16 protein-coding genes and 3 pseudogenes are annotated in these 54278 nt (G+C 63.9%); 10 read left to right on the forward strand and 9 right to left on the reverse strand.

The genetic code is table 11. The features are described 5' to 3' along the window. Positions 1-243, reverse strand: a 243-nt coding sequence (locus E4Q23_RS11905; RefSeq protein ID WP_169066842.1) for a transposase, incomplete at its 3' end; no start/stop codon positions are given. Positions 244-365: 122 nt separating this feature from the next. Between E4Q23_RS11905 and E4Q23_RS11910 the strand changes: the two are divergent. From E4Q23_RS11910 to E4Q23_RS11940, 7 genes and pseudogenes are all read left to right on the forward strand, one after another. Then, a pseudogene (locus E4Q23_RS11910) lies at positions 366-2307 on the forward strand (XrtA/PEP-CTERM system amidotransferase). 16 nt (positions 2308-2323) lie between these two features. After that, a complete protein-coding gene (locus E4Q23_RS11915; RefSeq protein ID WP_169066843.1) occupies positions 2324-3514 on the forward strand; it encodes a TIGR03087 family PEP-CTERM/XrtA system glycosyltransferase in 1191 nt (396 codons plus the stop codon). Between the two features lie 166 nt (positions 3515-3680). After that, positions 3681-4892: a TIGR04063 family PEP-CTERM/XrtA system glycosyltransferase gene (locus tag E4Q23_RS11920; protein ID WP_169066856.1), complete on the forward strand. Its 1212-nt coding sequence runs from the start codon at positions 3681-3683 to the stop codon at positions 4890-4892. Between the two features lie 259 nt (positions 4893-5151). After that, positions 5152-6537: a phenylacetate--CoA ligase family protein gene (locus E4Q23_RS11925; protein WP_169066844.1), complete on the forward strand. Its 1386-nt coding sequence runs from the start codon at positions 5152-5154 to the stop codon at positions 6535-6537. Between the two features lie 736 nt (positions 6538-7273). Next, positions 7274-7981 (forward strand): glycosyltransferase family 4 protein, encoded by a 708-nt coding sequence (locus E4Q23_RS24845; RefSeq protein WP_336511676.1) that lies wholly within the window; start codon positions 7274-7276, stop codon positions 7979-7981. 204 nt (positions 7982-8185) lie between these two features. Continuing rightward, positions 8186-9505 (forward strand): putative O-glycosylation ligase, exosortase A system-associated, encoded by a 1320-nt coding sequence (locus E4Q23_RS11935; protein ID WP_169066845.1) that lies wholly within the window; start codon positions 8186-8188, stop codon positions 9503-9505. Further along, positions 9502-10480: pseudogene (locus E4Q23_RS11940) on the forward strand (polysaccharide deacetylase family protein). The gene E4Q23_RS11935 and the pseudogene E4Q23_RS11940 overlap by 4 nt, the downstream one beginning before the upstream one ends. A 187-nt stretch (positions 10481-10667) precedes the next feature. On the opposite strand, the gene E4Q23_RS23275 reads toward E4Q23_RS11940, so the two are convergent. The 6 genes from E4Q23_RS23275 to E4Q23_RS23850 form a co-directional block, all read right to left on the reverse strand. Further along, a complete protein-coding gene (locus tag E4Q23_RS23275; RefSeq protein WP_211203737.1) occupies positions 10668-11126 on the reverse strand; it encodes a hypothetical protein in 459 nt (152 codons plus the stop codon). A 103-nt stretch (positions 11127-11229) separates the two neighbouring features. Beyond that, a complete protein-coding gene (locus E4Q23_RS11950; protein ID WP_336511677.1) occupies positions 11230-14358 on the reverse strand; it encodes an Ig-like domain-containing protein in 3129 nt (1042 codons plus the stop codon). Positions 14359-14435: 77 nt separating this feature from the next. After that, positions 14436-14915, reverse strand: coding sequence for a hypothetical protein (locus E4Q23_RS11955; RefSeq protein ID WP_169066848.1), 480 nt, complete (start codon positions 14913-14915; stop codon positions 14436-14438). Then, the gene (locus tag E4Q23_RS11960) at positions 14893-15120 is read right to left on the reverse strand and encodes a hypothetical protein (protein ID WP_169066849.1); all 228 of its coding nucleotides are present in this window, start codon (positions 15118-15120) and stop codon (positions 14893-14895) included. The genes E4Q23_RS11955 and E4Q23_RS11960 overlap by 23 nt, the downstream gene beginning before the upstream one ends. A gap of 44 nt (positions 15121-15164) precedes the next feature. Continuing rightward, positions 15165-25868: a putative Ig domain-containing protein gene (locus tag E4Q23_RS11965; protein WP_336511678.1), complete on the reverse strand. Its 10704-nt coding sequence runs from the start codon at positions 25866-25868 to the stop codon at positions 15165-15167. Between the two features lie 173 nt (positions 25869-26041). Further along, positions 26042-50464, reverse strand: a complete 24423-nt coding sequence (locus tag E4Q23_RS23850; protein ID WP_248595404.1) for a CARDB domain-containing protein — start codon at positions 50462-50464, stop codon at positions 26042-26044. A 255-nt stretch (positions 50465-50719) separates the two neighbouring features. On the opposite strand from E4Q23_RS23850, the gene E4Q23_RS12010 reads away from it, so the two are divergent. The 3 genes from E4Q23_RS12010 to E4Q23_RS12020 all read left to right on the forward strand — a co-directional run bounded on the left by E4Q23_RS12010 (position 50720) and on the right by E4Q23_RS12020 (position 52953). Further along, complete coding sequence (locus tag E4Q23_RS12010; RefSeq protein WP_169066852.1) at positions 50720-51211, forward strand: helix-turn-helix domain-containing protein; 492 nt, start codon at positions 50720-50722, stop codon at positions 51209-51211. A gap of 436 nt (positions 51212-51647) precedes the next feature. Next, a complete protein-coding gene (locus E4Q23_RS12015; protein ID WP_169066853.1) occupies positions 51648-52181 on the forward strand; it encodes a bacteriohemerythrin in 534 nt (177 codons plus the stop codon). 166 nt (positions 52182-52347) lie between these two features. Beyond that, on the forward strand, positions 52348-52953 hold the full coding sequence (locus E4Q23_RS12020) for a MarC family protein (protein WP_169066854.1): 606 nt from the start codon (positions 52348-52350) through the stop codon (positions 52951-52953). Positions 52954-53356: 403 nt separating this feature from the next. Here the strand turns inward: E4Q23_RS12020 and E4Q23_RS12025 are convergent, their stop codons facing one another. Next, positions 53357-53677: a hypothetical protein gene (locus E4Q23_RS12025; protein ID WP_169066855.1), complete on the reverse strand. Its 321-nt coding sequence runs from the start codon at positions 53675-53677 to the stop codon at positions 53357-53359. A gap of 116 nt (positions 53678-53793) precedes the next feature. After that, positions 53794-54278: pseudogene (locus E4Q23_RS12030) on the reverse strand (transposase); the annotation flags it as partial.

A 54278-nucleotide genomic window follows, 5' to 3' on the forward strand; every position in this document is an offset into this window, starting at 1 on the left:
CTGTTCCAGCCGGCGGCTGGAGAAAATACCCGTCGCGTAGCCATAGACCAGAATCGCCAGCAGCGTCGCCGGATGATAGGCTTTCGATCCGCGCCCAGCGTACTGTTGAATGAGTTTGGAAAGATCAAGCTGGTCGATCACGTCAACAATGAACCGGGCCAGATGATCCTGGTTCAGCCAATCGTCCAGTGACGGCGGGAGTAGATAGTCGGTCTTGCGGTCAGCGACAATGAAGTGGGCCATGTGACGACTCGGTAGCTCGAACAAAGTATGATTTTATCATGTGCGGTTCACGGCGCTGGGAAAGTCCGACAGGCTGCTAGGCGACGGCCGAGAAAAAGCGACAAGGAAACTGAAACAAACCTATGTGCGGAATAACTGGAATTTTCGATACCCGTGGCCGGCGTGACATTGATCGTCGCGTCCTCTCGAGGATGAACGAGTCGCAGCACCATCGCGGCCCCGACGAAGGGGGCTTGCACCTCGAACCGGGTGTCGGCCTGGGCCATCGCCGGCTCTCGATCATCGACCTTTCCACCGGCCAGCAGCCGCTCTACAACGAGGATCAGAGCGTTTGCGTGGTGTTCAACGGTGAAATCTACAACTACCAGGAGCTGATCCCGGAATTGCAGGCGCTGGGCCACGTTTTCCATACGCGTAGCGATACCGAGGTCATCGTTCACGCCTGGGAGGCCTGGGGAGAGGACTGCGTGCAACGTTTTCGCGGCATGTTCGCCTTTGCCCTCTGGGATCGTAATCGCGAGACGCTCTTCCTGGCGCGCGACCGCTTGGCCGTCAAGCCGCTGTACTACGCGATGTTGCCCGATGGCATCTTTCTCTTCGGCTCCGAGCTCAAGTCGCTGCTGGCACACGGCGGCCTGGCGCGCGATATTGATCCCCTGGCGGTCGAGGAATACTTCGCCCTTGGCTACGTCGCCGAACCGCGGACGATCTTTCACCAGGCCCGGAAGCTGCCGCCGGCGCACCTGTTGAGCGTTCGTCGCGGGCAAGCGCTGGCCGCGCCGAAGGCTTACTGGGACGTGCGTTTCAGCCTTGACCAGCAGCTACCGGTAGACGAGGCATGTGAGAAACTCAACGAAATCCTGCGCGAGTCGATTCGGCTGCGCATGATCTCGGAAGTGCCGCTAGGCGCCTTTCTGTCCGGTGGTGTCGATTCGAGTGCAGTTGTGGCGCTGATGGCCGGCTTGTCCAACGAGCCGGTCAATACCTGCTCGATGGCTTTTGAGGATCCAGCCTACAATGAAGCCGCCTTCGCGCAGGAGGTCGCGGCTCGCTATCGAACCAATCATCATTGCGAACTGGTTGCCAGCGACGACTTCGATCTGATCGACACCCTGGCCCGCTTGTACGACGAGCCCTATGCCGACAGTTCAGCGATCCCAACCTATCGGGTGTGCCAGCTGGCGCGCAAGCATGTGACGGTGGCTCTTTCCGGTGACGGTGGCGACGAGACTTTCGGCGGTTATCGTCGCTACCGCATGCACTTGATGGAAGAGCGTTTGCGTTCGGCGTTGCCGTATGGTGTGCGGCGGCCCCTGTTTGGTGTGCTCGGGCGGATATATCCGAAAGCGGACTGGGCGCCGCGCATTTTTCGCGCCAAGACCACTTTCGAAGGCATGGCCAGAACGGCGGTCGAGGCCTATTTCCATTCCGTGTCGATCATGCGCGGGCCAATGCGAACGAAGCTGTTCAGTGGCCGCTTCCGGCGCGAAATCGATGGCTACAGCGCGCAGGACGTTTTTTCGTTACCACGCCGGCAAGGCTGGCACTGACGACCCTCTGGCGCTGATCCAGTACCTCGATCTCAAGACCTACCTGGTCGGTGACATCAATACCAAGGTTGATCGTGCCAGCATGGCGCATTCGCTCGAAGTCCGCGAACCGCTGATGGATCACCGGCTGGTGGAATGGATGGCGACGCAACCGTCGTCGCTCAAAGTGTGTGGACAGGAAGGCAAGTTCTTGCTGAAGAAGGCGATGGAGGCCAGTCTGCCGCACGACATCCTTTATCGTCGGAAAATGGGCTTCGCCGTGCCGCTCGCGCGCTGGTTTCGTGGCCCCTTGCGGGAACGAGTCCGCCAAGCGGTGCTCGGTTCCCGTCTGGCAGAGACGGGCTGGTTCAATCAGGATTATCTCCGTCATCTCGTTGATGCCCATCAGTCGGGAGCACGCGACTACAGCGCGCCGCTGTGGACGGTGCTGATGTTCGAGGCTTTCCTGCGCAATGTGCTGGATGCTCCGGCCGAACTGGTCGCCGTGGCAACGGAAGGTCAGGGACCGAGATGAACCTGCGACGCGTCACATGAGCAATGTTCTCTACCTGGTCCACCGCTTACCCTATCCACCAAACAAGGGCGACAAGGTACGCTCGTTTCACCTGCTCAAGCACCTGGCTGCACGGCACCGGGTGTTCCTGGGCACTTTTATCGACGACCCGCAGGACGAGGCTTATGTCGAGGTTGTTGCCAGCTATTGTGCGCAGATGCATATTGCCCGGCTCTCTCCGAGGATTGCCAAGCTGCGTAGCCTGAGGGGCTTGCTTAACGGTCAAGCGCTGACACTTGCCTATTACCGCAATACTGCCTTGCAGGCATGGGTTGACCGCATGCTGCGAGACGAAGGAATCGATGCCGTGGTCGTCTTTTCTTCGGTCATGGCGATGTTTGTTGAGGGGGGGTCACGGCGCAAACTGGTCGATTTCGTCGATGTTGACTCGCTGAAATGGGTGCAGTATGCGCCGCAACACCCTTGGCCAATGTCCTGGCTCTACCGGCGGGAGGGTTCGAGATTACTGGCTTTTGAGCGCTCGGTGGCCGTTCAGTCCGGGCGATCGTTCTTTGTCACCCAGGCCGAGGCGGACCTGTTTTGCGGCCTTGCACCAGAGTGCGCCGGCAACGTTGAAGCGATGTGTAACGGTGTCGATGCCGATTACTTTTCACCGCAGCATGACTTGCCCGTGCCCTTCGACTCGCAGGAAATAGCCCTCGTGTTCACCGGCGCAATGGACTACTGGCCAAACATCGATGCCGTGAGCTGGTTCGCCACGGAGATTCTGCCTTCCTTGTTGCAGAGTTGGCCCAACATCCGTTTTTACATTGTCGGACGCAGCCCAACCGCCGCGGTCCTGGCCCTGGCCGGAAAGCAAATCGTCGTCACCGGCACGGTGCCCGACGTGCGCCCGTATTTGCGCCATGCGGCGGTCGTCGTTGCCCCCCTGCGCCTGGCGCGCGGCGTGCAGAACAAAGTCCTGGAAGCGATGGCCATGGGCTTGCCGGTCGTTGCTTCGCAGGAATGCTCGACCGCCATCGATGCCATTCCGGAGCGGGATTTCCTGACAGCAGGGACTGTTTCACAGTTTGTTTCTCAGGTTGAAGCGATACTTGGCGAGCCAGACCGGGCTCGATTGATCGGAACGGCTGCACGTGAGCGCGTATTGGCACGCTACAGTTGGGACGCGCACCTCTCCATCATTGACCGCTATCTTGAGCCGTGAAATCCTTCTCCTTACTCCGCACGCCGCGTCGTTCGCCCGATTCCTCCGTACTTCCTGACAGGATCGCGGCAATTTTTCGGAGTGACTCCGTTTTCGGCAAGGCAACCGGCTTCGTCAGTGACGCCGATGGCAGGCTGGATCGCCGTGGCCGGATGGGGCGATGAACATGCGCATTCTGCACATCCTGGATCATTCCATCCCTCTGCACAGCGGCTACACTTTCCGTACGCTTTCGATCCTTCGCGAGCAGCGCAAGCTCGGCTGGCAAACCTTTCATCTCACCACACCGAAGCAGCTTAACTGCCAGGCAGCCGAGGAAAACGTGGACGGCTGGCACTTTTACCGCACAGCCGCCCCAACGCTTGCCGGTTTGCGGCTGCCCGGCATCAATGAACTGGGTGTGATGCGCCAGGTGGAAAAGCGCCTGATGGAGGTGGTCGAAATCGTCAAGCCCGATATTCTGCACGCCCACTCACCGGTACTTAACGCCATTCCGGCCTTGCGCGTTGGCAAGCGCCTGGGTTTGCCGGTGGTGTATGAGGTGCGGGCGTTCTGGGAAGATGCGGCGGTCGATCATGGAACCACCACCGAGGGCAGTCTTCGCTACCGCCTTACACGGCGCCTGGAAACCCATGCCCTGCAGCGCGCCGACCACGTTTTTACGATCTGCAACGGCTTGCGCAACGATATCGTCGCGCGTGGCGTTCCGGCCGAAAAAGTGACGGTGATCGCCAATGGCGTCGATATCGAATCCTTCGCTGTCGGCGGCGAGCCCAACCTCGCGCTCAAGGAGCGCCTGGGCCTGCAAGGCGCGACCGTGATTGGCTTCATCGGTTCTTTTTACGCGTATGAAGGGCTCGATCTCCTTCTTGATGCGCTGCCGCAGATTCTCAGGGGGCGCCCCGAGGTGCGCGTGCTGCTCGTCGGTGGCGGCCCGCAGGATCAGGCGCTCAGGCAACAGCTTGACCGCCTCGGATTGGCCGACAAAGTGGTGTTCACCGGTCGCGTCCCGCACGCTGAAGTCCAGCGCTATTACGATCTTGTAGACGTCCTGGCCTATCCGCGCCATTCAATGCGCCTCACCGAGTTGGTTACACCGCTCAAGCCGCTTGAGGCCATGGCCCAGGGACGCCTGTTTGTGGCTTCCGATGTCGGCGGCCACAAGGAGTTGATCCGCCATGGCGAAACCGGCATTCTTTTCAAGGTCGGCGATGCTTCTGCGCTGGCTGAGGCGGTCTTGCAACTGCTCGCCGATGGTAGCCGCTGGGCGGATTATCGTGCGGCCGGTCGTCATTTCGTCGAACAGGAACGCAACTGGCAGCGTAGCGTCGCCAACTATCAGCGACCCTTTGCGCGTCTGTTCGAGTCAAGGCGCTAGGATGATCAGCCGCGCTCGCCAGCCCGATACTGCGCCGCTGTCGCGGCTTGCGCCAGCCGGCACAGAGCTGGCGGGCGGCCTGAGGACAGTTGCTCTGCGGCAGCGGTCTTCGTCAAAATAAGCAGCAGAAACTCGTTCTCCAGGCCAAGCCGTTGCTGCTCGTCGCTACACGGTAGTCCGCGCTTGCTCGACGCGCGAGTGAGTTCCAGGAGGGCGGCGCTGATCCCGCCGTGGTGTTGACGGCCAGAGATGGAGGGGCATGGATATTTACACATCGTTTGCAGCGAACCTGCTGTTCCCGCTGCACGAAAAACTCAAGAAGCACTCCACGACGGCAGTCAAACTTGAGCTGGAGCGCAGCCAGTGGCTGCCAGCGGAGCAACTACGCGCCCTGCAACTGGCCAGGTTACGCGAGTTCCTTAGCGACTGCGCTGCGCACGTGCCCTACTATCGCGATCTGTTTCGCGCGCTGGATTTTGTTCCCGCCGAGATCACCGCCATTAGCGATCTGGCCCGTTTGCCCGTGCTGACGAAGGATGTCATCCGCCGCGACTTCGACCGCTTGCGTTCCAGTGCGCCAGAGGCAGTGCGGCTATTTTCCACGACCGGCTCGACCGGGGATCCCCTGCGCTTCAACATCAGCAAGACCCGCATCAGCCGCGACGTGGCGGCCAAATGGCGTGCCACGCGTTGGTGGGACGTTGATATCGGTGACCGCGAAATGGTGATCTGGTCGAGTCCGATTGAATTGACCCGGCAAGATCGCGTCAAGCAGGTCCGCGATTGGCTATTGCGTACCAGGCTGCTGCCGTCGGCGACGATGTCGCCAACAGATATGGATCGCTTCATTGCGGAAATCTGCCGCTTCCGACCGAAAATGTTGTTCGGTTACCCCTCATCAATGACGCTGATCGCACAACGGGCCGAGCAACAAGGAGTCCCTCTCAACCAGCTCGGCATCAAGGTGGCCTTTTGCACGGCGGAGCGCCTGTATCCACATCAGGCCGATGTGCTGCAACGAGTATTCGGTTGTCCGGTTGCGAATGGCTATGGTGGTCGTGATTCAGGTTTCATCGCCCACGCTTGCCCGCAGGGCGGAATGCACATTACCGCCGAGGATATCGTTGTCGAAATTGTCGACCAACAGGGCAGGCCAGTGCCTGCGGGCGTGCCGGGCGATGTGGTGGTGACCCACCTGTACAGCAGTTGCTTTCCGTTCGTTCGCTACCGCAACGGCGATGTGGCCGTGCTCGACGATGGTCAATGCGCCTGCGGTCGTGGTCTGCCATTGCTGAAAGAGATACACGGCCGTAGCAATGACGTGCTCCTGGCTGAAGACGGTTCGGTAGTGCTCGCCATTGCATTTGCCATAGTGCTGCGGGACATGCCCGGGGTTAATGGCTTCAAGCTGATCCAGGAAACCCTGTCATTTTGCCGTCTGCAACTGGTGACTGATGCTAGCTTTCGGCCATCAGCAAGCGAGCAGGAGCTGCGCAGCACTTTCCGTACAAGGCTTGGTGCGGGTGTTCGGCTGGACATCGAATATGTCGAAACGATCGAGGCAGAGGCCAGCGGCAAGTATCGCTATGTGGAGAGCAAAGTAAGTCAGCAGCAGGTCGCGCAGGCCGGCGGCTGTACTTCTTGAGCAGCAGGCAGCCGCAGCTGAATGTAAACGCGGCGTGACGGATTTCCTCGTCGTCGCTACTGGACCGGGATACTCTAGGACCCGTTCTGGTGCCGCCATGCAATTTTCGAAAGCACCGTAGCGAAGGGCGCGTGTGGGGCGAAGGAGCGTGCTCCTGCGGCGCGCGTGTTTGTACTCGGTCGTGCGTTTCGATCGAACGGTTCGCGGTGTATGAAACCTGCTTGAAAAATAATGAAAGGCACCCATGGGAGTTCACTCTTTCGGTTTGAGCTGCATCAGCGTAGCGCTCGTGCAACGTTCAGTTTGCGCGAACTGGCAATGACTGGCGATGCAACGCAAATTGCCGATAGCGGCTCGCTGAGGCCGGCGGTCTGCGTGGTGGGCCCCCTGCCACCACCCTCCGGTGGAATGGCCAATCAGTGTGAGCAACTCGTCCGTCTATTTGGCGAAGAAGGGAGCCGCGTCGAGCTGGTACGTACCAATGCGCCCTACTGGCCAGCCTGGGTGGGGAGGCTGCCGGTACTGCGCGCCGCCGTTCGCCTTTTGCCGTACCTACTGCAACTTTGGCGGGGCGCGGGGCGGGCGCAGGTGATTCATGTCTTCGCTAATTCCGGGTGGTCCTGGCATCTGTTAACGGTGCCGGCGATCTTGATCGCACGCTTGCGGAGCATTCCCGTGATCATCAATTATCGGGGCGGGAATGCGGATTCCTTTTTTTTCACGAGCCCCATGGCACGTGCGCTACCTGCTTTCTCGGGTGGCTCTTCGGGTCACTCCGTCAGGATTTCTTCAGGGGGTCTTTTCAAGTTACGGTTTAACAGCCGAGGTCATACCGAACATTATCGATCTCTCACGTTTTTCGCCAGGCCCGCCACGCGCGTTCGCTTACTCGCCGCATGTGGTGGTGACCCGAAATCTGGAGCCGATCTACGGCATTCCAACCGCGATTCGTGCTTTCGCGCAGATCGTTCCGTCATACCCGCAGGCGCGCCTGACCGTCGCCGGAAGCGGCCCTGAACTCTCCCGTTTGCAGGCGCTGGTCGCCGAGCTAGGCTTGCAGAGCAGCGTTTGCTTCTCGGGTCGCATCGAAAACTCTGAGATCCCGGCGCTCTACGCATCGGCTGATTGCTTGCTGAACCCAAGTACGGTTGATAACATGCCGATCTCCATTCTTGAGGCCTTCGCGAGCGGTGTGCCGGTGGTCAGTACCAGTGCCGGTGGGATTCCCGACATGGTTGAGCAGGGCGTGTCCGGCTTGCTGGTGCCGATAGGCGACCATGATGCCATGGCCCGGGAACTGCTCCGTGTTTTGCAGGACGTCTCGCTGGCTGCAGATTTGCGGCAGGCCGGTCTGCTGCAGGCAGAGAGGTACGCCTGGCCCCGGGTGCGAACGCAGTGGCTGGACGCCTATCGGCGCGTGGCTGGCGCAAGGAGAACATCTTGATTCCGCGTCGGGAAGCTGTTCGTGCTCCCGGTTCCTGCCGTATTGGCACCTTGACCGTCTTTGTACAAGCAGCCGGTTCAGCTTGGCCAGAGGTCTGCGCTAGAGGCATCTGGTTGCCGCTCGCTGCAATCCTCTGCGCTGTGGCTGCCGGTGCGCACTGCCTGGCGGGAGCACCCACCCTGAACAGGGTTCAGGGAGAACGCAATGCGTGATTTGTTGATAGTCGGCATCGTCCTTGCGGCTCTGCCGTTTGCGCTCCGTCATACGTGGATGGCGGTGATGTTGTGGACCTGGATCAGCGTCATGAACCCCCACAGGCTGGCCTACGGCTTTGCGGCCACTGCTCCGATTGCGGCTGTCGCGGCGGGTGCGGCCTTACTTTCGTTGGTCATTACGCGCGACAAATTGCGCATGGCCTGGTCACCGCCCGTGGTTGCGCTGCTTCTCTTCATGCTTTGGGTGTGTCTGACGACCCTCTTTGCCGTGAATTTGGATGGGTCCTCGAGTCGGCTGAATGACGTCCTGAAGATTCAGCTAATGACGTTCGTGGCCTTGATGGCCTTGCACGAACGGAAACACATCGAGGTGTTTGTGTGGGTCATCATGCTCTCGGTTGGTTACTACGCCTTCAAGGGTGGGTTCTTTACGATCATGACCGGTGGCGCACATCGGGTCTGGGGTCCTCCCGGCGGTTTCTTTGAGGACAACAACGCATTCGCGGTTGCCGTGATCATGGTCATACCGCTGATGAACTACCTGCGCCTGGTCGCTTCGAGTCAGTGGTTGCGTCGTGGTCTGGTGGTACTGATGTTGTTGGCAGCGGCAGCAGCGCTGGGCACACAGTCACGCGGAGGTCTGGTGGCAATATCTGCCATGGCCATGGTGTTCTGGTATCGCTCCGATCGGAAGTTTGCAGCTGCCGTGGTAATCATGATTGTCGCCGTTGCCTTGATTTCCTTCATGCCAGGGTCGTGGGAAGCGCGAATGTCGACGATGCAGAACTACGAGCAGGACGCGTCTGCCTCGCAGCGACTTGAGGCTTGGCGGACAGCCATCAACATCGCCAATAGCCGAGTCACGGGCTTGGGTTTCTCGATGTATGACTGGGCTACGGCTGCGATATATGCCCCGCCGGAGGTCTCCAAAATACGGGCAGCACACAGCATCTTCTTCGCCGTGCTGGGCGAGCATGGTTATATCGGCCTGTTCTTGTTTGTGCTTATCTGGTGGCTGACCTTCCGCGTGGCGGCGCAAACGCGCAAGCAAGCCGCTAACCGACCAGAGGCGGCGTGGGTTCATACCCTGGCCGGGATGTGCCAAGTCTCGCTGGTAGGTTATCTGGTCGGCGGGGCATTCCTGAGTCTTTCCTATTTCGACGTGCCCTACAACATCATGGTCATTCTGGTGGTCAGTCAACGGTGGTTGAACGAGCACCCGGCGCAAGAAACACCTGCCGGCTTCTCGTCTGTACAGCCTTCTCAAGCAACGCTTCCAGCGAACACCACGCAGCAGGTGCTGACATGATTGTGAAAACTCTTGCTCGAGTTCTGGCGCCCGGAGGGCCCCGAGGACGCCTGTCGATCCTGATCTTTCATCGTGTCCTCGCACATCCGGATTCGGTTATGAGGTGTGATCCGGACGCCGCCCAGTTCGAACTGATCATTGGCTGGTTGAAGCAGTGGTTTAACGTTCTACCGCTGGACGAGGCGGTCGCGCGGCTGAACGCGCATTCGCTGCCGCCGCGGGCTGCGGCAATTACTTTTGACGATGGCTACGCCGACAATTACGCTGTCGCCATGCCGATACTTCAGCGGCATGGTTTGAGCGCAACTTTTTTTTGTCGCAACCGGCTATCTCGATGGCGGACGAATGTGGAACGACACGCTTGTCGAGGCGGTTCGCCAGTGTGGCAATAGAAGGCTTGATCTTTCGGATGAAGGGCTCGGGACGCATGACTTGAACTCGGACGAAGCGGTTCGCCAAGCGATCGACGCCGTTCTTAAGCTTGTTAAATACCGAGACCCTGAGGAACGTATCAAAGCGGCCACTTACGTTGCCAAGGTCTCAGGCGCCAGATTGCCGACCGATCTGATGATGACCTCGGAGCAGGTGAAGAAGATGCGTCGTGCCGGTATGACGATAGGTGCGCACACCGTCACGCACCCGATTCTCGCCCGCTTGTCGCCCGATGACGCAAGGGCGGAGGTTGCCGAGAGCAAGCAATTCCTGGAGTCCCTGCTGCAGGAGCGGGTAGGCTTGTTTGCCTATCCCAATGGGAAACCGGATGTCGACTATCGGGCGGTGGACGCCGACATGATTCGCGGCCTGGGTTTTGATGCGGCGGTGACCACAGCGTGGGGAGTGGCCGATGCGCGGAGTGACTTGACGCAACTGCCTCGTTTCACGCCGTGGGATCGAACCCGATTTCGTTTCGGCACAAGGCTCGCCAGGAACTTGTTGCAGAACAGATGGTTGCGATCAGGGCAACTGGCCTCGTGATGCCAGGCGGTGTCTTCCCGCCGGCAATGGGGCAGTGCGCGTAGCGCCGTGCACCCGCTCTCCCGCGCCGCGGCAGGAAGCTCGACATGGGCCCAATCTTCCCGCAATGAAGTGCGGGCTGGTGTAGTGCCGCACTGCGCACTCGGCACTGCGCTCTTCGCACGCCAAGCTCCGCATTCCGCACTCCTCATTCCGCATTCCCGACAAGTCTTTCAGCAAACCAACAGCTGCGCGAAAGCCATGCGGTAGCCGGAATTGATAGCGTCCATATTGCGTGCAACACACACGAAAAGGCCAAGACCGCCCTGGCCGCGCTGAGCGAGGCCCTTTCTTTTCTGATCGACCTTGGCTCCGGAGAGCGGACCTCGATGCCGAAGTTCGGTGAAGCCATGCGCTCCTTCGTCGTCAAGGCCCTGGCCATCGCCGAAGTGCATCCGGAAATTCTCCCCGGCAGCCTGAGCTTGAAGAATATCGCGTCGACGTCCACCTCATCGAAGCGCTCTACCCCATTCGCTAGGCCATCGAAACCCTCGTCCGTCGGATCGAAGACAGCTATTTCGCCGCTGGCGGCGAAGCCTACGGCAGCGCCTTGCTGGTGTACCAGTACGCCAAAGTCCACCACATCCACACCGGCGCACTCGAACAAACCCTCGACGGTTCATGACTTTCATGATCGGGGTAGGGGTGGTCTGCGCGTGTCATGACCGTTTGTCGGCAGCACGCCCGCGAGACTGCGCTCGAAGCTGTGTTCATGCCGACGGCGTTACTGGCGGAGCGGCCTCCAGCGTCACCTGTAAGCGGCTGTTTGGACTGATGGTCCTACTCGCGAGTTGGGTGACGAAGGATGTCTTCCAGTTGTCGCGCCGGTTGCGTGGGTCGTCGCTGCCGATCGCGAAGCCGGCGAAGTTTGCGCCGAAGTCGATTTGCGGTGGGCTTTGCCCCGGCGCCGGCTGCTCCGGCCACGCCTGCGGCGCCGCAAAGGTCAAGGGCAGGCGGGTCGGCAGCCTTGGAACCTCTGGCCATGGGAGGCCATTCATCCTTTGGCCGATCTTCGATGCATCCCAAAAAGTGATTCGTTTGTCGGCATCGATGTCGGCAAGCAGGAGTGGATCGATCCGGGACCAGGCGGCAAATCCATCGTCTGTCCCAGTCGCAGTGCGCTGAATTAGCGTCACATCAGCCCATTCCCAGGTACCGTTGCCGTTGCTGTCACCGACGTAGCCGACCACGTGCTGGCCGTCGCGGTCGACGCCGGCCAGGGACTGCGCGTTGATCGACACCTGCTGGATATCGAGTATCTGCTGCGCGCCGTACGGGGCCGTCGCCGGTACGCTGGCGACGAGGTCGAGCAGCGTGACCGTGCCGGCGGCGATGGCCGTTTCCGACGCGATGCTCACCCGGAGCTCGCCGGCGACTGAGCGGTCGATCGCCAGCAAAGCGTCCGCGGGCAGGCCGGAACCCGGGAGCGCAGCGCTGATTACCAGCAGCGATGGATCGAAACGGATGACGAAGCTCAAGCGCCGCACCTCACCCGGGCTGAGCAGCGTCAGCGGAAGATGTTTGCCGGCAGCCGGCACATTGACCGCCTGGCCGGGTCCGCGCATGAAGTGGGGCAGCGAGAGCTGTGTTGTTGGCAGGGCGTCGAGAGAAAACGAGGCCTGGTAATCGTCGCCAGCGACGCCGTCAGCGTTGCCGTCGAGAGTGCTCCATACGCCGCGAAACGCCTGCGGCCCGCTCGTCAGCGTCAGTTGGTAGGTGTCGGGGTGGAGACCGCCGCCGCCGATCAGGTAGCGCAACCCTCGGTAGTCGGCGTCGATGACCAGGGATCCATTGATTACCCCGGTGCTGCCTGTGAGAAGGATGTCAGTCGTACGGAGAACGGTGAGCAGCGAGTCGTAGAGCTTGATCTGACTGGCGTCGAAGACGTTGTTGAAACGCACCGCAAAGCCGCCGTAATCGTAGCTGAACGAACTGACTTGCAAGGGGAGTGGTAGCACGGCCACGGCCAGCGGTTCGAGAGTATAGCTGCCATCCTCGTCCATGGCGCTGGCGCGAATACGGACTTCGCCGAGTATTCCCGTGTAGCGGTGGCTGACCTGGCCAGGGTTGCCGGCGATGTCCACAATGTCGACGACCTGACCATCGCCCCAGTCGATTCGCCAGCTGTCGATGCGGTCGTCGCCCGGATCGCTGCTGCTCAGGGTGAGCGTGAAGTCCTCGCCAGTGTAGGTCGCCTGCAGACCACTGGCGCTCAGCGTCGGCGCCACGTTGAGCACGTTCAGCGTGAAGTGAGTGCTCGCTGATTCACCCGCCGTATCGCTGACGCGCACGCAGAAATAGTGGTTGGCGTCGCCGTCTCTCGCTTGCCAGTCGATGCTCCCGGTGGTCGGGTCTATCGTCGCTCCGGCCGGCGCGGCATCGAGGGAATATCGCAGGATATCGCCAGTGTCGACGTCGCTTCCGGAAGCGTTGGCGGTGAAGTGCTGGCCTTCGAGCAGCGTGAGCCCGCTGGTTGGGGCGATCTCGGCCAGTGTCGGCGCGTCGTTGACTGGCGTGACGATCAGGCGGACGGTCGCGAGATTCGATTCGACACCGTCGCTGAGCAGCCGATAGGTGAAGCGATCGTCGCCGTGCCAATCCGCGTGCGGGCGGTAGGTGATGCTGCCATCGGCGTTGGCGGCAACATCGCCATGCGCAGGGCCGTCGATGAGGATGGGGACGAGCGCGGGGACGATGCCGTTCGTTTCGCCGCCGGGGTTGTTGCCCAGGTCCCAGCCCAAATCGTTGCCGAGGACGTCGATGGTCACCGGCGTGTCTTCGGCCGTGGTAGCGACATCGTCGCGGGCTTCAATGCTATGGCCGCCGCCGAGATGAAGGTCGCGGATGCTGACCTGGCTGCTGGCGGCAGCCGCGCCGCGCCCAAAGCCGATCAGGTCGAAGCTCAGGTTGACTACGGTACCCGTCGCGATGCCGGTGAGGTCGACAACGACCGACAGACTGCCGTCGGCGTTGCGGAGTGTCGTGACGCCAGCGGACTTGTGCTCGCTGCCATCGGCTTGCAGGTTGAGGATCGCGTCGTTGTCAGCCAGGCCGGTGCCTCCCATCAGTGACAGGCCGGTACTGGCGTCGATCAGCGCCACTTCGACGGCGTCGTCGGGGGCTGCGTCCACGTCGTTCAGCGCGATATCGGCCAAGGTGAAGGACAGGGTTCGATCATTGGCGCCGAGCACAAAGGCCTGGTTGAGGCGGGTTTGCGAGGCGGCCGTTTCCTTGAGCGTCGCGAACTCCGGCACGAAAATTACTGCGCCGTTGGTGGACCACCAGTCAGCGCCGTCGATGAAAGCGGGGTCAAGCAGGGTGGGGTTGGCCACGATACTGAATTGCGTGAGCGTCGCGTTGAGCCTGTCGCCGGTCGGGTCGTTTGGCTCCGGCGGGCGTAGGCGGCTGAGCCGCAGGGAGCCGACGCTGCGGCTCAGCGGCAGCGGTGCGCCGGGCGGGGTAGAGGGATCGTACGGCAGGGGTGCGGAGTCCGTGCCGGCGAGCAGGCCGCGAAGGGCGATGAGTTCGGTGGAAGAGGGCAGGCGGCGGACGCTCGGCAGGAGGGTCGAGGCCATCAGGCCGTGGCTGTCGGCGGTGTGGTCCAGTCCCACGGCGTGGCCGTATTCATGGAGCAGAACGGTGAGCATGTCCATTCTGCCCTCGGCCTCGGAGCCCGGCTTGGCGATCCACTCGAATGGGTTGCTGGTGGGGAGGAATTCGGCGTTGTCGGACGGGGTGGGGTCTATGAACCAGCCGTAGCCGGCGGCGGTGGGGGGAGAGGGTGATTGTTGCGTCGTGCCATTCGCCCGTGGTTTGCCCGATGACTGTTCCTGTAAGATCGCTGAAGCTTAGGATGGGGGCGCTCCTTGCAGCATTAGATCCGTGATGGGTAACATTGTTGGCCACTGAGCTGGTATTACGCACGTTGTAAAAGATGCGCCATTCGCTTTTTTTCGCAGTGTTGCATATATACTCTTTTATAGTTTTCGTAGTCATTATGTGTTTGGGTTGAAATATCTAGGACCTTTATAAAATAAACTACTTTTACATTCTTTCCGCCAATATTAACCAAGACGGTGGCTTCGTCGTTACCAGTGTAGCCGGCTTGAGGTAAGTATTGAAACCGGAATCCGTCTCTTATTAATATTTCTCCGTGTTGTGGTTGTTTAAGTATTTGAACCTTTGCTGCCTCGATGTCCGCTTGCAAATTGCCGTCGAAACGAGCTTCGGGAAATATTTGTCCGCCACTATCTTTTGGGTAAATATCGCGGCCGTTAGAAAACGGGGAGTCGCCCTCGGGTTGCATTCGTTCAAGCGTAGGTGATACAAGGCAGACACCTATTGTTCCATGTAGCAATTCCGGAGCAGTGGCTTCATTTTTTTTGTTGTCGTTCAATAGATGTGTTTTGCTTGCCGATGTCATTTGTTGGGGCGTATGGCATTTCTGCTATTAACATCGTTAATTCTCCCAGAAAGTTATCGCCGTGATATTGCGATCCCTCTAGCAAAGATTGCGCTCCAGTTCCAGGTTCGCCCGTGGGCAATGCTTCATTATAAGGAAGCAAATTTACAGTGACCGGCCCAGTTTTTTTGAGGTGCACGCATATTCAGTGAAAACCCAAACTTCCTGTTGTAGGTTCTTTCGTTATTGACAGTAATCCCCAATGCGCTCAGGGCGGTTTTTTATGTTGCCGAAGCTGTTTTCATCGTACATAAAACTGTTGATGCGATTCAGTATTTCTTGTCTTGCGTCTCTTGCAGGCTGTGTTGGATTTCCGTTGATGCCAGAGTGGACTTCCCGAAAATTCTGCAGGTCATTTTGATCCGTGTTGTCTATTCGTTGATTTAGGTCATTCCAGGCTGACCCATATCTCCAATACCACGCTCCAACGTCGGCAGCTAGTTGCAAATCAGACGATATTAAAGCATAGTCGGCGATTAAATCATAAGTACTCCCGACAACGGTGTTTAAACTAGGTACTTGCCGTTGTACGTAAGGCCTGTAACTTCGATCGGGGCCGCGGGTTAGTTGAAGTGCTGCAACCGTTCCACCTTGCGTTGCAAGGGTGTAGTTACTTCGGCCAGTAAGATGGAGAAGTCCGCGTCCCCTGAAGTTCGAGCCGTCATGTGTGTTTGGGATGTTTCCATTGCGGTTAGAGTACTGCCGATCAAGGTCCGCCGCCGTCGCAGCTTCTGAAAGCCATCCGCTTTCATACATCCATTGCAGCCGACCAGTTTCTTCGTAGACGTTCGCCAAAAATGCGGCAATCCTCTTTGGGGTATTGATCTCGAAGGTCTTCAGTGCTTCATTAATAGGAGCCACCCACTGGGCCATTCTTTCAGCGTTTGAGTCCATGATCGCCGCCAGAGACTCGGGCGTAAGTTTGGCTCCAATGCCACCACCGTGAGTACCCAAACCACCGAGTAGCAAATTGTCGCTGTTAATCAAACCTCCAGCCGATGTCCCATCGCCAAACAGTGCTCGTTGAATTATCAGCTGCTCGTCAGCGGTTTTTCCAGAATGTATCTGCTGCACTTGCTCATCCAGCGATCCATTGCCGTTTATGGCGTCTGTTCGGACAGACGCATATACGGCTAGGAAGTCTCGCAAGGCTGCCGTTTGGTTATTAGTTCCTTGGTCGTTAATTAACGGATCTTGCGGGTTGGTAACGCCGTGGCGTCGATTGGGGTTTTGAAGAAGATCTGACAATGCAAGCGCATTTGTGTAGTTCCACGTGCCGGTGTTCAAGGCATCCGTTATTCCGCCGTTATCGGCTCGTAGGCCGAACAGCCATTCGTTTCCGTCAATCGCGGTCTGGTTGGGCAGCGAAACATACTGCACATTAATCCCGAGATTGAGCATTGTACCCAGGGAGCTGGTACCGTTGAACCACAGCGCATACGGCCTTCCTTGCGCCGTCGCGGCATTCTGCGCGGAAAGCATAAGGTCATAGATCCAGCTGGTGCCCATTGCCTTAGTGGGCTGCGTCTGGTCGGTCTGGTCCTCCCAGCCGATGAGCTGATGCTTTCCTGACGGGAAAAAATTCAGCCAGTGCGGTGCGTTGTAGGCGTTCAGCCAAGCGGCATCATCATTTGATAGCGTGATTGGCGGCAGTGGCTTGGTGGTCGTCTTGTTTTTTCCCTTTACCTTGATTGTTTCGGTAACGGTGGAGATGTAGTCGGTCTTTCCCTCGACGATTTGCGTAAATTGCCTCAATACGATGTGCTCTGCGTTGTCTATTGCGCCGTTGACCGTGATTTCTCCCGTGTTTTCCACCGCGGACAGGCCAAATCCGAGGTACTTCAATCGTTGCTCGACACGCCAGACATCGAGAAGGTCGTTCTTGGCGCCTTTCTCCGCGCTGAGGCCGGCCACGCCTGCGAAGGGGTGGTAGCCGGGATTGTTCAGCGGTCGATCGCCGAAGAACACGGTTTCAGCTGCTCGCGTGTAGTCGACCACACGCAGTTTCAGCAGCAGGCGTTTTTCAGGATTGTCCTTGTCATAGCCCTTTATCGTGATCGTGACGTCGCCAGCAAGCAGCGCCTTGCCTTGGCGCAGGCGATCGACATCAATCGACGGCGCGAGGAAGATGATGCCGTTCTCTTTCAGCGCCTTTTTGCCGCCGTCGGTATTGATCGTTTGCAGTCCCTGGTAGGCCTCCCTGGTCGCCGCTTCCGCCGCCGTATATCCAGCCTCGCGCTCGGCGGTGAGCAGGAAACCTTTGCTGTCCTTGACCAGGGTCGCGGCTCCGCCGATTTCGATGTTGTCCCAGTTGATGTTGAGATCTGAGTCCTTCAGGTCGGCGAGCGTGCTGGGGTATTGGTCACGGATGAGCTTGAAGAGGTCTATGCGGGCGATGTCGCCGTAGTTGATCGCGGGGACTTTGCCGTCCTTGTCGGGTTCGATGGTGGTCTTGAGGAACTGGCCACCATCGACGGGTGCACTGAACTCGACGGTGTCGGGTTTGAGGAGTTGGCTGGTGGCCATTCCGTAGACCCAGCCGGAAGTCAGTTGCGGGCTGTCGGCGAGATCGAGTTTGCTGGGCGTCACGACCTGGGTGGTGACGCCATCGACGCGCTCGCGATCGATCGGCAGAGGCCGCGGCGTGGCTTGTCTGGTGAGTGAATTGCGTTCCGCAGCGGCGATCAGCGACTCCAGGTCCCAGACCAGCAGGCCGCTCGGTGGCGGCGGTTCGCCGATCGTTGGCCAGTAGCGGATATCGGCCCATAGTGTCTTGCCGGCGTCGATGAGTTGCAAGCGCGAGAAGTTGGCGTCGATGATCGGCGAGGTCGCGCCCAGGTATTCCGGGGTCGCGCTGAAGGGATTCTTGACGATGCCGATCTTGCCGCCCTTTTGCGTGAGGGCGTTCTGCGGGTCGTCCAGGGCGTAGAGCGGGTCGACGAAGTCGAAGAAGTAGTCGGCGACCAGGGCGTATTCGGCGCCGTTGCGCGTCACGATTACCGCTGGCGATTGTGCGCGCTGGATATTCAGTTGGTAGTTGCCGTCGAGGCGGCTCATGCCGGGCAGGGCGCCGGACATCGCGATTTGTTTGAAGACCGGCGTTCCTTGCAGTCTCCCCAAGTCGCTCAGTTGGACGGTGACTGTGGCCAGTCCCGCGTTGAGGTCGAAAGCGTCGCTGAGCAGCAGGCGCAGCGTGTTGTCCTTTATGCCCGCGGAAGAAATGTACTGTGGTCCCTTGCCTTCCCGTGTCGGGAAATCGACTTGCAGGAAAGCGGCGGCGTGGGTGGCAGTGAGACGGCCCCTGCTTGCCAGCAGTTGGTCGAGGTCAAGAATGAAGACGTTGCCGCTGTCTGGCTGACTGCGCGCAATGGCAACGCCGACGCTTTGCTGGCTGGCCGTCACCGCCAGGTAGCTATGGGCGCCGTGGGTGAGCGCCATGTCGATATAGCCGTAGGGCGCATTCTGCCCACTCACTGTCGCGGGTAGCTCGATCTGCTGGATTGCCAGAAAATCGGCAGCGCTTTCGTCGATGTTGACGCGCAGGAGACGATAGCTGCCCGTCGGCTCGTATGCGCCGCCCTCGGCGACGTAGAGCCACTGCCCGGAAACGGCGAGACTGCTGACGTTGGCCGTGCCGACGCTGAAGGTCGTTGCCGCCGTCATGGTGGCGGTGTCGATGACGTGGATATTGCCGTGCGCGCCGGCGACGAAGAGCAGACGGTTATCGAGGCTGAAGGCGATCTGGTCGGTCTTGCTGCCGCCGCCGACGATGGGCTTGCCGCTGGCGTCCAGATAGGGGATTTCATTGACGATCTGGCCGTCCCTGAAAATCTCGATCTTGTTGGCGAGGGTGACGACACTGAAGTCGGTCTGCCCTTCGAGGGTGACGCTGCCCGGCTCGCCGTTGGCCAGCCAGCGGCTTGCACCGGGGAGGCTCGGGTCGACGGTTTGCAGCAGGCGTTGTACGGTGAGCCTGTGTAGGCCGAGGGCAAGCTGCGCCGGGAGCTCGACTTCGACGGTCATGCTGCTTGCTCCGGGGGCGACCGCCGCGAGTTCGATCAGCTGCTGCCATAGACGCATGCCTTCGCGCCTGGCTTGACTGTCGGTATCCCAGGCGCTGGAACTCGCTTTGCCCTGCGCATCGATGCTCAGCTGCTCCGGCGAGACCCACAGGCGCAAGGCCGTTTCCTGTGCCGCCATTCCGGGCACGGCTGCCGCCTGGAGATTCTCCAGGGTCAGCTGCAGCTTCCCGGAAGCGAGCATTTTGACGTCGCTGATGCGCGGCGAGGGGGTGGCATCAAGGGTGCCCGATCCGCTCGCGCCGGGTGTGGCGATGGTCAGCGTGAGTTCGCCGTTGGCGAGGCTTTTCTGAAGCGGGACGACCTGGTAAACGCCGCCATAATCGAGCTTGATGGCGTAGATTTCCGACATGCCGGCGAAGAGGCCGATCAGGTTCGTTGCTCCTCCGGCGCCCGACAAGCCGCCACTGGCCAGGTCGCCGGCCATCGAAATCGCCAGCGAATTGGTGGTCAGGGCAAAGACGTTGAGGCCGTTGCCGCGCACTGTGACCGCACCGGTTTGATGGTCGCTGCGGGTCTTCACCAGGATGAGATCGCCGGAACCGCTGACGCCGCTGTACGGCGGGCTTGCGGTGCGGGCGACGAGATGGCCTTGCGCGTCAGTGCCGACGAAGCCGTTGTCAAGCAGCCACCATTTGTCCTGCATGGCGCCAGTGAGGTCGGGGGCGGTGCCGCGGCGCAGAAACAGGACTTCGTCACCGACTTCGACGCCGGCCTCGTCTTGCAGCGTGATCGCCAGTTGCACCGGCACGCGGGTTGCCTGCTCGCCGAGTTCGAGACGGAAGGCCGCGAGGGTCTGCAGGATTTCCGCTTCGGGTGCGGCCATTCCCGTTTCGGCGAGTAGATTGGCGACGCCGATGCGTCGTATCGAGACCACCGCATCGTCCCGCAATGCCCCCGCGCCGATCATCACCGTTTCGCCAGTCGCCGCCTGCACGACCCCGCCCTGCTCGGCGGCGATGGTGATGCCGGCCGGGGTGGCGGTGCTCGGGTCGTCGTCGGTCAGTGCGGCGGCTTGCACGCGCAGGCGGATGTCGCTCTGGCCGATGACCTGTTCGCTGACGCCCCCGTAGGGATCGACGACGCTGGCCAGGTGGACGATCGAAATGTTGACCTCGCCAGCCTGCAGGGCAGTGATCAGGCCGTCTTCGCTGAGCGTGGCGATACTGGCGTCGGAGACGAGGTAGCGGGTGCCGCTGTACACCGGCGGGGTCGCCGGGATGAGGATTTCGAAGCTCTCTCCGCTGTCCGGGTCGACGTAGTTCTCCAGGGTTTCCGGTGTGCCGGCGAAGATGGTCTGGCTAGGTGTGTGGATGTCAATCGACTGATCGCCGTTCGGGTCGAGCAGGCGAACTTTCAACTGCCGTGTGTCGCCCGGCATGAGGGTGAGCGTGCCGGGATAGACGTCGGGCTCGATGGGCGGGCTTTCTTCGCCGGCATCAGCACTTTGGCTCTGGCTTTCGCTTGCGTCGTCGCCGCTGTCGGGGTCGAAGGGCAGCGGCGCGGCGCGCACATTGAGCGCCGCGGCGGTCTGGATCAGGCGCCCATCGCTGTCCACGCGCTGCAGCATGAGCAGCGTCGGGCCGACGCCGGTGGCGTGGACCAGGTCGTGGGCATCGTCGACCAGCACGGGGCTGGGCAGGCTGCCGCCCAGGCCGGCGAGGTCGGCGGCGCTGAGGGTGAGATAGGTGGGGTCGGTGATGGCAACGGACTGTTCGTCCGCGAAATCGGCGCTCGCCTGGAGGCGGGCGAACTGGCCACTGACCAGCGCCGGCAATGGCGCGAGATGGATTTGCAGCAATCTTGCGCCGCTGACGTCGATGGTCAGCTCGATGGGTGCGCCGGCGGCAAAGCCGTCGTCGGCCTGCAGGGTCAGCGTCGCTGCGCCGCTGTAGCCGGCTTCCGGGGTGAAGCTGACTTCCTCGCCGTTGGCTTCGAGTCTGGCGCTGCCATGGGTGCTGGCGAGAATGCGCCAGAAGAGTGTGTCGCCTTCGAGGTCTTCGGCGATATTGCTCAGGGCGCTGCGCGTGGCCAGGCCGGTGTGCGTCCTGAGTGCCGCGGAAGCGGCTGCGCTCGCCGCCGGCGCCTGCTTGGCCCTGAAGCCGGTATTGGCGTAGAGGAGCTGGCGATCGGTGCTGCCGATCTGGCCGTCGCCGTCGATATCGGCCAGTGGGTCTTCGCTTGTGGCGGCTTGTTCCCAGGCCTGGCTGTCCGTAGCGTCGACCTGGCCGTCGCGGTTGAGGTCACCGGCGACGCTGATGCGCAGTTGTGCGGCGCCGCTGCCGGTGAGGCGAATGAGCTTGGTGCCGGCTTCGCTGACGCGCAAGAGGCGGGTGACTTTTCCGTCCACGGTGGTACTGGCGATGATCTGGGCGCCGCCGACTTCGAACTGGCCGTCGGCGGGAAGCCGCGTTTCCAGCGCCAGGATCACGGCGCCCGCGGCGCCCGGGCTGTGGATCGTCGAGGCGATTTCACTTTCGCGCACACTGAAGGCGAGCTGGGCCGCCTGATCGGCATCGAGCTCGCCGCTCCAGGTGCTGGCCTTGCCGCTGGCCCAGTTCACTACCGCACCAAGATTCGCGGTGATGGGGTCGGTTAGCACCTGCCCCGCAGCATCGTAGGCAATCGCCGTGCCGAAATCGCTATCCTCGAGATGGCGGACGAGGATCAAGCGACCGCCGCTGTCGTAGCGGTAGGCAATGGCGGTTTGGCCACCCCTGCCGTCAGGAGCGGTGATGCGCACGATGCGGCCGGCCTTGTCGCGCTGGAAGTCCACCCGTTGCGTGAAGCCCTCGGCGCCACTCGCGCTGAAGTCATCGCTGACCGCCACGATGCCGGCGTCCGAAAGCAGCCAGGATTGGCCGTCAGTGAAGCTGATGCTGTGGATCGTCCCTTGTGCGTCGAGGGTGTAGCGCGTGCCGTCCGGCGCCGTCAGGGTATAGGCGCCGGGCACCCATGGCAGGCCGCTATCACGCTCGTAGAGTCGCTCGCCCTGGCGCTGGAGATTGTCGGCGCCGCTGCGCTCGCCGTCGGCGTGCGCCTGCAGCGTCCAGCCCCGGTCGCTGCTGAAGGACGGCTGCCAGACTTGCGCTGCGCCGGCTTCGCTACCCAGGCGCTCGCTTTGTGCGCCGAGGATGAAGGATAGCTGCGTCAGGCCGGCGTCGGCGTCGGCGAGATCGGTCGGGACCGTCAGCCAGACGCGCGCGCCCAGCGACCACGGCGCAATGGCCCCATTGGCCAGCGTTGTTGTCTGGTCGCTGCGGAGCTGGCTGGCGAGCAGCGCCAGCGTCCAGTTGCCGAAGTCGCTGCGCTGGTCTGCCGGCGTGTCGCCGTTCGCTTCGCGCCAGTGGCGAACGAGTGCCAGGGTGTGGCCGGCCAGGGTCAGCGTGGCGTCGGCCTGGCTATGACTGGCGAAAGTCTTGGCGGTGCTGTCGATGATCAGGGTGGCGGCGATTTCGCTGCTGCGGCCAGCGAGGTCCCAGGCACTCAGGCGCAGCTGATAGAGGCCGTTGTCGAAGCGTCGCGGATCGAGCGTCGCCAGCGCCAGGGTCTGTGCGACGCTGCTCGCGGGCGTTTCGGCCTCGGCCAGCGTTTGCCAGCGATTGCTGCCGACCGCGGCGAGTTGCAGCCGCCAGCCCATGAGCTGTGTTTCGGCGAACTGTGCGGTCAGGGCGGTGCTTGCCGGCACTTCGTGCGGCTGGGCATTGGCGCTGGCGCCGGTGAGTGCGCCGCTCCACGCGAGTTGCGGCGCGGCGGTATCGGCCGGGTCTTTGACGCGCAGGGTCTGCGTGTGGGTGGCGCTGAAGCCGTCGCGGTCGGTGGCCACGACGCGCATTTCGATCAGTCCGGGCTGGCTGGGGCTGAGCCTGATGCGTCCGGCACTATCCAGGGCAACGTCGTGCCAGATTTCGGGGCCGCTTTCGGGACCGCTTTCGGGACCGCTTTCGGAGCCCATTAGCGGGCCGATTGCCGCGCCGCGTACGGCTACCGCGAGTTCTGCGATGCCGCTCCAGGCGTCGGCGCGCACGCTTGCCAGGATTGTCTGCCCGGGCAGTGCGGGCGTGCTCGGCGTTGTCGAGACGAGGATCGTGGGCGCGTTGGCAGCCGCTTCGGCGACGACGCGCAGCGTGAATACCGTTGACGCCGTCCCGTTGCGCGCCTGGCCGTCCTTGACCGTGGCGCTGACCGTGAAGTCACCGATCTGTCCGGCGCCGGGTGTCCAGACGAGGTGCCGGCTGTCGGCGTCGTAGCGCGCACCTTCCGGAAGGCCGCTGAAACTGATCGCCAGCGCTGCAGTCTGGGTGCTGCCGTCGGCGTCGCCGAGCGCGATACCCTTGCTCGCGCCGCCGCCGCCACTGAATACGACGGGGAGGCTCAACGTATCGCCGATCACCACGGCGTGATTGCTGGCGCTGATCTGCGGTCGCCGATTGACGTCGAAAACGCGTATCTGGACGCTCTGCGTGGTTGTCGAGTTGTCGGCCCCGCGGCCGTCGTTGGCGCGGAAGGTCAGGGTGTGCGAGCGGCTGTCGCCGCTACTGTTGTCGACGACATCCTCCGGCGTCCATTCGAAGCGGCCATTGCCGGCGTTGAACGAGACGCCGGCCGGCGTTTCCTGGTCATACACCAGGCTCAGTTGCACGGCGTCGCGATCGGGGTCGGCGGCGACGACGGTGAAAGCCAGCGTCTCGCCTTCGTTGATCAGTTGCAGTGGCATTGGCGGGATGCGTGGTGCCTGGTTGGCGTTGGCGACGATGATCTCAAAGTCGCGGCTGAACGTGGCCATGCCGTCGCTGGCGGTGACGCTGAAGCGCCAATGTCCGGCCTGCATCGCGGTGGGTTCGGGGTCGCTAGCATCTTGTGCAGCGAAGAGATCGGGCGTCCAGTCGAAGGCTGCGCGATTGCCGTCGGCGCTGAAGCGCATGCCGCGCGGCAGGCCGGCGACGCGCCAGTGCAGCGCATCGGCGTCGCTGTCCTGCGCGAAAACTTCGAGAGCCAGTGGCTGCCCTTCACGAGCGTCGATTCGCAGCGCGGTGGATTCGCCGGCTGCGCTGCTGTCGTCAACGAGCGGCTGCCCGTTGGCCAGGACGGCGAGCAACTCGGGCGCCGCGTTTTCCGAGCGCACGATGATGCGCAGGGTATGCCGGCTGACGTTGGGCAGCGGGTGTTCCGGGTAGCTGAAGCTGCCGTCCTGCGGCGGCAGGCCGCTGTCGGTGAGGATCAACTCGACATCGCGGCTGCCCAGGTCGTCGGCAGTCGGCGTCCAGCGCAGCGTTGCCTGCCCGTACTGGCTGGCCGGAATCAGCTCGGCGCCGAGGGGCAGGCCCGTGCTCGTCCAGCTCAGCGGGTCCTGATCGAGATCGCTGGCGATGATGGCCACCGACAGCGGCTGGCCGACTAGCGCGACCACCTGGCGCGGCGCGGCGATCAGCGGTGCTTCGCTGACGCTGCGCACGCTGAGGACGAAGGAGCGCGCTGCGCTGAGCCGCTGCGTGGCGGCGCCATCACCGTCGTCGCTGGCGGTGATGGTGAGCGTGTAGTCGCCGCGGTCGCCGGCGCCAGGGGCGAAGCGGATGGAGCCGCGCAGTGGCGCACTGGATGGGTCAGCTTCCGGGCCAGTGGCGGCCGGGGGCAACTGCGTATAGGTCGCGAAGCGCGGCAAGCCGCTGATCTCGATGGCGATTGGATTGCCGTCGACGTCGCCGACGCTGAAGGGGATCTCGAGCACGCCGCCAGCGTCGACGAAGGCATTGCCGAGGTCACCGATCTGCGGCGCGCGGTTGGCGTTGCTGACGACGATCGGCAGCGTCATCTGGCTGAGCGCCGGAGTTCCGGTGCCGTCGCCGTCGTCGGTCGCCGTGACGACGACGCTGTAGCTGCCGGCCTGCGTGTAAGCCGGTGTCCACAGGATTTCCATAGTTTCGGCATCGAAGCTGGCACCGGCCGGCAGGCCGCTGAGCTGGTAGCTGAGCGTCGGTGCACTGCTTTCCGGGCCGCTCGCTTCGCCGCCGGGGTGCCTGCGGATGCGCGGCTCGAAGGCCGGGTTGTCGGGGTCGAAGGCGAAAACGCTGATGCGTAGCGGCTGGCCTTCGAGGACTCGCCAGGTTTCCGGTGCGGCGAAGAGGGGTGCGCCGTTGGCGTTGGCGACGTCCAGGACGAGCTCGCGGCCGAGCACGCTGTGCTTCGTTTCTCCGGCGAGAGTCGTCCAGGTGGCGACGATACTGAGCGGGACGCGATAAGTACCCTGCTGGTCGAAACCCGGGGTCCACGCGAACCAGCCGCTCTGGGCGTCGAGCGTCGCACCGCCCGGCAGCCAACGCGCGCCGTACTCGAGGCTGAGTGTCGTGCCGTCGGCCTGGGCGCGGCCGGCGATCATCCCGGGTACGCTGGCGGCCAGTTGCAGCGCCCAGGCCTCGCCCTCGCGCAGCGATTGCGTGGCAACGGCGGCCAGCACGGGTGGCGCGTAGGCCTGTTCGACGGTGATCGTGAACGCGCTGCTGGACGTCCGCTTGCCGTCGCTGGCGATGACCGTGACGGCCTCCCAGACACCGGCCTGATCGTAGTCTGGCGTCCAGCGGAGGACAGCACTGGCGGCGTCGAATACGGCGCCGTAGGGCAGATTGCGTATCGCCAGGGTCAGGCGGTCGCCGTCGGCGTCGGTGGCGAGCAAGGGCAGCGACAGCGTTTCACCTTCGCCGATGCTGAGGTCGTAAGTGCCCTCGATCACCGGTGCACGGTTGCCGCCAATGACCGGCAGCGAGAACTCGCGCAGCGCGACGCCGCCGCGGCTGTCCTCGACGCGCACCACGATTTTGCTGCTGGCGTCGGCGCTGGCGGCTGGCGTCCAGGCCAGGGTGGCGGTCGCCTGCGCAGCTTGCTCGGAGGAGGTGGTCTCGGCCGCTGTTGTCAGCGTGACGCCGGGCGGCGCTTCTACGAGCTGCCACCAGAAGCGCGTGCCGTCGGTGTCGCTCGCTTCAAGCCTTACGCTCCATTCCTCGCCGACCCTTGCCGGCGGTAATTGCTCGCTGTCGAGCCAGTCGGCGACCGCCAGGCCTGGCGGTAGATTGTCCTGCGGGAAAGCGTAGACGCCGTGCCCAAGATTCGTTTTGAGCAGCTCGACCAGGCCGGCGCGCGGCGCAAGTTCGCTACCTGGCGTGACGCGCACGGTCTGGCCGGCGATCGTCGCGCCGACGGCGAGGCGGCCGCCAAGCGTCTGCAGCGCGGCGCTGAGGTCGATGGTCCACAGCGCGGAGCGTTGCAAGCTTGCAGCGGCCTCGGCTGGCGCGGCTTGAGCATCGCCGGCAGCTTGGGCGCGACGATGGCGTCGGCGAAATAGTGGCCGGCGTCGAGCAGCAGAAGCAGCGGCCCTCTGATGTCGTCACTGCCGATATTGGTGACGCTGACCTCGTAGCTGATTTCACCGCTGGCGCGGTTGGCGCGGGTATTGCTGAAATTCAGCTGCAGCCGGCTGCTCATGTCGGCGAGAGCAGTGAAGCGGCTCGCATAGGCGTTTTGCAGCGGTGTCTCGGCGGCGCTCTGCAGACTGGCCGCAATGTCGATCTGGTACTCGCCGGCGCTGAGGCCGCTGATTTCCAGCCAGGCGCTGCGGCTCTGCGCATCCCAGCGGACGGCTTGTGGCTGCCGCTGCACACCTGCTGCAGCGGACTCCGCGCCCAGCGCACTCAAGGGAGTGAGCGTGTAGTTGGCCGGGTTGAGGACGCTGCGGGCGTCTGCTGCAACGGCGCCGTCAGCCGTCGTCCCCAGCCACATCGCCTGGTCGAAGACGACGCCGATGTGCGTGAGCGGCAGCGGCACCAGCGCGCCGTCGGGAACCGTGATGGCCTGAACGAGTGGTGCCCGATGCCGCGAGATTTCGTCGATGCCGGTCGTTTGCGCGACCAGGAGGCGGCCGTCAGCGGTGGCGACGACGCTCTCGCCACGGCTGCCGCCGCTGGCGACCTGTAGCGCTCGCCGGCTGTCGAGTTCGATCATCCACAGCGGTGACTGCTGCGGCGTACTCGTGGTGCCGGCGCCAACTGCGCGCTGGCGGAGGTTGCTGGAGGCGAACAGCAGCCCGTCGAGGGCGCTGCCGACGGCGCCGAAGGCGATGCGGTCGACCACGCCGGCGAGACGGTATTCGAGCTCGGCCCGGCCAGCCGAGCGGCCGTCGAGCGGGAAGCTGACGATCTCGCTGCTGGCTTGCAGTTGCGCGCCAGCGATTTCGCCGCCGCTCCATTTGACGCCCCACAGGCGGCCGTCGGCAGAGAAAGCCAGGTCACCGACGCGCTGATTGCTGAAGTGCTGCCAGGCGCGGGCGCGATCGCTGGCGTTGGGGTCGAAGATCTCGATGCCATTGCCCGAAGAAATGTAGATCTTGCCGCTGCTCGGGTCGATGGCCAGGGCGTGCGTCAGCGGATCACCGCCCGGGCCACGCTGACGTTCGATGATCTGGCCGCTGGCGGCGTCGAGCTGCAAGAGTTCGGCGCCGGTCGTCAGCCAAAGCTGGCCGAAGCGATCGATGGCCATGTCGAGGATCGGCGCATCGAGGGTGAGCAGTGGCGTTAGGCCGGAGGCGGTGGTGTTTACGGCATCCGTGGTGGTGGGGCCACCATTTCTGGCCAAGTGGAACATCTGGTTGCGCTCGGCGCCGGCGCTGGCCAGGAAGCTGTGATCCGCCAGCTCGACCAGCGCTTGCGCGCCAATGTCGGCGTCGCTGGCGGCGTAACCGGCGGCAAAGCCGCGCAGGCTGAAGGGCGCGAGTACGGAACGCAGATCGCTGCTCTGGCTGCTCGCGACATGCCCGGGCAGTAGCCGTGCCGCTTCGGCAAAAAGGGCGTTGCTGGGGTAGCTGCGGTCGATCGCCGCCAGCGGCAGTTCGGCAGTTTGCGCCAGCGACTCGTTGACGCCGATGGCGTCGAGAATCTCCTGTCGCGCGCCGTCGTCGGGCAGCACGGCCCTGGCCACCGACGCCGCCTCGCGATTACCGGCGCGGTCGGTGGCGACAGCGAGGAATTCATAGCGCTTGCCGGCGCTGCCGGTGAAAATCGCCTGGCCGATCGTCGGCTCGACCTGGCGTTGCCAAATGCGGAACTCGCCGCCATCTTCGGCCACATAGACGGTCACCGACTTGACGCCACTGGCAGCGCCGGCACTGGCTGTGCCGCCACTATCATCACCATTGTCACCACTGCCCGCAGCAAGCACCGTGTCATCGGCCTGCCAGCGCACATCGAAGAGCGGTGCGTCTTGCGCGCTGTCGCCGAGTGCGGTCACCGCCAGCGTCGTGCGCGGTGCGTCGGCGTCGAGCTTGACAAGGTTGCGCTCGCTGTCGATTGGCGGTGCCTGGTCGATGAACAGGCGCGCGATGCTCACAATATCGACGCCGGAAGCTGCGCTGTCGCTGGCGCTGACCGTGTAGCTCAGCGAAGCGCGCTGTGGTGCGCTGCTGTCGCTCGGCTCGCCCGCCGCTGCGGCGAGCAGGCCACGGCTGGCGTCGTGCAGGACTTCGCCGCTCTGCGGGTCGATGGCCTGCAGCAGCCAGGTGGCGGTACGCGTGGCGACGTCGATGCCGGCGCTGACGCGCAGCACAAAGCCTTTGCTGCCGCTGAAATCGAAGTCGCCCTGGAAGCTCGCCTTGCCGGCCGGCAGATGCACATTGATGTCGCCGAGCTTGAGATCACCGAGCCGGAAAGAGCGCGCGTCGAGGCTGGCGTCGAGCTGCGTCAGCAGGCGCATTTGCCCCGCCGGCGCGCCGCCCGGCGTGCTGAAATCAAGGGCGTAAGGCAGCGGCGTCGCGCCGGGGACATAGCTGTTACCGTCGCTGCCAAGCGCCGCTTGCGGGCCACGCACGCTGAGCAGGGCAGCACTGGCTGCAGACTCGCTGGCGGCCTGCTGCAGGTAGCGCGTCAGGTCGAGCGCCTGCCCGGGGACCGGCTTGAAGTCGGCGTCGAGCACGCCGATGTGACGCAGATATTCCAGCTCGCCAAGGCCGCCGGCAAAGACGTTGAAGTTGATGAAGTGCGTTGCCTGCGACGCCTGTCGGTCGTAGTCGGCACGCTCGGCCGTTACCGGCACCGGGATTTCGACGAAGCCGGCGAGCGATTGCCGGTATTCGTCGTAGTCGACCGGGGCGGCCGTGGCCTCGGGATCGCCGGCGAAAGCGGCGGTGTCGCCATACCAATTCTGGACCGTCGCAAAAAAGCCGAGCAGGTCGCCCTGGGTGCGATAGGCGTCGCCGCCGTGGGCGAGCAGGATGCCGCTGGCCAGCGTGCTGTTCAGGCTGACAACCTTGGGGTGGCTGCGGATCGGTGGCGCTTCGTCGAGCGGGCGCAGCAAGCCGGCCGCTTCGAGGGCGCCAAGCCAGCCGGCGATCCACTGCGTGGGGTCGGCGGCGAGCGCCGCGAGACTGGCGGGGGCGGCCGCGTCGGCGAGGATTGCGGCGCGCAGCCTGGTGGCGTGCACGACCTGCTCGGCGACGAATTCGTCGCGCGTCAGCGGCGTTGCGGCGCCGCTGATGTCGAAGCGGAAGGGCATGGCCAGCTGTTCGATTTTGAGCAGGTGTTCGTCCGGGTTCCTGGCAAGGAACTTCTGCGCCAGTCCTTCGGCAATGCGCTCGAGGTCCTGCACGCCGCCGTCGAGCAGTCCCTGCTCTTTCCACTCCGGGCGCAGCGCATAGAGTTTGTCGCGCAGGCCGTCGAAGTCGTAGGCCAGCCATTCGGCGAGGCCGGGATAGGTCTGCACGTTGAAGCTCATGCCGACGTAGCCGCCGGCTGCCACATCGAGGGCGTAGCCGGGCAGCAGGTTGATGCCGTCGGTATTGAGCGCACCATCGAGGCTGGCCCAGGGAATGTCCGGGCGGCTCGTGCCGCTGGTCGGCGTCGGGCCGTAAGTCTGGGTGTTGCCGGCCGCGTCCAGGCTGACGCCGTCGGGGCGGCCGCCGACATTGCTGCCGACTACCAGGTAGGGTAGGGCGATGCCGTTGAGCACTTCGTCGCTGTAACCCATTTCCGGGACGCCGAGGTCGAAGCGCACGTACGGTGTGTCGACGTTGCTCAGGCTCTGCAGCGAGACGCTGTACAGGCCGTTTTCACCAGGAGTCAGGGTGCGCGGGCCGCCGATGCCGATGGTCACGTCGGCCTCGATGGCGCGCTCGACCAGGAAGCGCTGCGCTTCGGTAACGCGCTGGCCATCGGGATTGATGACGCTCAGATCGTAGAGCCCGAGCGGCACGCCGTGCAGGTCGAAGACCGCCCGGATGTGCGTCGCGTCGAGTACCTGCCAGCGTTCGGGTTCGACTTCATGGACTCCCGGTCGCGTCAGCTTGACGAGGGCGCCGGGCTTGAAGTGGGCACCTTCGATGTCGACGCTGACCCAGCGGCGCGCGCTGTTACTGCTACTACTGCTGTCGTCGCTGTTGTCCTGCTCGCCGCCACCGCCCTGGTCGGGGCTGATGTGCGTGATCGACAGCGGCAACAGGTCGGCGCGCAGGGTCACCGGCGTGTTGGCGGCGCCCTGCCGTGAGCGCAGCAGCAGGTAATAGTCGCCGGCCTGCGTGCTCGGCAGCCAGACTTCCTGATCGGCTGCCAGTGGCCGCTCGTAGGCGGCATCGAAAGCGTAGCCGCTGGGCACCTCGCCGTAGCGCAGATAGAGTTCGTTGCTGCCATCGTCGGCATCGGCACCCGTATCGGCAATGAGGCTGACGCGCAGCGTTTCGCCGGCGGCGACGGCGACTTTGTAGAGACGCGCCTGGCCTGGCGAGAGGGTGGTTTGCAGCGGCGTGCCGATCTGCATTGCGGGGACGCTGACCTGCAGCGTGCCACCCGAAGCGCTACGGTTGTTGGCTTCGCCGGGCGGCAGGCTGAGGCCCGTCGCCGCGCTATAGCTGATGCTGCCTTCGAAGACTTCGTTGTACAGGTCGGGGCGGACGATGAGCCGCCAGTTGCCGTCCTTGAGTGGCGGCAGCGAGGCGCTCAGCGTGCCGTCGTAGCTGGCGTTGGCGGCCAGGCCGCTGGCACCGCTGTCGTGATCGAGCTTGCCGAGCAACTGATCGCCGAGGTCCCATTCGTTGTCGGCCGAGAGGTAAATGGCATCGGTCCAGCGTCCCCAGGCGGGATTGCTCGACTGGTTGCTGATGCTGAAATCGATACGGATCGGCTCGCCGACGCCAGCGCTGCCCGGCATGACAAGGTTGGTGACGACCAGATCGGCCGGCGGCGGGACCTCGATCAGCAGCGGCTGCACGGCGGCCAGCGCGTTGTTCTGCTCGCCGCCGAACTCGCGCAGCCTGCCGAATTCGCCGCCGCCCCAGGCGTTTGCCGGGTCGCTGATGACGAAGACGTACCACGGGCCTTCCATTTGCTGCGGCGCAGTGAGCACCCGCGTGGCGTCGTAGCTGGCAGCAGCGGCGAGGCCGCCGGAATGCTCGAGGTAGCCGAGATAGCGGTCCTGCCTGATGTCCAGGTAGCGGTCGCGGGACAGGTAAACCAGGTCGTACCAGCGGCCCTGGTCGCCTGGCGTGTCGCCGCCGGCATTGACGACGCGGTAGCTGACGCTGAAATCCTGGCCGGCGACGACCCGCTCCGGGGCGAGCACTTCAACGAGCTGCAGGTCGGGCGGCGTGGCCAGGCTGATCGACAGCGGCGTCGCTGCCAGGTTGTTGCCTTCGGCAGCGAATTCGAGAACCGTTCCGGCGGCGTCGCCAAAGCGAGCCAGCGGCGGCAAGTCTGCACGGATGCTGCTGGTTCCGCTGGAGTAAGGGTCGGCAAAGATCGCGGTGTCGGTGCTGACCAGGATGTGGAAATCGCCGCTGATCGATGCCGGCAGCGCGGTGGTGATTGACGCGGTATAGGACTCGCCAGGGCGCAGGGTTTTCGGCTGGCCCTTGTCGTTCAGTTGCACGGCGTAGGTCTGCAGCGCGTGGTCAGCGTAATCGAGCGAGGCGTCGCGTGACAGGTAGATGCCGTCGACCCAGCTGCTGCGGCGCGTTTCGCGGTTGCCGCGATTGCTTACCGTCCAGCTGATCGTCAGGGGCTGCCCGGAGAAGGCTTCGCTTTGACCTTCGGCCAGCGCCAGGGCGATGTTGTCGATCTGCAGATCCGGCTCGCGATAACTGATGGTGAGCGTGCCGCGGCCGAGGTTGTTGTCGTTGCGCGGGCCTTCGAAGACGCTGCCCGGCGCCTGGTTTGCACCGCCATACCAGGCGCTGCTGCCGGCGAGGCTGCCTCCGGACGACAACTCCAGGCGCGCCCGGCGCCGGCTCGGGTCGCCGCTGTCGCTTTCGGCGTCGGTAATCACGTAGACGTAGTACTCGCCGTCGGCACCGACCGGCAAACGCAGCCTTGCCGTGGCGGTATAGCTGGCGTTGCTGGCGAGACCGCCGACGTTGGCGTGTACGACGCTGCCCAGCGGGATCGCCCTTGCGGCGATGAACGAGGGGTCGCGGCTGAGGTAGAGGCTGTCCACCCAGCTGCGCGTTCCCGACCACACCGGGCCACCGAAGTTGGTGACGGTCCAGGTCAGCGTCGTTTCTTCGCCCGAGAAGTGCGGCGCATTGTTGGCATCGTCGGCATCGCCCCCATCGCCCCCATCGTCAGGCTGCGCGCTTACCGCGGTGACCCGCAGGTCGGCGGCTTCGGCCTCGAGTTGCGAAGCAGTGGCGCGGGCGTTGTTGCCGTCGTCCGACTCGGCGACGCGCTTGCCGCTATCGCTGCGCAGGATCAGGAAGCGCCCCTTGATCCACGGCGCGAGTTGCAGCGTCTGGCTGACGCTGTAGCCTTCGCCGAAGCCCAGGCTGCGCGTCTGGGCATAGTCGGCGAGGTGCCAGACTTCGCTTGCCGTCTGCCAGTCGGCGCTGTCGGCCAGGTAGACCGAATCGGTCCAGCTGCCGTCGAAGGCGTCGCCGCGGTTCTCGACGCGGTAGCTGAAGCTGTAGCTCGCGCCGATGGCCACCGTCGCCGGCGCCACGAGTTCGCTGACCTGCAGGTCCGGCGGTGTCGTTCCGAGCACGCTGATTGCTCGCGCCTGGTAGTTGTTGTTGTCGATCTGGCTCGGGTCGTCGGCGTTGATGTTCGTCGCCAGCGTGTCTTCGAGAATCACGTCGTAGGTGTCGCTCCAGACGCTCAGGAAGTATTCGCCCGAGGGCAGCGCGTCGGGCAAGCTGACGCGGACGCTGGCGAGGTAGCTGTCGCCGACGCCGAGATGCCCGACGTGGCTGAAGGAGCCGAGCAGGAGGTCGCCCTTGTGGGCACCCGGGCGGAGTTTGTCGCGCGCCAGCCAGACGGTATCGGTCCAGCGATCGAGCGCCGCCGAGTCGCCGCGCGTCATCGCGCTGCCATGGTTGCTGACCTGATAGCGGACTTCGATACTGGCGCCGTGCACCGCCTGGTCCGGGGCGACGACGGCGCTGCTGACCAGGTCGGCAAAAGGCACGGCCGTGACCGTGAAGTGGGCGGCATAGGCGTTGTTGGCGTCGTTCGGATACTCGTCGAGCTTGAAGCTGCCGTCGGCGACGACGATCAGAAAGGCGTCGCTGCGCAGGCGGATCGGGATGTCGAGCAGCGCCGTTTCGCTGGCGTAGCTTTCGCCGGGCGCCAGCGCGCCAGCGTTGGCCATTTCACCGAGCAGCCGATCGTCGCCGCTGAGCGTGCCGTCGAGCGACAGGTAAATTTTGTCGGTCCAGCGGCCGTTGGCCAGCGCCGCGCCGAAGTTGCCGATCGTGAAGCGGATGGCGGTTGCCGTGCCGGCGGTGATCTGCTCGGGGACGATGACGCTGGTGACACGCAGGTCGGGTCGCGCGTTGAGCCCGATAGCCGTCGTTGCGGCGGCGAGCAGGCTGTTGTTGTTGCGCGCTTCGCCGTGTTCGTAGATTTGCTCGCCGCTGGCGTTACTTTCGCCGAGCCTGGCGTTGGTGATGAGCTTGAGCCGGTAGAGGCCTTCGACTTTCGTCGGCAGGCGCAGTTGCTCGGTGCGCGTATAGCGCGTTCCGGCGGCCAGGCTGCGCTGGTGGCTGAAGCTGCCGAGGGCGATGGGCTGGCCGCTGCCGCTGGCCGGCAGCAGCCAGACACTGTCCACCCAGCTGCCATTGGCGTCGGCGTCGCCCTGGTTGACGACGCTCCACGAGACGTCGATCAGCGCGCCTTCCTGTGCGCTGGCCGGGGCGACGAGGCTCTCGACCTGCAGGTCGGGTGAGCGCGAGAGTTCGACCGGCAGCGGCAGCGAGTGGCCGCTGTTGTTGTCGGTGAAGACGAACTCGAAGGGGCCGCCGGTGCGCACGTTGAGGTAGTGCGTGCCGCTGATACCCTCCGGCAGGACGACTTCGAGACTGCGAGCGTAGCGGGCGCCAACCGCGAGCTGGCCGATGTGGCGGGCCGGGCCGAACTGCGCGACGAGGCCACTGCCGTCGGCGTTGCGGCTGAGCCAGACCTGGTCCGACCACTCGCTGCTGTCGGTGCTGCCGATGCCGTCATTGAACACCTCCCAGCTCACTGTCAGCGGCCGCCCGCTGGCGGCGAGGCCGGCGCTGGTCACCGCAGCGATCTGCAGGTCGGCGTAGGCGACGGGCATTACGTCGAGCGGGTGTTCGAGGTACGCAATATTGTTCGCTTCGGCGTGATTCTCGAAGACTTCATTGCCCGCATCACTGACGACGAAGAGCCGGAAACGGCCGCTGCTGCGCGCCGCGAGCGGGATGTCTTCGCTGCGGCTGTACGACTCGCCTGCCGCCAGCGCGCCGTCGTGGCGGTAGTCGCCGAGGAGCAGGTCGTCGGCATTGCCGAGGATGTCGTCACGCGAGAGCAGCACGCGGTCGCTCCAGCTGCTGAAACGGCCGGCACCCGTGCCCTGGTTGCTGACCGTCCACGCCACTGTGAGCCTTGCCGGGTCGGCGATCAGCGTTTGCGGCGCACTGACTGCGCTCACCGCCAGATCGGCGTAGGGCGAGAGCTCGATCTGCAGCGACGCGGTCGAGCGATTGTTGCTGCGCTGGCCGTCGCCGATGGCATTGCCGGCGTCGCTGACGACGATCAGGTCGTAGGCGCCGGAGAAGTCCAGAGGCACGACGATGTCGGCCACCGCGTCGTAGCTGGTGCCGCTCGCCAGCGGGCCCTGGCGGACGATCTCGGCGAGTCGCTGCGCTGGCGCCGAGCCATCCGTAGGCGCCAGGAAGACCTGGTCGCTCCAGCTGCCGAGGGCGACACCGCCGGCGTTGCGCACCTGCCATTCGACGTGCAGTACGGCGCCCGAGGAGAGCAGCGGCGCTGGGTCGGAAACGTGCACCGACAGATCGACACGGGCGACCCGCAGGGTGTCGCTGGCGCGTGCCAGATTGTTGTTTTCGGCGCCGCGCTCGTAGACGCTGTCGTCGCTGTCGGTCTTGACCAGCCAGCGCCATTCGCCGTCGGGCAGCGATGTCGGCAGGGTGAAGCTGGCGCTGCGCGTGACACTGTCGCCGGCGGCCAGCACGGCGCTGTTGAAGACACTGGCCACTTCCCGCGGCATGCCGGCGCTGTCTTCGAGGAAAATCCGGTCGCGCCAGGCGCCGCTGCTCGGTGCCGCCCCGCTGTTGCTCAGGGTGTAGCTGACGCTGGCCAGATCTCCCGGTCGCAGGGCGTTGGGGCCGAGTACGTCGCTGACCGTCAGGTCGGGCGTCGGTGTCAGGCGGATGGCCAGGGCGGCGGCGCTCGCGGCGCTGTTGTTGCTACTGCGGCCGCCTTCGTTGACGCGACGATTGGCGTTGGTTTCGACGAGCACGAAGTAATCACCGTCGAGATCGCGCGGCAGGATCAGCGTCGCCTGGCCGCGATAGTCCTCTCCCGGCCCAAGTGCACCGCTGTGCACCAGTGAGCCGGCGACGACCAGGTCATCGTTGCTCACGCTCGTGTCGGTGGAGAGCACGAGGCGATCGTTCCAATCTGCGCGGTCGGTGGTCGCGTTGCCGAGGTTGCGCACCTGCCAGCTGATCGACACTTCTTCGCCACTACGCGCCATGCTCGGCGTGTCGACGCTGACGACAGTCAGATCGACCATCGGCGTGATCAGCTCGAAAGGCAGGGCGCTGCTGAAGTTGTCCGCAGCCGGGTCGGGCTCGGCTTCCCTGGCGCTGTCGGTACGGATGCCCAGGGTGTAAGCACCGGCGCTGCGCAGCGGCACCCTGACCGAGGCACTTTGCGTGTAGCTCTCGCCGACGCGCAGGCCACCCTCGCGTCGGACACTGCCGATCACCAGGTCGTCGCCATTGCCGATGAGCGCGTCCGTACTGAGAATGATCTGGTCGTTCCAGCCGCCGTCGGCGTCCACCGTGCCGCGGTTGGCGACGCTCCAGCTGACTTCGGCGAGTTCTCCGCCGACGCTGCCCGGCGGCGCATTGGCGGCTTCGACGCGCAGGTCGGGATAGTCCCTGCTGGCCGAGTAGAACGTGACGCCGGCGCTGTTGTTGTCTTCGGCGTCGCCTTGCGGGTTGTGCTCGAAGACGGCGCCGACCCCGGTCTGACTCTGATCGGTGGTGAGCGTGATTGCGAAGCGGCCGCTGCCCTGGTGCCCCTGCGGCAGGGTGAAGTTGAAGTGGCGCTGGCGTGGCTCTCCGGGCTGCAGTGGGCCAGCGGGCTGTCCATCGACCATGCTCAGCGGATCGAAGGCCAGATGCGTATCGAGGATGACGACATCGGTGTCGATGTTGCGCACGCGGATGCGTTCGTTGAAGACGGCGTCGGTGGCGCTGCCACCCTCGTTCCTGATTTCCCAGGCCAGCGTCAGCGTCGCACCGGCCTCGATGTCGCCCACATCGGCCGGCTCGACACGCAGGTTTCCGGGCAGCAGGTCCGGGCCCGTGACGCGCAGCAGTTCGGCGCTGTTGTTGGTCTCGGCGTTGCGAGCGGGATTGGCTTCGGCGAGCTGCCCGCCGGCATCGGCGATGACGCGCAGCAAAAAGCGCCCGGCCGCGGCGGCGCCGCTGGGCCAGGTGAACTGCGTGCTCCGCGAACGGCTGGCGCCGGCAGCGAGCGGGCCATCGCTGGCCAGGTCGACGGTGGCGAGCAAGGACAGGGTCTCCGCATTGCGCAGTTCCAGGCGTTCGCTCCACGGCCCCGCGGCGGCCTTATTGCCCGCGTTGCTCGTCAACCAGTGCGCAGTGACCGTTTCGCCCGGTTGCAGCGCGCCTTCCGGGTCTAGCGTCAGCGCGCCGACGACCAGGTCGACGTAGGGCGCGAGGTGCACCTGCAATGGCGCGGCGACGCGATTGTTGCTGCGGCTGCGCTCGGCGAGCTGCGCATTGGCGTCGCTGACGACGATCAGCTCGTAGTCGCCGAGGAAGTCGATCGGAATCAGCAGATCGGCGCTGCCGAGGTAGCTCGCGCCGGCGTCGAGAGGGCCGCTGTGCAAACGCTCGGTGACGAGGACTGAAACGCCGTCGTGGGTCAGAGTGATACGGTCTGTCCACGGCCCGAGCGCCGCTGCGCCGTGGTTCTCCACCGCCCACTCGAGGTGTAGGGTTGAGCCGGACTGTAGCGGGCCAGGATAGTCAAGGTGCGTGATGGCGAGGTCGCTACGCACGATACGGACCGTTGCCATCGACGCGCTGCGGTTGTTGGTCGCGTCCAGCTCTTCGACGCTGTCGTCGCTATCGACAATGACCAGCCAGCGGAATTCACCTTCGGCCGTCGAAGGCGGCAGGGTGAAGCTCGCGGTTCGCGACACCATGGCACCTGCCGCCAGCGACCCTGAATTGAACACGCTTGCCAGCTCGCGTAGCCCGGCGGCACCTTGGTCGAGGTAGATGCGATCACGCCAGGGAGTGTTGACAGGGTGGTCAGTGTCGGTAGTGCCGACGGGCGCGTTTCCTACATTTTGGGTGCGGTAGCTGATGCTGGTATTTTCGCCCGGGCGCAGAATCGTCGGCCCTACGACTTCGCTGACCGCCAGATCGGCGACTGGCTTTTGCGTGATGCTTAGCGGCGTGACGCTGGCAGCACGGTTGTTGCCGGTGCGTCCATTCTCGGCGACCCTGCGGTTGGCGTCGCTGTCGACGAGCACGAAGTAGGCGCCACTGAGGACGCCCGGCAGCGTCACGGTGACTGCGCCGAGATAGCTTTCGCCTGGCGCCAGCGTGCCGGCATGTGGAACGTTGGCCACGATGATGTCACTTGGGTCGAGGCTGGTGTCGGACGAGAGCAGCACGCGATCGTGCCACAGCGCCTGGTCGCTGATCGCGTTGCCATCGTTGCGCACGCTCCAGCGGATGTCGGCGCTTCCGCCGCTGAGTGCAAGGGCGGATGTCGTGATCTCGACTACGCTCAGGTCGGCGAACGGGCTTTGCAGTGCGAAGGCCGTGCTGAGGCTGTTATCGGCGCGCGTATCGGGTTCGATCGCTTCCTGGTCGGCGTCGGTGCGCAGCGCGAGGAACACCGGCCCCTGGGCGATGAACGGCAGGGTGAGCGTGGCGCTGCCTGTATAGCTCTCGCCGTGACGCAGGCCACCGCTGTGCCGGAAGCTGCCGACAAGGATGTCGTCGCCATTGCCGATGACCGTGTCGCGGCTGATGATGAGCTGGTCGTTCCAGTCGCCGTCAGCGTCGGCGCTGCCGCGGTTGGCGACTTGCCAGTCGATGCTGATCTGCTCGCCGGAGATGCCTGTCGCTGGCGCGGCAAAGGATTCGACCTGCAGGTCGGCGTAGGCCGTGCTCGCCGCGAGCAGTTGCACGCTGGCGCTATTGTTGCTCTCGGCGTCGGCCGGGAGGGCAGCAGCGGCACTGCTTTCGACAAGGACGCCGAGACCGCTACGGTCCTGGTCGACGCTGACGCGAATTTCGAGAGTGCCGACCGCGCGCAAGCCGTCGGGAAGGCGAAAACTGAAGCTTCGCTCGCGGTACTCGCCGGGAGCGATAGCACCATTCGGCTCGCCCGCCGTGGTGGCGAGTGGGTCGTAGGTGACGCTGCTATCGAGCAGTTGCTGGGCGCTGTCGAGGTTGGTGACCACGATACGCTCGGGGAACGCACGGGCGGTCGAGCTATCGCCCCTGTTCCAGTCTTCCCAGTGAATGTTCACCCTGCCGCCGGCCTGGATGTCGGTGTCGTCGCTGCGCAGCACGCGCAGGTTTCTGATCTCCAGATCGGCGCCGACGAGGTGGATCAGTTCGGCTGACTGGGTGCGCTGAGCAGCGTCGGCGTTGCCGCTGGCCGTGGCCACTACGGTCACTGCGCGTAGCAGGAAGCGTCCGGCAGCGCTGCTGCCGCTCGGCCAGAGCAGGCTCGCGCTGCGGCTGCGGCTGGCGTCGACCGCCAGCGGCTCTTCGCTCGCCAGATCGTCGAGGACGACGCTGGTGACGAGTTCGCGGGTTGTCAGGTTGAGTAACTCCAGGCGCTCGCTCCAGCCGGGCGCGGCAGCCTGATTGCCGCGGTTGACGGTATCCCAAGTAATCCAAACCTCGGCGCCGGGCTCGAAAGCACTGTCGGCTGCAAAGGCGAGATTTTCGATGTGCAGTTCGCTGGCCGGCGCCCGGACGACGTCGATCTCGATGGAGCGGGCGTTGTTGCGCTCATTGACCCCGCCGACGCTGCTTTCGTGGATGACATTGTCGACGTCGGCGATGACCGTTATCCGCAGGCGGCCGGCAGCGCTGTCGTCGGCAGGCAGAGTGAGGGTGTGGCGACGGCTGCGCGAGTCGCCGGCGGCAAGCGCTCCATTGGCAGACTCGCTTGCGTCGTAGGGGACGTAGACGTCGGCAACGATGCGGCCGCTGTCGAGATTGCGGACGACGATGCGCTCGTGCCAGTTGCCCACGGTCGCCTCGCTGCCACGGTTCTCAAGCAGCCACTCGAGGTCTATCGTCTGGCCGGTGCGCAGCTCATCGCTAGGGGCCACGATGCTGCTGACAGTGAGGTCAGCTGCCGGTTTGGCCCGGAACTCGTCACGAGTCTGTGTGCTTGCCTGCGGCACCAGGCCGAGCTTGAAGGAAATGGGTGCCGCAGGGTTGGCGGCTGTGCTGCCGCCATCGATCACCAGCGTATAACTGCCGGTAAGCAGGAGTTCCGGCGTCTCCTGATCGACGCCGCGCAGGCTGTGCCGGTAGACGATCTGTCCCGTGGCGCTGTCGACATGGTCGAAGGCGACACTCGCCACGCCCATGGCGCTGCGCTGGAGAACTGTCCGCCCAAGCGGGTCGAGAAGTTTCCACTGCGCCACGGCGCGAGCCGCTCCCGAGCTCGACGTGCTGCTGGCGTCCAGCACGTTGAGGAAGTAGCGCTCGCCGGCGCGCGCCTCGAAACGGAAAGTCTGCGTGCCATCCGCCGGCGCAATGCTGATCGCCGTTGGCGTCTCGCGAGCCAGCAGCGGGCTGCCATCGAGCGTGAGCACGCGGAAGCTGCAGCTTTCCGGCGTGCTGATAAAGTTGCGGAGCAGCAGCGTGTAATCGCCGGCGGCGAGCGGGCCGGAATGGTAGCGGGCGTAGTTGACCCTGCTTGCATAGGTGTCCGTAGCGGGGTCCAGCATGCGCCGCGCGAAGAGCTGCAGGCCGGCAGGATCGAGGAGTTGCCACCATAGATTGGCACCGCTGCTCAGGCTGTCGAAGGCGAGGACGCTGGGCTGCTCGAGGTGCAGCGCGTAAGGTGTGCTGCCGTTGCCGTCGACGGTCAGGCCAACAGTGCTGCCGAGGACGAGAGGCGGTACCTTACTGGCAGTAGCCGGCGGGGTGCGCAGCGTGAAGGCGTAGGGTCGATCGTGGGCGGTGTCGGCAGCGCCGTCGATCAACAGCAGGTATTCGCCGGCCGCCATCGCCAGCGGGGAGCCGTGGCTTCTGGCGTCACCATCGGCTTGCTGTACGCCATCGGCCGAGAGCAGGCGCCAACGCAGAGCACTGGCGGAGCCCGCGTCGCCGTCGAAGACGAAGGCGCGCCTTTCGGGGATGCTGAAGCGATAGCTGTCGACGACGCGGCCAGCGGACAGCTTGCCACTGCTCGGGGTGTCCGCGAGCAGGCGTGCTGCGTCGCCGAGGGCGTCGGTTTCACTGAGCGCGAAGCGTAGCTGTCTGGCCGCCAGCTCGCTGGAGACATCCCGCAGTTCGAGGATGTAGCTTCCTGCTGCGGGGAGCTTGATCGCGCGTGGTGCAGTGTTGACGGTATTAAAGGTGTTGGCTGTGTCCGAGCTGTCGGCGGCATACACTTGCCAGCCGGCGGCGCTGCGGACCTCGGCATGGGCGGCGAAGTTCGCACTCAGCGGGCTCAGCCATAGTGTCGCGGCGTCGCTGGTCGTGAAGCGAAAGGCGAGCTTGCCGCCAGCGTCGAGCGTCGCAGTTACGATGCTGTTCAATGTCAAGGCTGGCGCGGGTCCTCCAGCGTTCGAGACAGTGAAGGCGAAGTGGCGGTTTGTCGCGCCATCGCCAGTGTTGGTGTCGCTGCCATCATCGCGGAGCAGGAAATAAGTGCCGTTACGGGCGAGGGGGCCGGCACTACCGGTGCCTTGTCCACGCGCCAGCTCCTGCCCGAATTCGTCGAGCAGCCACCAGCGCTCGCTGTCGCCGGAATGTTGTTCCAGCGTCAACCGGTCGCCAGCGGCGGCAATGAAGTTGAAGACCGCGACCTGGCCGGTCAGGCGCTCGCCGCTGATCGAAGCACCCATGCTCAAGGGCTGTGCCTGCGCCAGGTCGAGTAGTTTGAAAGCGAAATCGTCGCCATGCCGGAGATCTGTATCCGCGGTAAAAGCAAGGTGATAGCTTCCTGCCGGCAATTCGATGAGCGCTAGTGGATCGTCGAGACTTGCCGCGCTGGCCAGCCTCCCCTGGTCGATCAGTTGTCCTTCGCGAGAAATCCGCCAGGTGAAAGCGGCACTGTCGCTTTCGCTACGGGCCAGGTCGAGCAGCACGCGCGTCGCCGTCGGTACGCTGAAGCGATAGACCGCGCTGGCGGTGGCGGCGAAAGCTTCACCACCGACCTGTTCGCCAAGCGCGATTAGCTGTGTCGTTTTCAGCGCGAAGCGGTACTCCGCCTCTCCGCCAGCCGCCGACTGCTGCTCGCTGTCCCAGACGAGGAAGTAGTGTCCCGGCGGCGGTGCTGTGACAGTCGTCCTTGGTTCGTCGAGAGAGCCCGCCGCGACCTGGGCGCCGTCGCTACGGAGCAGGCGCCACCAGCCGTACAGTCCGCCGAGCTTGCCGGGCTGGTAGTCGAGGGGCGTCCCTGCGGAAAGATCGACGGCGTAGATGGCCGCTTCGCCGGCCTGCAGGCGACCGTAGACAGCTGTGTTGAGCGACAGGGTGGGTACCGTGGCGAGGTCGAACAGGCAAATGGCGTAGGCCGTATCGCCGCTTGGCGCAGCGATCGTCTGCACCTCGATACGGTACTCGCCGGCCTCAAGATCGAGCGGCTCCTCGGGGCGTGCTGCCGTGTAGGCGTCGATCGTTCGCAGCCATGTGCTTCCCTCGTAGAAGAGAATTCGCAGCGGCGAGTCGACTTTTGCCACATCGAGGTAAAGCAGCTTTCTCTCGGTCAAGCGAAGGCGATAGCTGTGTTGCGCTTCGCCGGTGTCACTTGCAGGCAGTTGGCCTTCGATACGGCTGTTGAGCACGATCGGTGGCTGTGGCCGTTCGATGGAAATGCTCGGGTCGCCAGCGAAATCACGGCGTCTCACGAAGTACCAGCTGCTGTCCTGCGATGGCACAAAGCGCAGCACCGCGCCGTCGGCAAGCAAGTGCGCCTGCAAAAAATCCGCTCCGTGAATCGACCATTCGCTTCCGTTCGCGGCCTGGAGGAGATACTCGGCACCGGCCGCGAGATCGACTCGATACATGCTGGCGCCGGAGTCGGAGTCGCCGAAGCTGATCAGCTCGCCGATACCGTGCCCGGCAACTACCTGGATGGCGTTCGTGCCGCTGTCGACCCGAACAGCGATGCTTCCGCCCGGACCATAGTCGAGCGACACCTCCAGCGTGTAGTCGCCGGCGGCGAGTGTCAGCACATCGGTGCTGGCCTCGTCGCTATTCCAATAGCCATGGTCACCAGTAAGCAAGCCGGCCGCGTCGCGCAGTACCCAGTGCGCTTCCCATGCGCCATCGCTGCCGCCGGTGTGACCCTTGATTAGCGCGAGGGCGTTCTGGTCGAGGGTGAAACGAAAAGCCTTGCTGGTCGCGCTGCTGTCGTCCAGCGTGTCGCTATGTTCCAGGCCCAGCACGAGAGGCACGCTGGCGAGCGGCATTTGCTCATCGCCAGCGTCCCGCCTTGCCACGATGGTGTAGTTCACGGTGCCGGCAAGATAGTCGCCGCCAAAGAGGACGAGGGTGTAAACACCGGACTCTTCGACCGTCTCCTGCAAAGCGCTGCCGTCGCCGAGCCAGTGCTTGGCAAGGCGGCGACCGAGCGGGTCGAACAGGGCAATGCTGACGTCGTTGTAGCCATAGCGGTCGAAGCGCCTGGCGCTACTTATTTCGACTGTCAGCAGCTCGCCGGCTCGTGCCTGCAGGTAATAGATCTGCGTCTGCTGTTCGCCGGGAGCCAGGGTGCCGGCGACTTCCTCTTCGGGCTCCAGGAGCGGGTAGTCGGCACCCGCGGTGTTCAGCAGGCGGAAGCTGAAGTCATACGACGCATCGCGATTGCCTGGCCACGAACTGGTGTAGAGCCTGAGTACGTAGTCACCCGGTACGAGTTCGAGCAGGTCGTGGTCCCTGCTGCCCAGATGGCTGTCGGCCAATTGCTGATCATCTGCGTTGCGCAGGTGGTAGTCGACATCCCATATTTCCGACAAGGCCTCGACGACAATGCGGCTGCGCTCAGTCACCGAAAAAGTGTAGGTGAGCGAATAGAGGTTCGACGCGTCCAGGCTGACCGTGCGCACTTCGTCCAGTTGCAGGGTCTGCGGGGCCGACGCGGCGAGGGTGATGGGCGTGTTCAGCGCACCGCTGGCCGCGCGCTCTGGTTGTCGCTTCAGTTCGAGGGTGTAGGTGCCAATGTCGCCTGACAGCTCGATCGAGGTGTTGGCGCCGCTTCCCTGTGCGAGCAGGTCGAACCAGCTATCGAAAAGCAGCCAGCTGAGTTCTTCGGCCGGCTCCTCGGCTGACTCCGTGTCGATTTCGAGGCGAAGGTATTGTCCCTCCAGGGTCGAGTCGAATCGGAACACCTTGACCTGTTCGCCGCTTGCGAAGCTGGCCGGCGTTTTGCCGATCGACAATTGCGGCACGTGATTCAGGTCGACCAGGTGCACGCTGAAGGCGGCGCCGCTCTCTGCCGACAGGTCCAACTCGTAGTTGCCGGCGGACAGATACATGGTGTAGGGCGAGTCGGCTTCCCGCTCGTCGTCACCCGGCTGAGCCGGGCCAAGAGGGAGCCAGTCGCCGGAATCGGGAGCGTCGCGCGCGTCGCGGATTCGCCATTGCACGCCCGCGTCCGAACCCTGGTCGTGGATCTGGAGATAGGTGCCTGTGGGTACATGCAGCCTGTAGCTACGCATCCCTTCGTCATCGGTGAGACGCCCGGAGAATCGATCGCCAGGAATCAGGGGCATCGGCGACAAGGCGAGGCTGAAGTCAATACCGTCCCCGGCGTCGGCTTCGTCCTTACTTTCAGCGGCGCTGGAAAGGATGACCATGAAGCGTCCGGCTTCGAGTTTGCCAAGGTCAACGAGGTGATGCATCGCGGCGCCGCCGTCGTCGAAGTCCGGATCGTCGCCGCCATGCACTTGCCGACCGGCGGCGTCGTAGATTGCCCAGCGGACGGGCGACGCGCTGGCGGTGGCGATCTGCAGCTGATGATCACCAGCCCTATGGACATCGTAGTGGTAGAGGACGGCGTTGCGAGCATTCGTCAGCCGGCCGTTCGTTCCCGTCGCGGAGAGTGCTTCCGTGTGTTCGGAGGCGAGCAGTTGCAGGCGGTAGGTGGCCTGGTCGGCTGTCGCTTCGATGATCAGCACGTAGTCACCAGCGCCGAGCAGTTCCTTGTAGCTGGCGTCGTCGTCGGGCCACCAGACAGTCGGGCCGGAATCTGCGCCGGCGGCTAGCAGACGCCAGCGGATGTCGCGCGAGCCGGCATCGTGTACCCAGGCGTGCGTCGGCAGGGTGGCAGCGAAAGGCAGGCTGACCCGGTAGCGGACGCGGTCGCCCGAGTGCGTCAGGACGCCATCCAGGGTTTCATCCGGCTGCGTGTGCGAGAGGCTCGCCTGGTGGATCCTTAGCTCATAGTCGAGCGAGATCTCGAAAAGCGGGTCGATTTCCAGGACCAGAAAGCTTTCCCCGTCGGTGGTGCTGTCCAGCTCGATCTGCTTGCCGATCGGAAGCGCGGAGTCGTCAAGCAGAATGCCGTTAGCGTCGTAGACGGTGAGCCTGCCTGCTGCGCTGTCACTGCTGCGGGCCGCAACCGAAAATGGCCGGCCATCGTTCACCGGCGGTACGCGAAAAATTTGCGCGCCGCTGCCGGCGTCCAGGGTTCTGCGTATTTCCTCGTCCGGCGCCAGCGTTTCGGCCGCGCCGACGTCGAGCAGGCGGAAAGCGTAGGGGCCGAGATCTTCGATCTGGTCGGCTTCCACGGCGAAGGTGTAGGTGCCTGCATCGAGGGCAAGAAAGGCATTGCTGTCGCAGACGCCGGAGGCGAGAAGCGAGCCGTCGGCGGCGCGCAAGGTCCAGCGGTTTCCGGAAGCGGTGAGTCCGTCGAAGAGCAGGCGTGTCGACCAGTCGAGCGAGAGTTGCCATTGATCGGCAAAGTCGGGAAGCCGGGTGTTTCCAGCGGCCTCGCTGCCAACGGTCAGTGTCGCGACCTCGGAGCTGACTAGTGTCGCCGCATAGCGCAGCATCAGCGGCGCGTCGTTGGCGCCCCTGCCGACGACGATCAAGAGGTATGTGCCGCTGCGCGGGAGCGTCGTTGCGATCGCTGAGTCGCTGCTGCCGGCGGCAGTGTTGAAGATGCTCCGCAGGTCGTCGGTGGCCAATAACCGCAGCGATGCCGCGCCGTCGCTCAGTCTGAGGACATCGAGGCTCAGGCGGTCGCCGGCTGTGCCGTCGATGCGGAAGAGTCGCAGGCGGCTGGCGGCGTCGAAGAGCAGCGTCTGCGTGCTATCGAGAGGCAGGGTTTCGGCCTGGCCGGCATCGAGCAGGCGGAAGCGGAAGTTGTCGGTGCTGGCAAAGCCAGGAACGATGCGCAGGCGATAGAGGCCGGCAGCGTCCAGCCGGATCGGCTGGACGGTGGCATGGCCACCAAAACTATGGTTGTTGTGGATGAGGCCGACCGGTCCACGCAGCTCCCAGCTCAGATTGTCGCTATCACTCAGGGCATCCAGAACGAGTATTGTCGGTGCGTCGATCGAAAACACGTATTCGCGAACCAGACCGGGCTGATCGATAACTCCGGAGACTTCGCTGCCAAGCACGATTTCCTGGCTGCGGACCAGCAGGCGGCGCAGGACGAACTCATAGAATTCATAGGTATCGCTCGGGTTGTCCGTGCTGTTGTCGATTTCCTGGCCGTCGACGACGAAGGTGTAGCTGCCGGCCAGCAGTTTGAAGAGTTCATTACTCTCCGACATGCGGCCGCTGACCCGTGCTCTGCCGAGGCTGTCGAGTATGCGCCAGTCGCCGTCGCGCGTCGGCGTGATGGTCGGCGTGAAGATGAAGTCACTGTCCTCGTCGACGCGCAGCGAGAATGCCTGTGCCTCGCTTGCCGGGCTAAGGGTCAGTGGGACGAAGCTTTCGAACGGAAGGAGAGGCAGGTCGGCCGTGTCGAGCAAGCGAAAGCTGAAGCTGCCGGTGGCCAGGGTGGGGCTGGATACGTCGAATTTGTAGTTGCCGGCGGGCAGCGACAGCACGCTGGAGCGCGTAGTGGCGAAGCTGTTCAGCGGCGCGTTGCCAGCAGCGCCGTTGAGCGGCGCTTCCACGCCGCGCGGCCCACTCAATCGCCACACGAAATCGCTAGCGTCGGCGCCGCTAGTTTGGCCCGTGTCAATCAGCAGTGAGCTCGGTGCCGTGAGCGTGAAGCCGTAGCTGACGCCTTCTCCCGCGCGTTCGATGCTGCCGAAGCTGCGTTCGTTGAGCGTCAGCGGTGCCGCACGGGAAGTCGTCAGGGCAAAGGCGAAGGCAATGGGGCGTGGCGAGGAGTCCGGCACCTCGTAGCCGAAGTCGGGAAACACCGCCAGCAGATATTCGCCGCTACTCGGCAGCTCGGTTTCCGTGACGCTCGCGCGGAGAGTGGCCAGCGGGCGGCTATAGGGATCCCACAATTGCCAGGAGACTCTCTGATTGGCGTCGCCAGTGAGCTGGAGTTGGGAGACGATGCTGTGCTGGCCGGCCTCTGCGGTAAAGCGGTACAGACGCGTTTCACCCGCGGGGATCGTTTCGTTGATGCTCGTGCCCGAGGGGAGGTCGATGGCGGCGTCGGCATTCAGCACGCGGAAGCGGTATTCCGCGACCTGCGGGCTGAAAGTGTCCAGGGTCAGCAGGTAGTTGCCAGGCGCCAGGCGAAGAATCTGCCCCTGATCGTCGCGGAAGGAAGTCCATCCCCGTACCGTGCCGAGCGGACCGGCAAGCATCCAGCGGGAGGATGGCGCGCTCGGGGGACCACTCAAGGGACCGCTCAGGGCATCAAAGACGAGGGTGCTCGCCTGGTCGAGGGTGAAACGATATTCGGCGACACTGCCGACTTCGGCCGAGCCGACGCTGATCGGGCGGTTGAAGACCAGCGCCGCGCTGACTTTGCTCTGTCGGGAAAGCGTGAAGCCGACATTTGACGCGCCTTTGGCGCCGTAGTAGCCATCGTTGAGCAGCGTGTAGCGGCCAGTCGTGGCGATGTTGATGCTGGTCGTGATGCTCGCGCCCGAGGCCGCCGCGACCTGGCGTCCGAAGGGGTCGAGCAGACGCCAGACGCCGCCAGCCGAATCCACGGCGTTCAGGATCAGGGTGCTGCCGGCCGTCGCGGAAACGCGGTAGCCGATTGTCGAGGCGGCTGCCACGCGCATGGTCACCACTCGCTGGCCGAGCGCCAATTCCTCGAAGCTGCCACTGTCGAGCAGACGGAAGGCGTAGGCGCCGTCGCCAATGACACTGCCTGTTGCGGCGCTGCCTTTGACGGTCAGGGCGTAGTCTCCTGCCGGCAGATTCAGGAGTGGGTTGGCGTCGGCGTCGTCGCTGCGGTAAAGGGGGCGGTTCTCGACTTCGCTGCCGCGTGGCCCTTGCAAGGACCAGATGGCGCTGCTGAAGCCACCCTGTGTGTCGAACACCAGTTGACGGTCGTCGGAGAGCGTGAAGCGATAGGTCCGGGTGGCTTCGGCCGTGGGCAGCAGGCCGGCAAGCATCGTGCCGAGAGGCGCGGGCTCACCGGTGGGCAGTTCGACCAGCTCCAGCTGACCGATGCGCTTGAGCTGGAAGCCATAGTCGCGGGGCGTCGTCGCATCGAGGCGCCCTTCGAGGAGCAAGGTGTAAGCGCCGTCGCTGCTCAGCAGCCGGGCGTCGGAACTGTTGCCGGCAGCCGGTAGGGCGGTGGGTGCGCCGACGTCGTGGCCGAAACGGTCGACCAGCCGCCAGATGACTTCTTCGCCACTGCTGTCACTGTCGCCGCTACTGCCACTCATGTTCTCGAGGGCGATCTGGTCGCCGGCCTCGGCAAGGAAGCGATAGGCGTGGGTGCTGTTGCCGGGGGGCAGGGCGATGCTGCTGCTGTCATCGAAGGCCAAGGCGGGCGCGGCCGCGAGATCGAGCAGGCGGAAGGAAAACTCGCCGCTGGCGGCGGCTGTGCCGTGCACCGTCAGCTGGTGCTCACCGGGCGGCAGGGTGAGGATACCGAGGTGGCTGGCGGACGTGCTGGCGCCGCTATCGTCGCTATCGTCGAAACGCCGATCGCTGACCTCTTTGCCGCGCGGTCCGGCCAGTGACCAGACGATATCGGCGCGCAGACTCTGCGCTTCGAACGCTACTTGCGTTGCCTCGGCCAGATCGAAAGTGAAGATCGTCGACTGGCCAGCGCTGGCGATGGCTTCGGAAATGGTCTCGCCGAGGGTCAGCGTCCGCGTCACATCGGGGACTGCGTGCAGCGAGAATTCGTAGGCGAGCGCCACGTCGGCGGCGTTGTTGTCCGCGCCATCGAGCAGCAGCCAGTACTCGCCGCTCGATGGCAGCGTAAATGGTCGGGTCATGGTGACGGGATTCGCCGCGGCGCTGAAATTTCCGGCCGCGACTCGCACTCCCCAGGGGTCGACCAGCCGCCAGGCGAGTGAGCCGCCGGCGACCGAGCGCGGCTCAAGGAAGAGCTTGTCGCCGGCATTGAGCGCTATCTTGTAGATCTGCGACGCGGTGGCCTGCTCGAGCTGGCCGCTCGTTACGGCGTTCGCGACGAGCTCCGGCGCCGCGTCGGCGGCGAGCAGGCGGAAAGGGAAACTACCCGTGCCTGGGCCGTCGAGGTCGACCGACAGGGTATGGCTTCCGGGCGGCAACAGCAGTCGCTCGCCGCCGTCGAAGAGCGCGCTTTGCCCCGCCACCCGGCGCGTGACCTGCTGACCGGCCGGCCCGCTCAGCGACCAGGCGAAGCCGGCGTTGTTCAGGCGGTCGAAAATGACCGGTGTCGTATCGTCCAGAGCAAACTTGAAGTGAGCGACCTTGCCGGGCTGGTCGATGTGGGCGATCTGCGTTTCGCCGATGCGCAGTGGCGAGACGCTGTCGACCACCGCTTGCAGGGTGAAGTCGTAGGTCAGCGCTGCCTGATTGGCGATAGCGCCTTCGAGCAGGAGCAGGTATTCGCCGCTGTGTTGTACGGTGAAGCGCGCGCTATCGTGCCGGGCATCGAAGCTGACGCCCTCCTGGCGGCCAAAGGGGTCGAGCAGGCGTCCGAAAAGCGCAGCGGCGGCGGGCGTCGTGGCCTTGAAAGTGTAGCTGTCCCCGGCGCTGGCACGGAAGCGGTAGGCGGCGCTCTGGTTGCCGAACTCGAGCACGCCGCTGACCGGCGTGTCTGGGGCGATCACGCTTGCCGAAGCGGCGTCGATTACGCGCAGCGAGTAGGCGCCCAGCGCGTCCTGCGCGCCATCGACCCGCAGCTGGTAGTGGCCGGGCGTCAGATCGTAGGCTGGCGGACTGCTGTATGGGGAATCGGTGGCGCTGAAAGACCTCTGCCCTAGCAGGCCGCCGGGACCGTCCAGGCGCCAGCTCAGGTCGCTGCAATTGCTCAGGCTGTCAAGGACGACACGGCTGGCTTCATCGACGGTGAACCGGTAGTAATCCTGCTCGCCGGGAACGTCGATGCTGCCGGCAAGAGTCATGACTCCTGCGGCGGGATCGCCGTCGAGAAGAATGCGCGGTTCGAGGGCCTCGAAATGGAGCTTTGCCGTCGCAACTTCGCGTTGCCTGCGTGTGGCTGCGAGCTTTATTGGCGCTGGCTGCGAGGGCGGCTGCTCACCGGGCAGCAGGCCGCGATCGGGAGCGTCGGGAGCGTCGGGAGAAGGGTTCCTGCCTGTGGACTTGCGCATGTTTGTTCCCCCTCGCATTGCAAAACTCAATGCCAACGGACAAAAAACCTACGTTTCTCAGCGACCGGTGACGGTCGCCGGTGGTCACCAGCGGCTGCAGCTTGCGCAGCTCCTGCAGCTCCTGCAGCGCGTGTCGGCTGCTCGGACTTGAGCTTTTCTGCTATGATGCTGAGCCCAATTGTCAGCAAGATGTTGCGACTTGTCAACAGTTTCTTGCGATATTTTCCTCGTCTTGTTTTTTTTTACAGGTTGTTAATGACTGGATCTGCCGCCAATCCTGGCTCCAAGCCGAACCCGACGACAGCAGAGCGGGCCCTCGATCCGCGACCGTTTGCCGACATCGACGCCGACGCGCTCGCAGCGCGCTTGAAAGCGATCATCGGCGACGAGTCGGTGTCGTCGTTTGCGCGCCGCTGCGGCATGGCCGAGTCGGTGCTGAGAACTTATCTCAGAGATGGCCGCATGCCACCGCTGGACAGGGCTCTGGCCATTGCCGCCGTGGCTGGCGTCAGCGTCGACTGGCTGGCGACCGGGCGCGGCGCGCGTGGCATCGCGCAAGACAGGGCCGCCTATACGGTGAACTCGGGCAGTGCTGCCGCGGCAGAGGCTCCGGTGCTTGACGCAGCCGTGCTCGAAGGCGTTGTCAAGGCCGTCCTGCAAGGGCAGGGCGGGCGCGCCTCGCCGGAACATCTTGCCGCCATGATCGTCGATCTTTATCAACGCGCGCTCGATCGCGGCACGCGCTGAGCAGGCCGGCCGCTTATCCCGCTGCTCTGCCGGTTCTCGATACGGCGCCAGTCGCAAGGCTTGGCGTTGGCAGCGCCTGCTCGGCTCCGGCGCGTGTCCGGCCGCCTGCTTCCTTGCTTGCCGGCGCCCTCGGTGCGCCTGGTGGTCGCCAGGAAATCGTCACTCCGGCAAGGGCAGAAGTGAGACTTTTGAATCGTTTTGTGGTGGGTGGGTCGTATAGGATGGGAAAAAAAACCTGCTTCGACGCAGCGGCGGCTACCACAGGCAGTCAGCCAGGCGCTTGCGCTGAAAGGCATGGCTGCCAAGCCTTGCCGATGAAGACGAAGGAGGCGCGGCGAATTCTCGCTACAACCGGGGCCCGGAATTGCGCGAGCGATCTGCCTGGCCAGGCTCGAAATCAAGGAGGTAGAGCACTGAATTCTTTAGGAGAAGCATCATGGCTTTGAAGTCACGCGCCATGTTCGACGGTCGCATGTCAGGGGTTCACGGCTTGACGAATTTTTCGCTCAAGCAGTTGATCGCCTGGGATGGTCGTCTAAATATTGGCCAGCCGCAAATCGACGCCCAGCACGAGGCCATCTTCGCCCTGGCGGTGAAAAGCTCGGATGTCTGGCGCAAGCACGGCGATGTCGAGCAGTTGAAGCGGATGACGGCCGAGCTTCATCAGTCGCTCGAGGAGCATTTCCTCTACGAGGAAGGGGTGCTGGCGGGATTGGACTACGAAGACCTCGCCGAGCACCGCGTCGAGCATCAGGTGATGCTCGACGAGATGCAGCTTATCCGCGCTCGGGTGGAGCAGATGGACCCGGAAAACGACAACGTCGAACCGGGATTTCTGCTCATGAATTACATCCTCAGCGCGACCGTTGGCCACATCTTTCACAGCGATATGGACTATGGGGTCCTGGCCCGTGCGGCGGGGGGACGAGCGGCGGCGAGGACAGTTCGGGCGCTTTCGGTGCTTTCTTGAGGCGGCGGGACCAGCGGCAGCCGCTTCGCGCCAGAAATTGGGCCGGGCTCTAGCCGGAGCAGGGCAATGCCTGCTACTTTGCGCTTGCGCTTCCAGTCGCTGGCGACCGCTTCTGTCCGAGGCCTGACGCTTTGCGATCCACCGCTGACAAACTGCGCATCCATCGATGAACTACACTTTCGCCTCGGCGACCATCCTGCTGATCCTGATCACGGATCCGGTCGGCAATATTCCGATTTTCGCCAATGCCCTGCGCTCGGTGCCGCCCGAGCGCCGCGCGTGGGTGATTTTGCGCGAGGTGCTGATTGCCTTTGTCCTGTTGCTGACTTTCATGTTCGTCGGCGACAGCTTCTTGCGGCTGATGAACCTCAGCGAGCTGTCACTGCAAATCGGTGGCGGCGTGATCCTCTTTCTGATCGCGCTGCGCATGATTTTCCCGCAACCGGGCGTTAGCGACGGGCCCGAAATGCTGGGTGAGCCGCTGATCGTGCCGCTGGCCGTTCCGTCCATCGCCGGGCCATCGGCTTTGGCCACCGTGCTGCTGCTGGTTTCGCAGGCGCCGGAGCGGCGCCTGGAATGGATCGGCGCCTTGGTGATCACGATGGCCGTTTCCGCCGTCGTGCTGGTGCTCGCCGAACGCATCCAGCGCATCGCCGGCGAGCGCTTCGTGGTGGCCCTGGAACGTTTGATGGGGCTGGTTCTGGTTGCGGTGTCGATCGAAATGATGTTGCGGGGAATCAAGACTTTCGTCTTGCAGCTCGCCAGCGCCTGAGTTTGGCGGTGGCGTGTCGTTCCCGCTCAATGCTCAACAAGAAGCAGAAGTGGCTGATAAAAATAGAGAAATATGGAGTGGCGTGAGACGAGACGTTTTCCGCTCTGTGTCCTTGTCCATCTCGTCCTCCTCTCGAAAACATCGAGCTTGAAGGAGAGCGAGCGACCGTTGCAGATGGGCGGGCTGGCTTCCGGCTCCCCTGTTACAAGCAGCCCGCACGTCATTGCGAGGAGGCGCAGCCGACGTGGCATTCCAGTTCCATCGTCTCACTATTTCCCGTCGCATTGACATCGTGACAATGCGAAAAGCCAAACCTCTGGATTGCCGCGTCGGCTTCGCCTCCTCGCAATGACGGCGGGTGGGAGATGCTTGCCGAAAGTCTCATCAAGAACGCAACACCACACTAGGTCGGGAGCGATTCGACAATGCCGTCCCTGGCCCGCGTGAGCCTGTAGTGCAATTTCAAGGCGCGCGAGAAGTAGTACAGAGTCGGGTTGCTGAGCACGCGCTCGTACTCGAGTTCGCTGATTTCGACCTTGGTGTCCCCAACCCGATAGAAATGCCGGTTGCCATCCTCGATGATTTCAGCCCGGTAGTTGCTGTCGTCGTCCGGCGGCTCGGGCCAGGGTGGCGCCACGCCCGCCGCGCGAGCGATGTGATTGGCACGTCGCAGGTCTGCAGTTTCCCAGGTGCCGATGCGCTTCCTCTGCAGGCACCGGATCAAACGGTGTTCCGTTTCAAAATCTGGCAGCTCTTCCCTATTTGTTAATGCGAAAGAAGCTCGTTGGAAGACGCAGGAACCCCTGATCGCCTGGGGTCATGCAAAAGGGTTGTCGTGAATCAAGCGGCTGCGGCGATGAAGCCGAAGCGAGTCAGAGCCTTGATCCAGCGAGAAGCGTTGCGCTGTACGGAAAGCTGCTCATAGTTGGTGGCGGAATCCCGGTAGTGTTCGCCACGCTTGAGCATGAAGAAGATGGTGCGCAACATTTTGTGAGCCAGCGCGAACGATCAGCGACTGGAACTTGGACTGGAACGCTGATTTGGTCCGACTGGCGGCGTGAGCGAACTCACAGAGAAGTCGGCGGACGTAGAGATTGCCCTTGCGCACGCGCCCCGACTTTCGTTTTCCGGCGGATTCGTTGTTGCCCGGGCAAACGCCGACCCAGGAAGCGAGGCGATCCGGGGAGCCAAAGGCACTCATGTCGCTGCCTATTTCGACCAGCAGCATGGCGGCGCCGATCGCGTCGACGCCCGGTAGCGTTTGCAGCAGCGCCAGCGCATTCATCTCACTTGCCAGCTCGCCAAGCAGTCGAGCGTCGAAGCGG

The sequence above is a fragment of the Candidatus Accumulibacter phosphatis genome, assembly GCF_012939955.1.
GTDB lineage: Bacteria > Pseudomonadota > Gammaproteobacteria > Burkholderiales > Rhodocyclaceae > Accumulibacter > Accumulibacter delftensis.

Excerpts from the sequence above, each read along its gene's own strand:
- E4Q23_RS23850 (WP_248595404.1), bottom strand. The coding sequence starts at position 50,464 with ATGCGCAAGTCCACAGGCAGGAACCCTTCTCCCGACGCTCCCGACGCT.
- E4Q23_RS12015 (WP_169066853.1), top strand. The coding sequence starts at position 51,648 with ATGGCTTTGAAGTCACGCGCCATGTTCGACGGTCGCATGTCAGGGGTT.
- E4Q23_RS12010 (WP_169066852.1), top strand. The coding sequence starts at position 50,720 with ATGACTGGATCTGCCGCCAATCCTGGCTCCAAGCCGAACCCGACGACA.
- E4Q23_RS11925 (WP_169066844.1), top strand. The coding sequence starts at position 5,152 with ATGGATATTTACACATCGTTTGCAGCGAACCTGCTGTTCCCGCTGCAC.
- E4Q23_RS12020 (WP_169066854.1), top strand. The coding sequence starts at position 52,348 with ATGAACTACACTTTCGCCTCGGCGACCATCCTGCTGATCCTGATCACG.
- E4Q23_RS11915 (WP_169066843.1), top strand. The coding sequence starts at position 2,324 with ATGAGCAATGTTCTCTACCTGGTCCACCGCTTACCCTATCCACCAAAC.
- E4Q23_RS11935 (WP_169066845.1), top strand. The coding sequence starts at position 8,186 with ATGCGTGATTTGTTGATAGTCGGCATCGTCCTTGCGGCTCTGCCGTTT.
- E4Q23_RS11920 (WP_169066856.1), top strand. The coding sequence starts at position 3,681 with ATGCGCATTCTGCACATCCTGGATCATTCCATCCCTCTGCACAGCGGC.